This is a genomic window from Nonomuraea sp. AD125B, from assembly GCF_041402765.1.
Lineage (GTDB): Bacteria > Actinomycetota > Actinomycetes > Streptosporangiales > Streptosporangiaceae > Nonomuraea > Nonomuraea bangladeshensis.
This window is the reverse complement of the sequence record NZ_JBGLOU010000002.1, coordinates 246127-301807: the sequence shown is the minus strand read 5'-3', so window position 1 is coordinate 301807 and position 55681 is coordinate 246127. Positions and strand designations below refer to the sequence as shown.

The window sequence follows — 55681 nt, the reverse complement described above, 5'->3', positions numbered from 1 at the left end:
TCCGGATGACGGGCACGGAACTCCCGTACGTGCGAGAGCTGGATCCGCTCGAAGTCCTCCGACTCCTCCGCCTTCACCACGCTGCTGGTCAGGAAGTTCATGCCGTGCTCGCCCGCCCATCGGGCCGAGCGCAGGCTGGCGCCGCCGTACCACATGCGGGCGCCCAGGCCGGGCGAGTGGGGCTGCACCCGGTCGGAGAAGACCTCGAAGCCCTCCGCCCCGCTGAAGGCGGTGGCCGGCTCGCCGCGTACGTAGGACAGCAGCCGCCGCACCCGTTCGTGGCTGAAGTCCTGAAGGTCGGCGGTGCCGGGGTGGAGCGCGTCCTTGATCTGGTCGTAGTGGAGCGGCGGGCCGACGCTGACGCCGGGGTTGAGCCGGCCGCCGGACAGGATGTCCACGGTGGCCAGGTCCTCGGCCAGCCGCAGCGGGTTCTCCCAGCCGAGGGGGATGACCGCCGTGCCCAGCTCGATGCGGGTGGTGCGCTGGGAGGCCGCCGCCAGGACCGCGATCGGGGAGGAGATGCCGTACTGCAGGTGGCGGTGCCGCACCCACGCGCTGTCGAAGCCGAGCCGCTCACCCAGCTCGATGATCCGCAACGTCGACTCGTGTCCCGGACGCGGGTCGTCCCCGTCGAACAGCCCGATGGTCAGGAAACCCAGCTTGCGCAGAGGTCGCGTGGGCAGGGGCATGGCCCTTCCTCTCTCCTCAACATTACCTATCAAGATAGTAGGTTATGCCAAAAACCAACTAAACAAGTAGGGCTTGACGGTTTTAGGGCTTTGTGTTGAGCTGATGGCGGCTGACGGACGTGAGAAAGGCCCCGGCTCATGCATGTGGAGTCCCGTCCCTTATCGATCCCGCCCCTGCCGGTCGCCGGCTTCGACCCGCTGGACGACCCGGTGCGGGCCTCGCTGCTCGGGGCGCACGCGCACCTCGCGGAGCGGCGCGGCCGGGTGCTGCGCTACCCCCTCGACGTGGCCCCGTTCCTGTCGATGCCGCACGACCCGGGCCCCGCCGACTGGCAGGACGCGGCGGCGCTGGCGGGCGAGGGCGGCGACGTGCCGCTGACCGGCGCGGCGCCGGCGCCGCCGCCGGGCTGGGAGGAGGCGGCGAGCATTCCCGGCGTCCAGCTCACCGGCGAGCACGTCGCGGGGAAGCACGACCCCGATGTGGTACGGCTGGGGGCGGCGGACGTGCCCGAGATGCTCGACCTCGTCGCGCGGACCAGGCCGGGCCCGTTCCGGCCGCGTACCGTCGAGCTCGGCGTCTACCTCGGCATCCGGCACGGCGGCGCGCTGGTGGCCATGGCGGGGGAGCGGCTGCACCCGCCGGGCTGGACCGAGATCAGCGCCGTCTGCACCGATCCGGCCCACCAGGGACGGGGGCTGGCGACCCGGCTGGTGCTCGCGGTCGCCGCCGGCATCCGCGATCGCGGCGAGACGCCGTTCCTGCACGCCTCCGCCGCCAACACGCACGCGATCGGCCTGTACGAGCGGCTCGGCTTCCGCCTGCGCCGCACCACCGAGTTCCGCACCGTACGGGTTCCCGCGCACGGCCGGAACGGGGGCGGCTCATGACGTTGCCCGAGGTCCAGGCCCCCGTCCAGCAGGAGGCGGACCGGCCGCTGGAGGTGGTGACCGCCCGCCGCCCGCTGCGCTGGCTGGCCGCGGCCGGCGTGCTCGTGGTGCTGGCCATGGCCGCCAGCGCCCTGATCACCAACCCCGCCTGGGAGTGGGAGGTGGTCGGGCAGTATTTGTTCGCGCCGTCGGTGGTGCGCTCGGTGCTGCTCACGCTGGAGCTGACCGCGCTCGGCATCGGGCTCGGCTTCGCCCTCGGCACCGTGCTGGCGCTGATGCGCCTGTCGCCCAACCGGCTGCTGTCGTCGGTGGCCTTCGGCTACGTGTGGCTGTTCCGGTCGGTGCCGCTCATCCTGCAACTGCTGTTCTGGTACAACCTGGCGCTGCTCTACCCGCGGCTGTCGGTCGGGGTGCCGTTCGGCCCGGCGTTCTTCGACTTCGGCACGATGGACCTGATCAGCCCGCTGACGGCGGCGGTGCTCGGGCTGGCGCTGCACCAGGCCGCCTACGCCGCCGAGATCGTCCGCGGCGGGCTGCTGTCGGTGGACCACGGGCAGCGGGAGGCGGCCGCGGCCCTCGGGCTGCCCCCGGCGCGGCGGCTGTTCCGGATCATCCTGCCGCAGGCCATGCGGACGATCGTCCCCAACGCCGGCAACGAGATCATCGGCCTGGTCAAGGGCACCTCGGTCGTCTACATCATGGCGCTGCCCGAGCTGTTCTACCAGGTCCAGGTGATCTACAACCGCAACGGCCGGGTGATGGCGCTGCTGCTGGTCGCGGCCGTCTGGTACCTGGTCCTGACCACCGCCCTGTCGATCGTCCAGCACTACGTGGAACGGCACTACGGCAAGGGGCGCGCATGAACGCGATGGTCGAGCTGCGCGGCGTCCACAAGAGCTTCGGCCCGCTGCACGTGCTGCGCGGCGTGGACCTCGACGTGGCCCACGGCCAGGTGCTGGTCGTCCTGGGACCGTCCGGGTCCGGCAAGTCCACCCTGCTGCGCGTGATCAACCACCTGGAGAAGGTCGACCGCGGCTCGGTGCGGGTGGACGGGCGGCTGCTCGGCTACCGGCAGGCCGGCGACCGCCTGCACGAGCTGCCCGAACGCGAGGTGCTGCGCCAGCGCACCCAGATCGGCTTCGTCTTCCAGTCCTTCAACCTGTTCCCGCACCTCACGGTCCGGCAGAACGTCACCGAGGCGCCCCTGTCGGCGCAGCGCAGGCCGCGCGCCGAGGTCGAGCCGCTGGCCGAGCGGCTGCTGGCCCGCGTCGGCCTGGCCGGCAAGGCCGACGCCTACCCGCGCACCCTGTCGGGCGGGCAGCAGCAGCGCGTCGCCATCGCCCGCGCGCTCGCCCTCGAACCCAAGCTGCTGCTGTTCGACGAGCCGACCTCCGCGCTCGACCCCGAGCTGGTGGGCGAGGTGCTCGACGTCATCAGGGACCTCGCCCGCGCCGGCACCACCATGATCGTGGTCACCCACGAGATCGGGTTCGCCCGCGAGGCGGCCGACGCGGTGGCGTTCATGGACGCCGGCCGCGTCGTCGAGCTCGGCCCGCCCGCCCAGGTCCTCGACGCCCCCGTGCACGAGCGCACCCGCGCCTTCCTCGCCAAGGTCCTCTGACACCCCAAGGACGACAGACATGCGCGCTTCGCCCCTGCCCCTCCTCCTCGCCGCCTCCGTCCTCGCCGTCCTCGCCGCCTGCGGCGCCGAACCGGCACTCGACGCGCCGGCCTCCTCCGCCCCCGTGGTCGCCGGCAAGAAGATCAACCTGAGCCCGGAGCAGAACCGGGTGCGGACCGCGAAGGTCGCGGCCACCGCCGCCAAGGTGCCGAAGGAGATCGCCGCCGACGGCAAGCTCACCGTCGGCTTCAGCGCCGGCGGCGCGCCCCCGCTGGTGTCCCCGGCCACCGACGACACCACCCTCATCGGCGTCGAGACCGACCTCGCCCAGCTCGTCGCCGACGTGCTGGGCCTGGAGTTCACCCCGCAGTCCAGCTCCTGGGAGAACCTGTTCCTGGCCGCCAAGTCCAGCAAGTACGAGGCCGTCTTCAGCAACGTCACCGTCACCGAGGAACGCAAGGACACCTACGACTTCGCCACCTACCGCATCGACCAGCTCGCCTGGCAGGTGCCCGACAACAGCCCCGTCAAGGCGATCAAGGGGCCCGCCGACATCGCCGGGCTGCGCGTGTCGGTCGGCGCCGGCACCAACCAGGAGAAGATCCTGCTCGACTGGGACAAGCAGAACCGCGCCGCCGGCCGCGAGCCGGTCGAGATCCTCTACTACGAGAGGTACGGCGACGTGCTGCTCGCCCTGAAGTCGGGCCGCGTGCAGGCGTACTTCGGCCCCAACCCGAACATCGCCTACAACATCGCCGTCAGCGGCGGCTCGCGCATCGTGGGCACGTTCTCGGGGGCGGGGCCGGACCTGCAGGGACTCATCGCCGCCATGACCAAGAAGGGCAACGGCCTGGTGCAGCCCCTCAACGAGGCGCTGAACACCGTCATCCGGAACGGCACGTACCAGCAGGTGCTGGAGCGGTGGGGGCTGGCCAACGAGGCCGTCCCGGAGTCGCGGATCAACCCGCCCGGCCTGCCCCGCCAGCCGGCTTCGTGAACGGCCCCGGCGTGCGGCGCAGCAGGTAGGTGTCCATGATCCAGCCCTTGCGGGCGCGGGCCTCGGCGCGCAGCTCGCGGATGCGGTCGCCGACCTCGGACACCGGCCCCGACACCAGGATCTCGTCCGGCGTGCCGAGGTAGGCGCCCCAGTAGATGTGGAAGTCGTCGAGCCCCGCGAACGAGCAGTGGGCGTCGAGCATGACCACCACGTCGTCGGCGGTGGGGCCGTGCTCGGCCAGGCGGCGGCCCGTGGTGAGGTGGGTGGGCCGGCCGACCTGGGTGAGGCCGACGCGGTGGCGGGCGGTGAGCGCGGCCACGCTGCTGATGCCGGGGACGACCTCGACGTCGAAGGCGACGTTCCCGCGCTGGAGGATCTCGTCGAGGATGGCGAGCGTGCTGTCGTAGACGGCCGGGTCGCCCCACACCAGGAACGCGCCGGTCTCGCCGTCGGCCAGCTCGTCGCGGATGAGCGCCTCGCAGGCGAGCGCGCGGCGCGAGCGCCAGTCCTCGACGGCGGCGGTGTAGGCGGGGGAGTCGCGGTCGCGCTCCGGGTCGCGGGCCTCGGCGATCCGGTACGGCTTCCGGCCGTGCTCGGCGATGAAGTCGAGGCGGAGCTGGACCAGCTCGTGCTTGACCTCGCCCTTGTCGACGACGAAGAACACGTCCGTGGCGGCGATGGCCTTGACCGCCTGGAGGGTGAGATGGTCGGGGTCGCCCGCGCCGATCCCGATGACGAGGAGCCGCTTCATCCGGCAAAGTCTGCCAGATGGGCAGATATACGATATCCAGCGCACATCGCGTAGAGGAGAATCGTGAACCTGGCTGAGCAGGGCGACGCCTTCGCCGCCTTCTGGCAGGAGCGGCACCTGTGCACGCTCGCCACCGCCCGCCCCGACGGCCGTCCGCCGCACGTCGTGCCGGTGGGCGCGACGCTGGACCTGGCCGCCGGGATCGCCAGGGTGATCACCTCGGGCACCTCGTACAAGGCCAGGCTGATCGGCCCGGCGGGCGCGCCGGTCGCGCTGTGCCAGGTGGACGGCCGCCGCTGGTCGACGCTGGAGGGGCTGGCCGTCGTGCGGACCGAGCCGGAGCAGGTGGCCGAGGCGGAGCGCCGCTACGCCGCCCGGTACAAGCCGCCCCGGGTCAACCCGTCGCGGGTGGTCGTGGAGATCCAGGTGACGCGCGTGCTGGGCAACGTGTGATCACGGTCGTCGGGATCGGCGCCGACGGCTGGGACGGGCTGGCTCCGGCCTCGCGGCGGGCGGTGGAGGCGGCCGGCGTGCTCATGGGCGGCCCGCGGCAGCTCGACCTCGTCCCCGGCTCGGAGGCCGAACGGGTGGCCTGGCCGTCCCCGCTGCTGCCCGCGCTGCCCGCGCTCCTCGACCGGTACGCCGGCCGCGAGGTGTGCGTGCTGGCCAGCGGCGACCCCATGTTCCACGGCATCGGCTCGACGCTGGTGCGGCTGCTCGGGGCGGAGCGCGTACGGGTGCTGCCGCACGTGTCGTCCCTGTCGCTGGCCTGCGCCCGGCTCGGCTGGCCGGTCGAGCGGGTGGAGGTCGTCAGCCTGGTCGGCCGCCCGCCCGCGGCGCTCGCCGCCGCGCTCGCGCCCGGCCGCCGGGTCGTCGTGCTCGGCGCGCGGCCCGACTCCCCGTCCGTGGTCGCGGAACTGCTTGTCAGCCACGGGTACGGCCCCAGCGCGATGACGGTGCTGTCGGACCTGGGCGCGCGGCAGGAGTCCGAGCTGCGGGGCACGGCGGAGGGCTGGAGGGCCGCCGAGGTGTCCCCGCTGCACGTGATCGCCGTCGAGTGCGCCCCGGCCCCGGACGCGGAGCCGCTGAGCCGGGTGCCCGGGCTGCCGGACGGCGCGTACGAGCACGACGGGCAGCTCACCAAACGGGAGGTCCGCGCCGTCAGCCTGTCCCGCCTGGCCCCGATGCCGGGCGAGCTGCTGTGGGACGTCGGCGCGGGCGCGGGCAGCATCGCCGTCGAATGGATGCGCAGCCACCCGTCGTGCGCGGCCGTCGCGATCGAGAGCAGGCCCGACCGGGCCGCCGCCGTACGCCGCAACGCCGAGCGGCTGGGCGTGCCGTCGCTGCGCGTCGTGGAGGGCAGGGCGCCCGGGGCGCTGGACGGGCTGCCCGCGCCGGACGCGGTGTTCGTCGGCGGCGGCGCGACCGCGCCCGGCCTGCTGGAACGGTGCTGGTCGGCGCTGCGGCCCGGCGGCCGGCTGGTCGTCAACGCCGTCACCCTGGAGTCCGAGGCCGTGCTCGCGCACTGGTACGGCAGGCTCGGCGGCGACCTGGTGCGGCTCGGCGTCCAGCGGGCCGCGCCGGTGGGCGGGTTCACCGGCTGGCGGGCGGCCATGCCGGTGACCGTGTGGTCGATCACGAGGAAGGACTCACCGTGACCGTGTACTTCGTCGGAGCCGGTCCCGGCGCCGCCGACCTGATCACGCTGCGCGGCCTGCGGCGGCTGGAGTCGTCGCCGGTCTGCCTGTACGCCGGGTCGCTGGTGCCACGGGAGCTGCTCGACGCCTGCCCGCCGGGGGCGAGGCTGGTGGACACGGCCGATCTGACGCTCGACGAGATCATCGCCGAGCTGGCCGCCGCGCACCGCGACGGGCTCGACGTGACGCGGCTGCACTCGGGCGACCCTTCGGTGTTCAGCGCCGTGGCCGAGCAGATGCGCAGGCTGGACGCGCTCGGGGTGCCGTACGAGGTGGTGCCGGGGGTTCCGGCGTTCGCGGCGGCGGCGGCCTCGCTCGGCCGCGAGCTGACCGTGCCCGGCGTCGGGCAGACGGTCATCCTCACGCGTACCTCCGCCCGCGCCACGCCCATGCCGGACGGCGAGGACCTCGGCACTCTCGGCGCGAGCCGCGCCACGATGGTGCTGCACCTGGCCGTGCAGCGGATCGACGAGGTGGTGGCCGAGCTGGTGCCGACCTACGGGGAGGACTGCCCGGTGGCGGTCGTGGCACGGGCCAGCCGGGCCGACGAGGTGATCCTGCGCGGGACGCTGGCCGACATCGCCGGACAGGTCCACGAGGCCGGGATCCGGCGGACGGCGGTGATCGTCGTGGGGCGGGTGCTGGCGGCGACACAGTTCCCCGGCAGCCACCTCTACAGCGCGGCGAGGGACAGGCCGGGCAGGGATGGCGGCGCCGCCAGGGACGGTGGCGCGGTCAGGGATGGCGTGGCCAGCGATGGCGGCACGGCCGAGGACGGCGGCGCGGGCAGGGATGGCGGCGCGGGCGGGGACCGGGCGTGCGGCGGGTCCTGATTCTGGGCGGCACCGCCGAGGCTCGCGCGCTGGCCGCCGAGCTGGCCGCCGATCCCGCGCTGCACGTCGTGTCATCGCTGGCCGGGCGGGTCAGCAACCCGCGCCTGCCGGTGGGCGAGGTGCGCGAGGGCGGGTTCGGCGGCGCGGAGGGGCTGGCCGCCTGGCTGACGCGGGAACGGATCGACGTGCTCGTGGACGCCACGCACCCGTTCGCCGAGCGGATGACGGCCTCGGCGGCGGCGGCCTCGGCGGCGACCGGCGTGCCGCTGCTGGCGCTGCGCCGTCCGGGCTGGCGCGAAGGGCCGGGCGACGACTGGCTGCGGGTCGGCTCGTTGCCTGCGGCGGCCGACCTGCTGGTCAGCCGCGACTGGAGGGCCGGGGCCCCGGCGCCCGGCGAGGTGCGGGTCTTCCTCACCACCGGCCGCCGCAGCCTGCCGATCTTCGCGCCACTGCCGGGCGTGTGGCTGCTGGCCAGATCGGTGGACCCGCCCGAGCCGCCCGTCCCCGCGAACGCGTACGTCCTGCTCGACCGGGGACCGTACACCGTGGAGGGCGAGCGCGCCCTCATCCGCGAGCACCGCCTGGACGTGCTGGTGACCAAGGACAGCGGCGGCCGGATGACCACGGCCAAGCTCGTCGCGGCCCGCGAGGCCGGGCTGCCGGTGATCATGGTGGACCGGCCGCCACCGCCCCCGGGCGTCCGTACGGTGGACAACGTGGTGGCGGCGGTGGCCTGGGTTCAGGGGTAGCGGCGAGGGGTGTAGACGACGCCGTCGTTGACGCGGGTCGTGGAGGAGCCGACGATCAGCAGACAGCGCATGTCCACCTGGCCGGGGTCCAGCTCGCCGAGCGTCGTGACGGTGACGCTCTCCTCCGGGCCGCCGACGTCCCTGCCGATCACCACGGGGGTGTCCGGCGTCCGGTGCTCCAGCAAGAGGTCACGGGCGGCGCCGAGCTGCCACGTACGGCTGCGCGAGGCCGGGTTGTAGATCGCCAGCACCAGGTCGGCCCGCGCGGCGGCGCTCAGCCGGCCGGCCACCACCTCCCACGGCTTGAGCAGGTCGGACAGCGACAGCACGCAGTAGTCGTGGCCGAGCGGCGCGCCCGCCCTGGCGGCCACCGCCTGCGCGGCGGTCAGCCCGGGGACGACCCGCACCGGCACGCCGGGAAAGTCGGCGGCGGCCTCGAGCACGGCGCTGGCCATGGCGAACACGCCCGGGTCGCCGGACGACACGACCGCCACGCGGGCCCCGTCGCGGGCCAGCTCCAGCGCGTGCCTGGCCCGCTCCGCCTCGACCCGGTTGTCCGTGCGGTGGCGGCGCTGGCGCGGGTTGGGGGCCACGCGGTCCACGTACGGGCCGTAGCCGACAAGGTCGGTCGCGGCGGCCAGCGCCTCCTGCGCCTCCGGCGTCAGCCACGGCCGCCCGGCCGGGCCCAGCCCGACCACGACCACCTCGCCCCGCCCCTCCGCCGCCGGACGTTCCGGGACGAACGTGCGCTCGGCCGGGCTCGCGAGCAGGGCCAGCGAGAAGTACGGGACGCCGGCCGGGTCCACGTCCTTGAGCGGCGCGACCCGCTCGGCGCCCATGGTGGCGCGCTCGACGTACCAGGCGTCGTCGAGCCGTCCCGCCTCGGCCAGCGCGTCGCGCACCTTGCCGAAGGTGCGGCCCAGCTTGAGCACGGCGGCGGAGTCGGTGTCGCGCAGCCGCTCGGCCAGCACGGGGGCGGGCAACGTGCCCGGCAGCACGGTCAGCACCTCGTCCCGCTCCACCAGCGGACGCCCCAGCACGGCGGAGGCTGCGCTGACCGAGGTGACGCCGGGCACCACCTCGGTGGGGTAGCGGTGGGCGAGGCGCTTGTGCAGGTGCATGTAGGAGCCGTAGAACAGCGGGTCGCCCTCGGCCAGCACCACCACCGTCCGGCCCGCGTCCAGGTGCGCGGCCAGCCGCTCGGCGCAGTCGGCGTAGAAGTCGTCGAGCGCGCCCTGGTAGCCGCCCGGGTGGTCGGTGGTCTCCGTGGTCAGCGGGTAGAGCAGCAGCTCCTCGACCTGACCCTCCCGCATGTACGGCAGCGCGATCGAACGGGCGATGCTGCGGCCGTGCCGGGCGGCGTGGTAGGCGATCACGTCGGCCTCGCCGATCAGCCGGGCCGTCTTGACCGTGACCAGCTCGGGGTCACCGGGACCGAGGCCGACCCCGTACAGGCGTCCTGTCAACGTCGTCTACTCCGTCTCATCCGCGATGGCGTTGACCGCCGCCGCCGTCATGGCACTGCCGCCGCGGCGGCCGTGCACCACCAGGTACTCCAGGTCGCTGCCGGCCAGCGCCTGCTTGGACTCGGCCGCGCCGATGAAGCCGACCGGGATGCCGAGCACGGCCGCCGGGCATCCCGCCCCCTCGGCGACCAGCTCCAGGAGGCGGAACAGCGCGGTCGGCGCGTTGCCGATCGCCACCACCGCGCCCTCCAGGCGGTCGCGCCACAGCTCAAGGGCGGCGGCGCTGCGGGTGGTGCCGAGCCGTTCGGCCAGCTCGGGCACGCGCGGGTCGCCCAGCGTGCAGAGCACCTCGTTGCCGGCGGGCAGCCTGCGCCTGGTCACGCCCGAGGCGACCATCATGGCGTCGCACAGCACGGGCGCGCCGCCGCGCAGCGCCTCGCGGGCCCGGACGACCGCCCCGGGCGACCAGGCCAGGTCGTCGACGAGGTCGGTCATGCCGCAGGCGTGGATCATGCGCACCGCCACCTGGGCCACCTCGGGCGGCAGGCCCGTGAGGTCGGTCTCGGCGCGGATGGTCGCGAACGAGCGCCGGTAGATCTCGGCGCCGTCGCGGATGTAGTCGCTCAAGGGTGGCGTTCCTCGTATCCGTTCGTGGTCGCGATCAGCTGGACGACCGGGCCGCGCGGCAGGCCGCAGCGGCGCTCGCAGCCCGCCCAGTGGACGGGGGTGGCGGGGGCGCGGTCCAGGCCCTCCACCCAGCGCCGGGCGTCCGCCCGTACGTCGGCGAGGGCCTTGGCGCAGCCGGGACGGCCGGTGCAGGCGGTGACGCCGGCCCAGGGGGAATCAGGGTCGGTGACGAGCCCCATGCCGTCGAGCGCCTTCCCGGCCCGGTCCGCCTCGGCGGGGGAGAGGTCCGGCAGCACGACGGTCCGCCAGGGCGTCAACCGCACGGCGTGACCGGTGTCCGCGAGCGCCAGGGCCTGGCCGGACGTCAACCGCCCAAGCGGCACGACGGCCTCGACGGCCACCCGCCCGTCCCGCTGCACCATCCGGCCCGCCGCTGGCCTGCCTGCACGGGGCGACGGGAGGCGGTCGGGACCGGGCAGCCGACGGGCCGGGGCTAGAACAGGAGGATTCGCGCCGCCGCCCAGGCGGGCCAGGTCCGGGACGGGCGGGTTTGCGCCGCCGCTCGGGCGGGCCGGGGCCGAGAGGGGCTGGTTCGCGTCGTCGGGCAGGCGGGCCGAGTCCGGGACGGGCTGGTACGCGCCGCCGCGCAGGCGGGCGGCGATTCGGGCCGGGCCGTCGTCCAGCTCGCGGACGCGCCAGGCGCGGTCATCGCCGGAGGGCAGCTCGTCGAGGAACGCCTCGGCGGCGTCGATCATGAGCGCGATCGCCGCGTCCGGCCCGGCGGTCAGTCCGGTGTCAGTTCCGGCGAGGAGCAGTCTCCCGGCCGCCGCGTGCGAGACGTCCGCGCCGAGCGCCGTCGCCGCATACGTGACGTCCGAGACGCCCGCGCCGAGCGCCGGCGTCGCATCCGAGGTGTCCGTGCCGAGCGCCGTCGCCGCGTACGTGACGTCCGCGCCGAGCCCGGCCACATCCCCCGTGCCGTCGTCCAGGGCGAACAGGAAGCGTCCCGGTAAGCCGGCCAGCCGTGGCCGCGCGCACAGGGCCAGGTCGAGGGCGTGGGCCATGGCCAGCACGTCCACCAGCCCGTCCGGGCCGCGTCCGCTCAGCGGTGAGGCCACGATGTTGCGGACCCGCTCGTGCGCGGGCGACGGCAGCAGCCCGGCCGTCGCGATCCGCCGGGCGAAGACGTCCGGCGATCGCAGGCCCCGCACCTGGACGTTGGCCCGCGACGTGAGCTCGATCACGTCCGCCCCCAGCTCGGCCGCGCAGGCGGCGAGCACGCGGAGCTGCGCGGCCGACACCGCGCCGCCGGGCAGGCGCACGCGGGCGAGCGGGCCGTCGGCGGCCTCGTGCACCTGCAGCGCCCCCGGACAGGCATCGGGACGCGTACGTCCGGGAAATTCACCTACGGGCACGAAGGGATCGTAACGCCACTTCTGAGGCGGGTCGCTCCTGCCGTAAGCTTCGGCGTAGGCGATGGCAAAGGGAGGAAGCCGGTGCGAATCCGGCGCGGTCCCGCCACTGTGACCGGGGAGCGAACCCCACCACAAGGCCACTGTCCGGCGACGGGCGGGAAGGCCGGGGTGAGCGTCGATCCGGGAGCCAGGAGACTCCTGCCGTCGCAACACCCGCGACCGGGGCGAGGACCCCGAGGGAGGAACGCGCCGTGCCTGGCGACAGCCGTACCGTCCTGCTGCTCTCCACCTCCGACACCGACCTGCTGAGCGCCCGCGCCTGCGGCGCGGACTACCGTCTGGGCAATCCGGCCCGGCTGACCGCCGAGGACCTGCCCGGCCTGACGGAGGGGACCGATCTCGTCGTGGTGCGCCTGCTGGGCGGGCGCCGGGCCTGGGAGGAAGGGCTGGACGCGCTGCTGGCCGGGCCGCGCCCCGTCGTGGTGCTGGGCGGCGAGCAGGCGCCCGACGCCGAGCTGATGGAGCTGTCCACGGTCAGCGGCGGGGTGTGCGCCGAGGCGCACGCCTACCTGGCCCACGGCGGGCCGGCCAACCTGGCGCAGCTGCACGGGTTCCTGTCCGACACCGTCCTGCTGACCGGGCACGGGTTCGAGCCGCCCGCCGCCGCGCCCACCTGGGGACGGCTGGAACGCCCTGCCCGCTCCACCGGCGGCCCCGTGGTCGGGGTGCTCTACTACCGGGCGCACCACATGGCGGGCAACACCGCGTTCGTCGAGACACTGTGCGCCGCCGTCGAGGACGCGGGCGGGCAGGCGCTGCCGATCTTCTGCTCGTCCCTGCGCGCGGCCGAGCCGGAGCTGCTCGACACGCTGCGCGCGGCGGACGCGCTGGTCGTCACGGTGCTGGCGGCGGGCGGCTCCCGTCCGGCCACCGCCGGCGCGGGCGGCGACGACGAGGCATGGGACGTCGGCGCGCTGGCCGGGCTCGACGTGCCGATCCTGCAGGGGCTCTGCCTCACCACCACGCGCCAGGCGTGGGAGGAGAACGACGACGGCCTGTCGCCGCTGGACGCCGCCTCCCAGGTGGCGATCCCCGAGTTCGACGGGCGGATCATCACGGTGCCGTTCTCGTTCAAGGAGATCGACCCCGACGGGCTGACCGTCTACGTCGCCGACCCCGAACGGGCCGCCCGGGTGGCGGGCATCGCGGTGCGCCACGGCCTGCTGCGGCACACGCCGCCCGCCGCGCGGCGGCTGGTGGTGATGCTGTCGGCGTACCCGACCAAGCACTCCCGCGTCGGCAACGCCGTCGGGCTGGACACCCCCGCGAGCACCGTACGGCTGCTGGCCCGGCTCGCCGAGGCCGGCTACGACCTGGGCGACGGCTTCCCCGGCGTGGCCGAGCAGGACGGCGACGCGCTCATCCACGCGCTGATCGCCGCCGGCGGCCAGGACCAGGACTGGCTGACCGAGGAGCACCTGGCGGGCAACCCGGTCCGCATCTCAGCCGCCTCCTACGAGCAGTGGTACCGCACCCTGCCCGCGGAGCTGCGGGAGGCGATCGAGCGGCACTGGGGGCCGCCGCCGGGCGAGCTGTTCGTGCACGAGGGCGAGAACGGCACCGACATCGTGCTGGCGGCGCTGCGGGCCGGCAACCTGGTGGTGATGGTGCAGCCGCCGCGCGGCTTCGGCGAGAACCCCATCGCCATCTACCACGACCCCGACCTGCCGCCCAGCCACCACTACCTGGCCGCCTACCGCTGGCTGTCGGCCGAGTTCGGGGCGCACGCCATGGTGCACGTCGGCAAGCACGGCAACCTGGAGTGGCTGCCGGGCAAGTCGGCGGGCCTGTCGGCGGCCTGCGCCACCGACGCCGCCATCGGCGACCTGCCGCTGATCTACCCGTTCCTCGTCAACGACCCGGGGGAGGGCACGCAGGCCAAGCGGCGCGCGCACGCCGTGCTCGTGGACCACCTGGTGCCGCCGATGGCCCGCGCCGACACCTACGGCGACATCGCCCGGCTGGAGCAGCTGCTGGACGAGCACGCCACGATCGCCGCGATGGACCCGGCCAAGCTGCCCGCGATCCGGGCGCAGATCTGGACGCTGATCCAGGCCGCGCGGCTGGACCACGACCTGGGGCTGGCCGACCGGCCGCACGACAGCGAGTTCGACGACCTCATCCTGCACGTGGACGGCTGGCTGTGCGAGGTGAAGGACGTCCAGATCCGCGACGGCCTGCACGTGCTCGGCCAGGCGCCGACCGGGCAGGTACGCGTCGACCTGGTGCTGGCGATGCTGCGCGCCCGTCAGATGTGGGCGGGCCGGGAGACCCTGCCCGGCCTGCGCGAGGCCCTCGGCCTGGCGGAGGACGGCACGGCGGGGCTGGGCGAGGTGGACCGGGCGGAGTCGGTCGCCCGCGCCCTGGTCGAGGCCATGGAGGAACGCGGTTGGGTGCCCGAGTCGGCACCCGAGGTCGCCCGCGCGGTGCTGGGGGGCGCGCCGGAGGTGGGGTCGGAGGTCGCCCGTACGGCGTCGGGCGGTGCCCCGGAGGTGAGGTCCGCGGTCGCCCGCGCGGCGCTGCACGACGTGCCGCCGGAGCGGGTGGAGCTGGTGGCGCGGGTGCTCGCCTTCGCCGCCACCGAGATGGTGCCGCGCCTGGCCCGCACCACCGACGAGCTCGACCACGTCCTGCACGCCCTGGACGGCGGCTACGTGCCCGCAGGGCCCAGCGGCTCGCCGCTGCGCGGCCTGGTCAACGTGCTGCCGACCGGCCGTAACTTCTACTCCGTCGATCCCCGCGCGGTGCCGAGCCGCCTGGCCTGGGAGACCGGCCAGGCCATGGCCGAGTCCCTGCTGGCGCGTTATCGCGCCGACACCGGCGAGTGGCCGCGCTCGGTCGGGCTGTCGGTGTGGGGCACCAGCGCCATGCGCACGGCCGGCGACGACGTCGCCGAGGTCCTGGCCCTGCTCGGCGTCCGTCCCGAATGGGACGACGCCTCGCGCCGCGTCACCCGGCTGGAGCCGATCCCGCTCGCCGAGCTGGGCCGCCCGCGCATCGACGTGACGGTCCGCATCAGCGGGTTCTTCCGCGACGCGTTCCCGCACGTGGTGAGCATGCTCGACGACGCCGTACGGCTGGCCGCGTCGCTCCAGGAGCCGGCCGAGGACAACTACGTACGCGCCCACGTCGCCGCGTCCGGCGGCGACGAACGCCTGGCGACGATGCGGATCTTCGGCTCCGCGCCCGGCGCGTACGGGGCGGGTCTGCTGCCGCTCATCGACAGCCGCAACTGGCGCGACGACGCCGATCTCGCCGAGGTGTACGCCGTGTGGGGCGGCTACGCCTACGGCCGCGACCTCGACGGCGTCGCCGCCCGCCCGCAGATGGAGGACGCCTACCGCCGCATCGCGGTCGCCGCCAAGAACGTCGACACCCGCGAGCACGACATCGCCGACTCCGACGACTACTTCCAGTACCACGGCGGCATGATCGCCACCGTGCGGGCGCTCACCGGCAAAGCCCCGGCCGCCTACGTCGGCGACAGCACCCGCCCGGACGCCGTACGCACCCGCACCCTGTCGGAGGAGACCTCGCGGATCTTCCGCGCGCGGGTGGTCAACCCGCGCTGGCTGGCCGCCATGCGCCGGCACGGCTACAAGGGCGCGTTCGAGCTGGCCGCCACCGTCGACTACCTGTTCGGCTACGACGCCACGACCGGCGTGGTCGCCGACTGGATGTACGACAAGCTGACCGAGACCTACGTCCTCGACCCCGAGAACCAGGAGTTCATGGCCCGCTCCAACCCGTGGGCGCTGCACGGCATCGCCGAACGCCTCCTGGAGGCCGCCGAGCGCGGCATGTGGGAGCACCCCGACCCGGAGGTCCTGCGCGGCCTGCGCGAGGTCTATCTCAAGACCGAGGGCGACCTGGAGGACGACACCAGCCGCTGAGCCAGGTGCGGCGCGCCCGCCCAGTGCAGGTGCAGATAGGACGCGGTCACGCCGCGGTCGCCGTACCCGTCGTGGCCGCCGTCCCAGCGGAACAGCGGCTCGCCGGTGTACCGGACGGCGGTGCGGTGGAACTCGTGCCCGCGCAGCCGCTCGCCCGCCCTGGTGAGCGGCGAGCGCCGCAGCGCGAGCGCGTCCCGGTAGCCGAGCGTCAGGCGGGACGTCATCCGCGCCCGCCCGGGGACCCGGCCGCACATGCGCCGGCCGTCCAGCTCGTCGCACAGGTACAGCAGTCCCGCGCACTCGGCCGCGATCGGGCCGGGGAAGGCGGCGACCTGCTCGCGCAGCGGCTCGTTGGCGGCCAGTTCGGCGGCGTACATCTCGGGGAAGCCCCCGCCGATCACGAGCGCGCCGGCGCCGTCCGGCAGCCGTTCGTCGCGCAGCGGATCGAAGACGGCGACCTCGGCCCCGGCCGCCCGCAGCAGCTCGGCGTGCTCGGCGTAGCCGAAGGTGAACGCCGCCCCGCCGGCCATCGCGACCACCGTCCGGCCGCCCGCCGCGCCAGGAGCGCCCGGCGGCGGCTCCCAGGCCGGCCCGCCCAGCGGGGGAGCCGAGCGGGCCAGCCGCAGCAGCGCGTCCAGGTCGCACGAGCGGGCCACCAGCGCGGCCAGCCGGTCCACCGCCGCCGGCGCCTCGGCCTTCCGCTCGGCGGCGGGCACCAGCCCCAGGTGCCGGGACGGCGTGGCCACGGCGTCGTCGCGGCGGATCGCCCCCAGCACCGGCACCCCGGCGGCGGCCAGCGCTGAGCGGCACAGCTCCTCGTGCCGGTCGGAGCCCACCCGGTTGAGCACCACCCCGCCCACCCGCACCCGCGGATCGAACGTGGCGAACCCGTGCGCCACCGCCGCCACCGACCTGCTCTGCCTGGCCGCGTCGAGCACCAGCACCACGGGCGCGTCCAGCAGCGTCGCGACGTGCGCGGTCGAGGCGAAGCCGGTGTCCCCCTTGCCGTCGAACAGGCCCATCACGCCCTCGACCACCGCCACGTCGCACCCGGCCGCGCCGTGCAGGAACAGCGGCGCGACCAGCCGCTCGCCGACGAGCCACGGGTCCAGGTTGCGGCCGGGACGGCCGGTGGCGAGGGCGTGGTAGCCCGGATCGATGTAGTCGGGCCCCACCTTGTGGGGCGACACCCTGAGCCCGCGCGCCCGCAGCGCCGCCATCAGCCCCGTGGCCACCGTCGTCTTGCCGCTGCCCGACGACGGGGCCGCGATGACGAGCCGGGGAACTACCACTCGATGCCTTTCTGCCCCTTCTGCCCGGCGTCCATGGGGTGGCGCACCTTGCCCATCTCCGTCACCAGGTCGGCGGCCTCGACCAGCCGCTCGGGCGCGTCCCGCCCCGTGATCACGACGTGCTGGTTGCCCGGCCGCGCCGTCAGCGCCGCCAGCACGTCGTCCAGGTCCAGCCAGCCCCACTTCAGCGGGTACGTGAACTCGTCCAGCACGTAGAACCGGTACGTCTCGGCCGCCAGGTCGCGCTTGATCTGCTCCCAGCCCTCGCGGGCGTCGGCCGCGTGGTCCTCCTCGGTGCCGGGCCGCTGGATCCACGACCAGCCCTCGCCCATCTTGTGCCAGGTCACCGGCCCGCCCTCGCCGCTCTCGCCGAGCACCTTGAGCGCCCGCTCCTCGCCGATGCGCCACTTGGCCGACTTCACGAACTGGAACACCCCGATCGGCCAGCCCTGGTTCCAGGCGCGCAGCGCCATCCCGAACGCGGCCGTGGACTTGCCCTTGCCGGGCCCGGTGTGGACCATCAGCAGCGGCCGGGTCCGCCGCTGGCGCGTGGTGAGGCCGTCGTCAGGCACGACGGCCGGTTTTCCCTGCGGCATGATCAGACCGCCTTCCTGTAGTCACGGACGACCGCCCCGAGGTCGGCCAGGGAGTCGAGGGGCACCAGGCGGGCGCGCAGCCGGGACGCCAGCCGGACGGCCAGGCCGAGCCTGACCGGCCCGCTCTCGCAGTCCACGACCACCGACGCGGTGCCCTTCAGCAGCGCGGCGGCCCGGTCCACGTCGCCGCCCGCCGTGGCCCGGCCGTCGGTCACCAGCACCAGCAGCGGCCGCCTGGCCGGATCGCGCAGCCGCTCCACGCGCAGCACCTCCGCCGCGCGGGTCAGCCCCGCCGCGAGGGGCGTGCGCCCGCCGGTGGGCAGGGACCGCAGCCGGGCCGCGCCCGTCTCCACCGACGACGTGGGCGGCAGCGCCACCCGCGCGCCGGTCCCCTGGAAGGTGATCAGGCCGATCTTGTCGCGCCGCTGGTAGGCGTCCAGCAGCAGGCTGAGCACGGCGGTCTTGACGGCGGTCATCCGCTTGCGGGCCGCCATCGAGCCGCTGGCGTCCACGACGAACAGCACGAGATTGCCCTCCCGGCCTTCGCGCACGACCTCACGCAGGTCGTCGCCGCGCAGCACCAGGCCGGTGCCGTGACGGCCGCGTCCGCGCTGGTGCGGGGCCGCGGCCAGCAGCGTCGCCGGCACGTGCAGGTCGCCTATCGGGCCGTCCGGGCGGCGAGAGCCGGTGCTCCGGCCGCGCCGGGTCCGCGACCGCGACCGCCTGCCCGCCGCGCCCTCGCCGAGCCCCGGCACCTCCAGCAACGGCACCCGGTACGGCGCCGCCACCCCCGCCACCCGGTGCGCGTCGCCGGGCGGCGCGCCGTCCGAGGGCTCCACGGAGTCCGGCGGTCCGGCGTGATCCCGCCCGCCCGATCCTGGTCCCGAACTCGCCGAAGCCGAAGCCGAAGCCGAAGCCGGAGCCGGAGCCGAAGCCGGGTCCGCGCCCATGCCCGCGCCGTCCGGCCCCGCCGCGTCCGCAGGCGGTGGCGAGGTTCCCGCCGAACCACGGCCGTCGCCGCCGGGGCCGCGACGGTCGTTGCCAGGACCGCCGTCGCCGCCCGGACCGCTGCCGTCATCGCCCGGACCGCCGGCGCTGTTCCCTGGACCGCTGCCGTCGTCGCCCCGGCCGCCGCCGCCGTCATCGTCGCCGGGCCCGGGTTCGTCGTCCCCCGCCGTACGCTCCAGCAGCTCCTCAAGCAGCCGCTCGTCCAGCCCCGGCGCGTCGAACGGGTCGCGCCGCCTGCGATGCGGCAGCGACAGCCGGGCCGCCGCCCGCACGTCCTCGGTGGTCACGGCGTCACGCCCCTGCCAGGCGGCGTGCGCGATCGCCGAGTTGGCCGTCACCAGGTCCGCGCGCAGTCCGTCCACCTCGAACGCCGCGCACACCGTCGCGATCTGCCGCAGCCGCGCGTCCGGCAGCCGCACGCCGGGCACGCGGGCGCGGGCGGCGGCGATCCTGGCCGCCAGCGCCGACTCCTCCGCCGCCCAGCGGGCCGCGAACGCCGCCGCGTCCGCCTCGAAGGCCAGCCGCCGCCGCACCACCTCGGCCCGCTCCTCCGGGTCCCGTGACGCCCGGACCTCGACCGTCAGGCCGAACCGGTCCAGGAGCTGCGGGCGCAGCTCGCCCTCCTCCGGGTTCATGGTCCCCACCAGCAGGAAGCGGGCGGCGTGGCGTACCGACACGGACTCGCGCTCGACGTAGCACGTCCCCAGGGCGGCGGCGTCGAGCAGCAGGTCCACGAGGTGGTCGTGCAGCAGGTTCACCTCGTCCACGTACAGCACGCCGCGGTGAGCGGCGGCCAGCAGGCCGGGCTCGAACGCCTTCACGCCCTCCGTCAGCGCCCGCTCCACGTCGAGCGAGCCGGCCAGCCGGTCCTCCGACGCGCCCACGGGCAGCTCCACCAGGGCCGCCGGACGTTCCACGCCCTCGGCCCCCGGCTCGTGCGGCCCGTCCGGGCAGCCGGGGTCGGGCGCGGCCGGATCGCAGGCGAACCGGCACCCCGGCACCACGGCCACCGAGGGGAGCTGGGCGGCCAGCGCCCGTACGATCGTGGACTTCGCCGTTCCCTTCTCCCCGCGTACGAGCACCCCGCCCACCCGGGGTGAGACCGCGTTCAGCACCAGCGCCAGCTTCAGGTCGTCGAGGCCGACGACGGCGCTGAACGGATAGGTGACGATCAAGACTTCCAGACCTTCCGGTTGACATGGGCCACCCGCCAGCCGTCGCGCGTGACGACCAGCTCGGTGGTGGACAGGGGCGCCACATCGAAACGGGCGGTGGCCCGCGGGCCCAGCCCGAGGGCGTGACCGAGCGCCGCCCGGATGGCGCCGGCGTCGCAGACGGCGACCGCCTCGGGCTCGTCCCGTGCCGCTTCGAGCCAGCCGGCGACCCGGACGGCGAGCGCGGCCAGGGACTCGCCGCCGTGCGGGGCGGCGTCCGGGTCGGTCAGCCAGCTCGCCAGCGCCTCCGGCTCCTCCCGCGCCACCCGCTCGTACGGCAGGCCGCGCCACCGCCCGCAGTCCGCCTCCCGCAGGGCCGGAGCCTCACGTGGCTCCAGCCCCAGAGCGGCGGCGGTCCGCCGGGCGGCCCTGGCCGGGGCCACCCACGCGGGGAGCGCGGCGAACCCCAGCGCGGCGGCCCTGGCCAGGCTCGCCTCGTCGGCGTCGTCCTCCTCGCGGGGGAAGCACGCGGCCCGCATGCCCGGCGTCGTGGCGTGCCGGACGAACAGCACCCGCTCAGCCCGGCACGGCGAGGGGCGCGGGAGCCGCCGCGCGCCGCGCCACCCGGTCGCTCGCCCAGCCGAACAGCACGCCGAACGCCGTCCAGAAGACGAGCTGGGTGCCGAGCGAGGCGAGCCTGAACTGCCACAGCAGCGTGGCCGGGAAGCCGTCGGGCACCTCGTCGACCGCCGGCAGCAGCCACCAGGCGGCGGCCACGGGCACGAGGAAGGCGGCCACCGCCGCCACCCACCGTGCCCAGTCGTCCCCGGTGGTGACCCGGCGGGCCGTGGCCACCGCGATCGCCGTCGCGGCCAGCCCCACGAGGATCATCACCACGTAGAGCAGGGTGCGGCTGTCGATGGTCTCCGGGTCGCCCACCGCCGGTGGGTTGGCCGGATATTTCACGAAGGGAACCAGGATGACCGCGCCGAACGCCGTCCCGGCGGCGGCCAGCGCCAGCCGCCCGTCCGAACGCGGCCCGACCCGCCCGCGCAGGCCCGCGAACACCAGGGCGAACACGCCGCCGACGGCCAGCCCGTAGAGCCCGGTGGCCAGGAAGAGCGCGGCCTTCTGCGCCGGCCTGCTGACCGCGGCCCCTTCGCCGTGGTCGTGCGCCGCCTCCCCGGCGGTGTGGTCGTGCGCCGCCTCCTCGGCGGCGTGGTCGTGCGCGGCCGTCCCGGCGGCCGCCTCCTCCAGGGCGATCGCGTCATCCACGCGAGGCTCGCCGAAGACGAAGGCGAAGCCGCCCGCGACGAGTCCGGCCAGCAGCCCCATGAGCAGGCCCCTGACCAGGAGAGTGCGTACCACCCCGCCCCCTAGTGGCAGGGCACGCCGAGCAGATGCCGCCCGTCGTGCATGAGTTCGTGCAGGAATGCTCCCGTCTGGGAGATGGCGCCGTTGTCCATCAGGACGAGGTACGCCACGAGCAACAGCACGGGCACGGCCAGCAGCCAGGGCCGCAGGCGCGGGAAGGGAATGGACGACGGAACGGACGACGGGCTGGACAACCCGCTCATGTGAGCCTCCTCAGGGTGACGCGTCCCATGTTGCGAGGTCACGGTCGCCAAGCGACCTGGCTCCCGGGATCAACGTCCCGGATACAGTGGCGCGTCCGCACCGGCATCTCACCGGATTTCCCTTGGACAACCGTGAAATCTCCCGGAACGTATCCTTTTCTCCCGTTCGCGTCAATGCGTCCCCGGGGCGGGCAGGTCGGCGTGGCAGGCGCCGGAGGCACGGAAGGGCTCGGCGAGCTGGGCGAGGTACGCGGTGGGGTAGTCGGGCTTGGCCGCCATGCCGAGCTGGTCGGAGGTGAAGCGGCGGGCGGGGTCGTAGGAGAAGGTGCCGAGCAGGTGATCCCAGGTCAGGGTGAACAGGCCGAAGTTGACGTCGCCGATCCCGGCCCACTTGAGATGGTGGAAGCGGTGGCCCTCGTTGAGCGCGAGCACGTACGTGAGCGGGCCGACGCGGTAGTCGGCGTTGGAGTGCTGGAGCAGCAGTTGCACGGCGACGGCGACGGCCAGGGCGGAGGCGACATCGACCGGCAGGCCGACGAGGATGAGCGGGGCGACGCCGGCGCCCATCTCCACGGTCTGGTGCAGGGGGTGCTTCATCAGCCCGTTGAAGCCGTAGAAGCGCTTGACGGAGTGGTGGACGGCGTGGAAGCGCCACAGCACGCCGATCTTGTGGCTCGCGTAGTGCGTCAGGGTGATGCCGAGGTCGGCGATCAGGACGGCGGCCAGGACCTGCAGCGCGAAGGGCCATGAACGCGGCCACAGGTCGGCGACCGTGACGGTGGCCGCCAGCAGCGGGATGACGCCGACGCTGACGAGCAGCAGCAGCTCGTTGACCGCCGCGTGGGCGACGTCGCGGGCGCCGTCCCCGGCCGGGCTGTTCCATTCGGCCTCGTACGGCAGGGCGCGTTCGGCCGCGAAGGAGCAGCCGATCGCGGCCGGCAGCAGGCCGACCAGCCAGAGCTTGGAGGCGCCGGAGGCGGCCAGCGCGATGGCGGCGCCGTTGACGCCGAGCAGCATGAACGGGACATATCCATAACGGATGACTGTGCGGTGCATGCCGATCAGCCTCGCGGCGGCCGGCCGTCCGGGGCTTGGACGGATCCGCTGTCTTACCGCCCGCACGAGGTGGATGAGCTGGGAGGGGGCCAGGCCGAACATCTCGTGGCAGACCCGGGTCAGGTGGGAGCCGTCGGCGAAACCCGCGCCGTGCGCGGCCTCGGTCAGCGTGGCGCTGTCGCGGGCCAGCTCGATGGCGCGGCGCAGCCGGGCCCAGCGCACGTAGACCGGGTAGGGCAGGGCGAGCTCGGCGGTGAACAGATGGCCGAGGCGGCTGGCCGACAGGTGGACGGCGCCGGCCAGGTCGGTGAGCCGGACGGGGCCGGCCAGCAGCTCCGGCAGCAGCTCCAGCGCTCTCCGCAGCGCCGGGTGGCGCGGGCCCGGGACCGGGGCCGTCCAGGCACGTACGAGCGCGGCCGGATCGCGGGACTCGTCGCCGGCCGGCACCAGGGCGTGCGCCGCGTCCACCCAGGCGCCGACCCGGTCGCGGCCCGGCCAGGCCGCAGCGGTGAGCAGGTGGCGGCCCGCGCCGCCGGCCGGATCGAGATAGAGCATGTCGGCGCGGGCGCCGGGGCCGCCGCGCACGGCGTGCCTGGCGCGCGGCGGAATGATCGCCGCCCGCACCCGGCGGCGGATGTGGTGGGCGTCGGCCAGCTCCACCGTCCCGGCGGTCACGATGAGGACCTGGAGGGCGGCGTGCGCGTGCGGCTCGGTGGCGCCGACCTCGCCGCTGAAGGCGAGCCAGCCCGGCCGCAGCATAGTCGTCCCCTGCCACCCGGCCGCGGTCATGGCTGTCGTCCTCCACGATCTGGCCGCCGTGGGGGGAGACGGAGTGATCGGCGCGGCGGGCGATCCGCGTCCAGTGTGCCATCAGACCACGCGGAAGTGGTGGGTGCCGTCCCGCTCAAGCTGCTCCACCAGGCCGTACTCCCACGTGAGGTACGCCTCCATCGCCGTCCTGGCGTTGTCGGTCCCCTCGTACGGCCGCCGGTACCGATCAACCGGCTCGACCGCGTAGCGCCCCGGATCCGACTCGACCGGTCCGCGCCAGGCGGCCGTGCCGCCGTCCAGGCCGAACACCGGCGCAGGGGTGAGCCGGCGCAGGTCCGCCGCGGCGAAACGCGCCAGCACGCCGTCCGGGCAGGTGACGACGAACCGGTCAGCCGGGCCGGTCGCGGCGAGCGCGGCGGCCAGCCGTGACCGGATGGCGTACCAGGCGCCGGGGATGTGCCCGGCGGCGTAGTCCCGGCTGGGCGCGACGTCGATGACGACGGTGGAGGCCCCGTCGGCGGCCAGCCAGGCGCGCAGGGTCGCGGCGTCGACGGTGGCGCCCTGCGGCGGCTCCGGGAGGGGATCGTCGAGGTCGCCCCGCCGGGTGAGGTCCCCGGGGGCGGCGGGGCTGATCGCCCAGGTCTCCCAGCCCATCTGGGCGAGCCACGACCCGGTCATCGCGGCCCGGACCCCGTCGTCGTCCACGACGACGATACGGGCGCCGCGCACCGGCGCGTAGTGGTCGGTCTCCTGCACGAGCTGCCCGCCGGGCGCGTGCCGGGAGCCGTCGAGGTGCCCGGCCGCGAACTCGGCCGCCGAGCGGACGTCGAAGACGTAGGTCGTGCGGCCGGGGTCGCGCAGGCCGGGCAGGTCGGCGGCGCCGATGAACCGCACGCCGGCGCGCCGGGCGACGTCCCGGGCCCCGGCCAGGGCGAGGGCGTGGTGCGACTCCGTCACGGCGCGCGGCGCCGCCCTGGTCGCCGCGTGGTCGAGCCGCTGCCCGGCGAGGGTCCAGCCGATGGTGCCGTTGCGCAGCGCCGCCACCGGGTTGGGCAGGCCGGCGTTGATCAGGGACTGGGCCCCGATGATGCTGCGGGTGCGCCCGGCGCAGTTCACGACGACGGGGGTGGCGGGGTCGGGGGCGAGCTCGCGGACGCGCAGCACCAGCTCCGCGCCCGGCACGCTGGTCGCGGTGGGGATGCTCATGGTGTGGAACTCCTCGAAGCGGCGCGCGTCCACGATGACGGGCGGCGTGCCGGCGTCGATGAGCGCCTGGACGTGCTGCGCGGTGAGCGACGGCGTGCCGCGGACCGACTCGACCAGCTCGCCGAACGCCTTGCTGGGCACGTTCACGTCCTGGAAGAGCTCGCCGCCGGCGGCGGTCCAGCCGTCGAGCCCGCCTTCCAGCGCGTCCACGCGCGAGTAGCCGAGGCGGCGCAGGACGTCGATCGCCCGGTGCGCGGGCGCGTCCGCGTCGCCGTAGACGACGATGGGGGTGTCGCGGCGGGGGATGCGCCGCCAGGCGTCCAGCTCCAGCCGGGAGAGGGGAAAGCTGGCCGCCCACAGCGGATGGCCCCGCGCGTGGTCGGCCTCCTCGCGTACGTCGGCGATGACGATCTCGGCGCGGCGCAGCAGCAGCGCGCGGACCTGCGCGGCCGAACGAGCGGACATCGGCGGGCTCAGCGGATCTCGACGTCGGACCAGTCGAGCCCGTCGAGGTTGACGACGATCGCCTCCTGGGTGGTGCGGGCGATGACGACGACGGCCTCGGTGTCGGGGTCGGGGTTCTCCTCGCGGTGCGGGACGAACGGTGGCACGAAGATGTAGTCGCCGGGACCGGTGCTGATGCGGTGTTCGACGGGTTCGTCGCCCTCCACGTCCAGGAATACGAAGACCGGGTGCCCGGACACGACGTAGATCGCGGTCTCGGACGCCCCGTGGTGGTGGTTGCCCGACGCGGTCGCCGCGGCGACGTGGGTCTGCCCCATCCAGAGGTTCTCGGCGCCGACCGTCTTGCCGCTGACGGCCTCCAGCCGCGTCATCCCCGAGGTCTGCGAGGTCCGGCCGATCAGGCCGGCGGGGGCGACGTGGTGCAGGGTGCGGTGGAACGGGTCGATGCCGGCGGGCACGAGGACGCCGCTGGGCGTACGGACGAGGTCACGGCCCGTCGGGCGGGACGGCTGGCGGTCGGGCATCAGGCTCCTTTGGCGAGGACGAGGTCGTGCGGTGGCACCTTGGTCAGGACCGGGGTCGTCAGGAGGCGGCGCAGCGTGTCCGCCACGCGCTCGGCGACCGCCGGCGCGACGCCCTGGCAGGTCCACAGCGCCAGCGGCAGGGGCTTCGGCCTCGGCAGGTCGTCGCGGGGCACGAGCCCTTCCGGGGTCTGGCCGAGGGTCGCCAGCAGCGCCACGCCCGCGCCGGCGCTGACGGCGGCCTGCACGCCGGCCAGCTGGTTGGCCTCGGCGGCGATGGCGACGGGGATCGCGTGGTGCGACAGGGTCACCAGAGCGCGGTCGCGGAGGGCGCAGGGGTGGTCGAAGGCGACGAGCGGGAGCGGCCTGCCCTGCCTCGGCGGCGTCCAGCCGGGGGCGGCGTACCAGGTGAGCGCGAGGTCGCCGACCGGGGTGGCGCGCGGGTCGTCGGCGGGGCCGATGAGCAGGGCCAGGTCGATGCGTCCGGTGGCGAAGCTCTCGCGGAGCCTCGCCCCGCGGTCGATCCTGAACCTGACGCCGTAGCGGGGCCCGGCCCCGTCGAGTGCGGCCCCGTCGAGCGCGGCCGCCAGATGCGGCAGCAGTTGCGCCGCCGCGTGCTCGGTCGAGCCGATGACGATCGTGCCGCGCGCCTCGTCGTCGAAGCTGCGCAGCCCTTCGTCGTGCAGCGCCAGGATGCCACGCGCCAGGCCCAGCAGTTTCTCGCCGTCGGCGGTGAACCGGGAGCCGCGGCCGCTGCGCTCCACGAGTGGGCGGCCGATCGCGGACTCCAGCCGGCGGACGTGCTGGCTCACCGCTCCCTGGCTGAGGTGCAGGGCGTCGGCGGCGCGCTGGAAGCCGCCGGCGTCGGCGACAGCGACGAAGCTGCGCAACGGTGCGATGTCCAGCGTACGGTTCATACCCGGAATCATACCTATTATTCCTACCTGATGTAAGGGTATTTATCACGTGACGTGATGGCCCGCGATCACGAAGCGTCGTTGGACACCCCGGCAGGCGACACCGCAGGCTGACAGGTGTGCACCAGCCGGCGGTGCTCCCCATCTCTGCAGCAGTCCACCCGTCTGAAAGGCTCGCTACTTTGTCGATCCAGATCCTGGGGATGGTCTCGACCGCCTACGGCTCGGAAAGCGCCGGCTGGCAAGGACCGGTCGTCGATCCCGGCTACCTCGCCGACTTCGCCCGCGCCCACGAGGAGGCCGGTTTCGACCGCGCGCTCGTCGCGCACAGCGCCACCTCGCCCGAGGGCTTCGCCGCCGCCGCGCACGTGCTCTACAACACCGAACGCCTCGGCGTCCTCATCGCCCAGCGGCCCGGATTCATCCAGCCCACCCTGACCGCGCGTAAGCTCGCGACGCTGGACAACCTCACCGGCGCCGGCCGCGTCGCGATCCACCACATCACCGGCGGCAGCGACACCGACCAGCGGCGCGACGGCGACTTCGCGGACAAGCAGGCCCGCTACCGGCGCACCGCCGAGTTCATCGAGGTGCTGAGGCGCACCCTCACCTCCGACGAGCCCTTCGACCACGCGGGGGAGTTCTACCGCTTCGAGGGCGCGTTCAGCTCGGTCAAGCCCCACGGCCCGGTGCCGATCTTCTTCGGCGGGCAGTCCGACGACGCGATCAGGGTGGGCGGGCGCTGGGCCGACGTCTACGCCCTGTGGGGAGAGCCCCTGGCCCAGACGCGCGAACGCATCGACCTGATCCGCGCCGAGGCCGCGCGGCACGGCCGCGAGATCGGCTTCTCCCTGTCCGTACGCCCGATCGTCGCCGAGACCGAGGACGCGGCCTGGGAGCGGGCCGACGGCATCCGCCGCGCCTTCGAGGACAACCTCGCGCGCAGCGGCGGCGGACCGTGGCGGATCGGCCGCGGCGACAACACCGCCGTCGGCGCCAAGCGGCTCAAGGACGAGGCGGACGAGAAGCTCGTGCACGACGAACGCCTCTGGTTCGGCGTCACCCAGCTCACCGACGGCGGCGGCAACTCCACCGCCCTGGTCGGCACGCCCCAGCAGGTCGCCGACGCCCTGCTGAAGTACTACGACCTCGGCGTCCGCACCTTCCTCATCCGCGGCTTCGACCCGGTGCGGGACGTACGCGACTGGGGCCGGGAGCTGGTCCCGCTGCTGCGCGCCGGCGCGGCCGCCCGCGAGGAAGCCCTCGTCACCACGGGGCCGGGCCGATGAGGACGAGATGGGCCGCCGGCCTCGTGGCGCTCCTGCTGACCGGCTGCGCCTCCCCCGCGCCTGTCGGCGAGGCCGCCGCCGGATCGGCCGCCGGCGGGCGCGGCGACACCCTGACGTGGGGCTGGTCGCTGCCCTCGACCTGGGACCCGGTGACCTCGGCGGTCGGCAACGACGTCCACGCGCTGACCCTCGTCTACGAGGGGATCACCGAGGTGGACGAGAAGGGCGAGGCCCAGCCCGGCCTCGCGCGGTCGTGGACGTACGCCAAGGACGGCCGCTCGGTCACCTTCCACCTGCGGCCGGGCCTGACCTTCTCCGACGGCACGAAGCTCGACGCGGCCGCCGTCAAGGCGAGCCTGGAACGCGGCAAGACCGCCAAGGACTCGACGATCGCGCCGCAGCTGGCCACCGTCGAGCGCATCACCGCCGACAGCGCCACGGACGTGACGCTGCACCTCACCCAGGTGGACTACCAGATCCCGCTGCTGCTGTCGGGCAAGACCGGGCAGATCGTCAGCCCGACGGCGGCCAAGGACCCGGCGAAGCTGGCCACCCAGCCGGTCGGCGCCGGGCCCTTCATCCTGAAGAGCTACGTGCCCGGGTCGCAGGCGACGCTGGTGAAGAACCCGGCGTTCTGGAACGCGGGCGACATCCTCGTCACGAACTTCGTGCTCAAGCCGACGCCCGACCCGTCCGTGGCGGTCGCGGGCCTGCGCTCGGGCCAGTACGACCTCGCCGACCTCACCGCCTCACAGGTCGGCGGGGTCGAGGCCGCCGGGTTCCCGGTCGTGAAGACCGACGTGCTGCCGGTCCGCGTCCTCGACGTGAACAACACCGTCAAGCCGTTCGACAACCCCAAGGTCGTCCAGGCGATCAGCACCGCGATCGACCGGCAGGCGCTGGTCGACACGGCCAACTTCGGGTACGGCCGGCCGGTCTGGCAGCCGTTCCCCCAGGGCTACGTCGCCCACGACCCCGGTCTCGACAACCTCTACCCGCACGACGTGGCCAAGGCGAGGCAGTTGCTGGCCGAGGCCGGATACCCGGACGGCGTCGACGTCCAGCTCGCGCTCGGCAGAGCCGACGACCCCGTCGGCGAGCTGATCCAGCAGCAGCTCAACGCGGCCGGCATCCGCACGACGCTCACCGTTCTGACGCCCGGCGTCAACAACTACATCACGCGCAAGTACCCGTTCGTGCTCGACCAGTTCAACGCCCGCCAGTCGCCGGTGCAGGCGCTGCAGGTGCTGTTCGGCGCGCAGGGCCTGATGAACCTCGGCAAGACCACCCCCGCCGAGCTGCCCGCCGCGGTCGCCAAGGCGAGCGGGCACGCCCTGACCGATCCCGCCTACCCGGCGGCGATCCAGGCCGCCACCAGGATCGCGGTGACGAACATGCCGAACGTGTTCCTGTACTCGGTGACGCGCTTCGCCGCGCACACCCCGAAGGTGCACGGCCTGCGCAACTGGGTGGACATCCAGCGCTTCGAAGGCGTCTGGGTGGACAAGTGACCACGCTGAACGTACGCGACACGACCGGCCGGCCGGGCACCGCCGCCACCCCGGCGGGCCCCGCCCGGCCGGGGCCCGGGGGGCGGGCCGTCGCGCGGACCGCCGCCGCGCTCGGCCGGGCCCTGCTGATCGCGGTCCCCGTGCTGCTCGTGTCCACCTTCATCACCTTCATGCTCGGCGGGCTGACGGACCAGGACCCCGCCTCGGTCGTGCTCGGCGACTCCGCCACCCCCGCCGACGTGGCGCGGATGCGCGAGGTGTTCGGGCTCGACCGGCCGCTGCCGGAGCGCTACGCGCTGTGGCTGTGGGACGCCCTGCACGGCGACCTCGGCTCCTCCTGGTTCACCAAGATCCCCGTGGCGCAGAGCATCGCCGAGCGGCTGCCGGTGAGCCTGTCCGTGGCCGCCGGGGCGCTGCTCATCGCCGTCGTGCTCGGCGGCGTCTTCGGCGTCCTCGCCGCCGTACGGCAGGGCGGCCGGCTGGACCGCGCCGTCACGGTCGTCACCTCCCTGCTGGCGACCGTGCCCGGGTTCGTCGCCGCGATCGCTCTCATCACGGTGTTCTCGCTGCTCGTGCCGGTGCTGCCCTCGGGCGGCTGGGCGCCTCCGTCCGACGGGCTGCTGACCTGGGCGAGCTTCCTCGTGCTGCCCAGCGTGTCGCTGAGCCTGGACGCCGCGGCGGACGTCGCCCGCCAGCTGCGGACCGGGATGGCCGACACCCTGCACGAGAACTACGTCGTGGGCGCGCAGGTGCGCGGCCTGCCGGCGTGGCGCATCGTCCTCGTCCACGCGCTGCGCAACGGCGCGGGACCCGCGGTCGCCGTGCTCGGCATGCACGTGCCACGGCTGATCGGCGGGGCCGTCATCGTCGAGACCGTGTTCGCGCTGCCGGGCATCGGCGAGCTCACCAAGACGGCGGCGCTCGGCGGTGACGTGCCCGTCGTGCAGGGGGCCCTGCTCGTCACGATCGGCGTCGTGCTGATCTCCTCCGCGCTCGTCAACGTCCTGCTGGTCAAGCTGCGTCCCGCCGCCAGGAGGGAAGTATGAGGACCGTCACCGGCGTCCTGCGCACCCGCGCGGGCGTCGTCGCCGCGGCCGTGCTGGCGGCGGTGCTCCTCCTCGCGGTGCTCGGGCCTCTCCTCGCGCCGTACGACCCGCTGAGGAACAGCGCCGAGATCCTCCGGCCGCCGAGCGCGGCGCACTGGTTCGGCACCGACTACCTCGGCCGCGACGTGCTGAGCCGGGTCCTGGCGGGCGCGCCCCGGTCGGTGTTCACCGCCTTCGAGGCCGTCGGCATCGGCCTCGTCATCGGCGTCGTGCCCGGCATCACCTCCGTGTACCTCGGACGCGGCTACGAATGGGTCACCCTGCGGGTCATGGACGGGCTGATCGCGCTGCCGTTCCTGATCTTCGCCATCGCGGTGGCCGCGCTGCTCGGCAACGCCGTCCACCAGGCGATGATCGCCGTCGGCATCCTGCTCGCGCCGTCGTTCTACCGCATCACCCGCGCCGCCGCCCTCAGCCACGCGAACGCGCAGTACGTCACCGCCGCGCAGCTGTTCGGAGCCTCGGCGTGGCGGGTGCTGCGCACCCACGTGTGGTCGAAGATCCTGCCGACGCTCGTCGTCGCCACCGCCAACGCCACCGCCGGCGGCCTGCTGATCGTCTCGTCGCTGACCTTCCTCGGCATCGGCGTCGTACCGCCCGAGCCCACCTGGGGCGGCATCGTCGCCAGCGACCTCGGCTACCTGGCCCAGAGGCCGTACGGGCCGGTGTTCCCGTCCCTGTTCATCATGGCGGCCGTCGGCGCGCTCAACCTGCTCGCCGACGCGATCAGGGACACCGGCGGCGACCACGGACGGGCACGCGCCCTGACGAGAAGAGGAGCACGCCGTGCCCGCCTCACCTGACCCCGCGCTGCTGTCCGTACGCGGGCTGCGCGTGAGCGTCGCCGACGGCACCGAGGTCGTCCGCGGGGTGGATCTCGACGTCCCCCGCGGCTCGGCCGCCGGGCTGGTCGGCGAGTCCGGCAGCGGCAAGACCCTGACCTGCCGGGCCGTCCTGGGGCTGCTGCCCGCCGGCGTCGCGGTCACCGGGGGCGGGATCAGCCTGAGGGACGTCGAGCTGACGGCGCTGCCGGCCGCCGAGCGGGCGCGGCTGCGCGGCACCGGGCTCGCGGCCGTGTTCCAGGATCCCGCCTCGTACCTGAACCCGTCGATCACCGTCGGCGCGCAGCTCGCCGAGGTGCTGCGGGTCAAGGCCGGGCTGGCCCGCCGGGCGGCGCGGGAGCGGGCCGTCGAGCTGTTGCACGCCATGGGGCTGCGCCGCCCCGAGCACGTCTACACGCAGTACCCCTTCGAGCTGTCGGGCGGGATGCTGCAGCGCGTGCTGATCGCGATGTCGATCACCGCCGACCCGGACCTGCTGATCGCCGACGAGGCGACCACGGCACTCGACGTGACCGTGCAGGCCGAGGTGCTGGAGCTGCTGTCCGACCTGCGCCGCGACCGGGGGCTCACCCTTCTCGTCGTCTCCCACGACCTGGCCGTGATCGCGCAGGTGTGCGACACCGTCCACGTGTTCCGTGACGGCGTCGTCGTCGAGGCGGGGCCCACCCGGCAGGTCCTGCGTGCGCCGCGTCATCCGTACACGCGCGAGCTGATCGCCAACCACGAGCGCTTCGGCATCGACCGGGTGCGCGAGCAGAGGAGCCGGCGATGACCGAGCTGCTGAACGTCTCCGGCCTGCACGTCGCGCTCGGCCGCGGCCGCAGGCGCACCGAGATCCTGCACGGCGTCGATCTCACGGTCGCGCCCGGCGAGATCGTCGGGCTGATCGGCGAGACCGGCTCGGGCAAGACCACCCTCGCCCGCGCCGTGCTCGGCCTGGCACAGGCCAGGAGCGGCACGGTCACGATCGGCGGGCACGAGGTCGGCGGGCTGCGCGGCCGCGCGCTGCGCGCCTTCCGCCGCGGCGGCGCCGTCCAGTACGTCTTCCAGGACCCGCTGCGCAGCCTCGACCCCGACCGCACCGTCTTCGACACGCTCGTGGAGGGGCTCGTCGTACGCGGCGGGCACGGCCGCGCCGAGCTGCGCGACGCCGCGCACGAGGTCGCGGGGCTCGTCTCCCTGCCGCTCGACCTGCTGCCCAGGCACCCCGGCGAGCTGTCCGGCGGCCAGCGGCAGCGGGTCGCCATCGCGCGGGCCATCGCGGTCGGCCCGCGGCTGCTGATCTGCGACGAGCCGGTCAGCGCCCTCGACGCCTCGACCCGCATCACGATCCTCGAACTCCTGCTGCGCCTGCGCGAGAGCCACGGCATCGGCGTCCTGCTGATCACGCACGACCTCGGCTCGCTCGGCGGCGTGGCGGACCGCGTCGTCGTGCTCTACCAGGGTCAGGTGGTGGAGACGGGCACCACCCAGGAGATCCTGCTGGCCCCGCGGCACCCCTACACCCGCCTGCTCGTGACATCCGTGCCGTCGATCAGGGACGAGGAACCGCCGGACCCCGAGCTGCGGCGGGCCCTGCGCGACGAAGTGCACGCCCTCGCCACCCACCATTCCGCCCCCTGGAGCCTGACATGACGTACAGCACCGACCACCACGCCCCCGAAGGGCTGCGGACCAGGGGCACGGTCATCGTCGTGCCGGGCCGCGGCGAAACCCGCGCGAGCTACGCGCGCTTCGGCTCGCGGCTCGCCCACGACGCCTACCGGGTGCGGGTCGTGGACCCGCCGGCCGCCGACCCGGCCCACGTCGCGCCCTTCCTGGACGCCCTCGCCCGGCGGCTGACGGAGGCCGTCGAAGGCGTCGCCGCCGAGACGCCCGACGGGCTGCCGCGCCCGCTGGTGCTGGTGGGCTCCGACCTGGGCGCGGCCGGGCTCGCCGCCCTGCTCGCCTCGGAAGCCTCGGAGGCGGTGTGGTGGCCGCAGGCGGCCGTGCTCGCCGGCCTGCCCGGCGACGGCGCGCGGGCCGCCGGCCGGTGGGAGGACGAGCTCGACGTCCGGACCCACTGTCCCACGCACCGCGGCGTCCTGACCGGCGACGCGGCCGTGCGGCGCGGCGCCCTGGCCGGCGCCCTGCCTCGGGAGCTGCTGGACGCCGCCTACGCGAGCCGTGCGGAAATCCCGCACCTGCTGCTGGTCGGGGACGCCGATCCGCTGGCGGACCGGGCGGCGATCGCGCGGGCGGCCAGGACGCTGCCGAAGGCGCGGCTCACCGTCGTGCGCGGCGCCCACCACGACGTGCTCAACGACGTGCAGCACCGCTCGGTCGCCGCCGAGATCGTCACGTTCCTGGAGGCGCTGCGGGAGGAGCTGATCCCGGCCGTCACCGTGGAGACGAGCGCCTGGTGACCCCCGCTGGTGGTTTAGGCGAAATGCGGGAATGCCGACCCTTTGCCAGGTCATCGATTGCGGCAGATGGTCCACATCTGTCACATGGGTATCTGCTGTATGCCGAAATCGCGGCATTCACAGAAAAGAAAGCACGATGATCTCACCAAAGCACATATTCGCCTGGGCCACCGCGGCGATCACCGGAGCCCTCATGGCCGCCTCGTTCCAGACACCGGCGATCGCCGGCGAGGGCCCGGAGCCCGGCGACGACGGCTTCAGGTACGACGCGCCGATCAGCCGGCCGATCGCCGCGCCGGTCGCCGGGTACGAAATCGTCCGAGGGCGCCGGGTCACTCTGACGGGCGACGGAACCGTAACGAGCATAGCGACATGCGATGACGGCAGGAGGGTTCTCGGCGGAGGCTGGACCTCGGACGACGCGGACGACGTCGTGGTGTTGGACAACCGCGCAATTGGGAATGGCGCCTCGTGGGAGGTCAGATTCCGTCAGGCCCCAAGCGGCGACGGGACCACCCCTACCGCCAGGGCCATCGCCCAGTGCGCGTTCGTGCGGGTAGCTGCCCAGTCTGACTGACGAAAAGGCCGTCCCGGTCCATGAACCGGGACGGCCTCAGCCGTTCCGCATCACCGGGTGCGCGCTACCAGCTCCCCGATCTCGGGAAGCACCGCGTCCGCGACCGTGATCTTCCGCTCGATGAGCCCGTTGGCGTGGAAGAGGTCGGCGGCGTGCTGCTGCTCGGCGACGAACTCCTCGCTGACCGGGTGCAGGCCCCAGGGGCGGGTGCGTAGCGCGTGCTCCCAGGCGTCGAGGTCGCCGTCGAACAGGGCGGCGGCCTCGCGCGGGTGCTCCTCCGTCCAGCGGTCCGCCCGCTGCAGCGCGGTGACGATCGCGGCCAGCTCCTCGGGCCGCTCCCGCGCGAAGTCGCGGCGGGTGAACCAGAGCGAGCGGTGGCTGAACAGGCCGTCGGTCTCCACGAGCGTACGGGTGCGCGACTCGACCGGCGTCAGGTACGGATAGGAGCCCACCCAGGCGTCCACGTCGCCGTTCACCAGCAGCTCGGCGGCGTTGCCGTAGGCGTCCACGGGGACGATGTCGCCCCACCCGAGCCCTTCGCGCTCCAGCGCCAGCAGCAGCAGCGTCGTCTGCCATGAGCCGTGCCCGAGCGCCACCCGCCTGCCCTTGAGCTCCGCCACGGAGCCGATCGGCGAGTCGTCCCGCACCACCAGGCGGCCGTTCTCGACGCGCGGCTCCGAGATCGCCACGTACACGATGTCGTGGCCCTTGGCCTGCGCGGTCACCGGGGGAGTGGAGCCGGTGCCGATGAAGTCGTAGCCGCCGTCGAACAGGTGGTCACCGTGCGCGGAGGGCAGGGCGCGGGTGGGATCGACGCGCTCGCCCCGGCCGAGGGCGTTCAGGTCCACCCACTCGACGCCGGGCAGCAGGTCGCGGTGGCGGGCCACCCAGAGCGTGTTGTTCTGCGGGAAGAAGCCGACCTTGGTGGTCATGACGTACGTCCTTTCAGTAGCGGGAGAACATGGCGGCCCACGCGGCGGGCCTCTTCGAGATGGGGGATCCCGGCCAGGATGAACGCGTCCACGCCGAGGTCCAGGAGCTGGTCGAGGCGTTCGGCGACCTGGTGGTAGTCGCCGACCAGGCCGAAGGCCGGCCCGTCGCGCAACTGGCTGAACCCGCCCCACACGTTGGGCGCGACCTCCAGCGCGCGGGGATCGTCACCGGCGTCGGCGAGGAAGGCGCGGCTGCGCCGCACGCCGACGGAGTCGCCCTCGGCGCCGCCGCTCTCGCGTGGCCTGGCCCGCCAGCCCTCCTCGATCTCGGCCCACGCCTCCTGCTCGCTCTCGCGGGCGAGCAGGTCCACCCGGACGGCGAAGCGGGGCGGGGTCCGGCTGTGCGCGCGTACGGCGTCGAACTTCTCCGCCAGCGCCTCGAACGGCTCCAGCCACGACAGGTAGTAGTCGGCGTGCCGGCCGGCCGCGTCGATGGCGGCCGGCGAGGAGCCGGAGAAGAAGATCTCCGGGAACGGCTGCCCGCGCAGCTCCTCCGGCAGCCCGGCGTCCTCGACCTGGTAGAAGCGTCCGTGGTGGGTGTGCCCGCCCTGCCAGACGCCCTTGAGCACGTCCAGGAACTCCGAGGTCCGCGCGTAGCGGTCGTCGTGGTCGACCTTGTCGCCCCACCACAGCTGCGCGGGGCCGCCGCCGCCGGAGATGACGTTGTAGACGATCCGCCCGCCGGTCGCCCGTTGCAGGGTGGCCGTCATCCGCGCGGCCTGGACGGGGTGCAGGAAGCCGGGCTGGAAGGCCACCATGAAGCGGTACGACGTGGTCTCGCGGGCCAGCGTCGCGGCGGCGGCCCACGGGTCGTCGGTGTGCGGGAAGTTCGGCAGCAGCCCGCCGACGAAGCCGCTGTCCTCGGCGGCCCTCGCGACCTCGGCCATGTAGTCGGCGTGGCTGTAGCCGTCGTCCTTGCCGTCCCTGGTGCCCGGTGCGGTGCCGCCGGGGGTGAAACCGCCGCGGCTGCGGACCCGGCGGCGCAGCGAGGACTGGTCGCCCTCCATGTGGATGCGCCAGTAGATGTCAACGGTCAAGAGCCCGCTCCTTCACGTGCTCGCCGAGGCGGTAGACGTCCTCGGTCTGGAGGAAGAACTCGGTGACCCCGAGGGCGGCGTACTCCTCGGCGGCGTCGAGCGAGGGCAGGTGCACGCCGTAGCGCAGGCCGGGCAGTTCGGGGACGAGGGCCGCAAGGTCGTCGCCGGCCGCGAAGACGTGCACGTCGGCGTGGCGGCGCGACAGCTCCAGCGCCTCGGGCGAGGTGCCCGACAGGTGCACCTCGGGGAAGGACGACGACGACAGCGGCCCGGCGAACCCGCCCTTGACCACCTCGTAGAAGTCGCCGCCGAAGTCGAACGGGCCGCCGCCCCAGACGCCCTTGGCCACGGTCAGGAACTCGTCGGCGCGCCTCACCCGGGCCGCGCCGGTCAGGAAGTCGCCCTGCGCCCTGGCCACGGCCGGGTCCACGTCCACGGCGAGCCGCCAGCCGAGCCGTCCGGCGGAGAACCGCTGCAGGGACGCCGCCAGCTTGGCCGCGTAGACCGGGGTGGCCACGGCAGGGTGGAACTCGGCGACGACCCGCAGGTGGCGGGTGCGGCGCAGGGCGCCGGCGGCGACGGTGAGCGACTCCTGCCCGCCGGGGTCGAAGGGCACGAGCGCGCCCGCCCACCCGGACAGGTCCGCGGCCACGGCGGCCCGCCCGGCGGGGTCGGCGAGCGCCGGCCGTACGTCGGTGACGAAGGCGGGCAGCTCGGCGGCGGCGGGGCTCCTGGTGGGCAGGACCACGTGGAAGCGCGCGCTCATGCCGCCGCCCCCAGCGGAACCTCTCCCAGCAGGGCGTCGATCCGCGGCAGCAGCTCCTGCGCCAGCGGTTCGATCTGGGTGTCCAGCACGAACAGGCCCCGCGTGACGTGCCGCGCGCCGAGCACGCTCAGCACCGGCCGCAGGGCGTAGTCCACGGCCAGCAGGTGGGCGGCGGTGCCGCCGGTGGCGACCGGCACCACCGTCTTGCCGGCGAACGCGCCCTGCGGCAGCACGTCCAGGAACGCCTTCAGCAGCCCGGTGTAGGACGCCTTGTAGATCGGGGTGGCGACGACGATCGTGCCGGCCGCGGCCACCTGCCCGGCCGCGCGGGCCAGGTCGGGGTGGGCGGTGTCGCCGCGCAGCAGGGCCTCGGCGGGCAGGTCGCGCAGGCGCAGGACCGTGGCGGGCCGGTCCAGCCGATCGGCGAGGTGGTCGAGCAGACGTACGGTGCGGGAGGCGGCCGATGGGCTGCCGGAGATGAGCAGGACGGACATGTCAGATCTTTCCTAGGGGTTCGGCGGAGACGGGCGGCGTCCGGGAAGGCCGCGGCGACTGGCCCGTCGCGTCGAGGAACTCGGGTGGCGGCAGGTGGTACGGCGGCTCGGCGTCGGCCGGCAGCGGCGCGGGCGGCCGTTCGGCGGCCTCGAACTCCTCCCGGACGGCCGCCAGCGTCCCGGGCTGCTCGACCAGCGTGACGGCCGCCGAGGCCAGGTAGCGGGCGGCGGCCAGCAGCCCGGCGTGCGCGATCGAGGTGCCCGTCGCGGCCGTGGCCGCCCACGAGTGCAGCGGCACCCCGAGCGGCACCACGGCCGCGACCAGGCTGAGGTGCGGCGCCGCCCAGCTCACCTCGGAGGTGTCGCTGGACGGCCCGCCGAGGTCCGGCTCGGCGGGCGGGCGCAGCGGCAGCACTTCGGTCGCGAGGCCGGCGGCGGGCCGGCCGATCGCGGCCTGCAGCCGCTGCGCGAACGCGTGGTCGGCGTCGGTGAACGCGGGCGGGCCCAGCTCGCTCATCGTGTGGTGCAGCAGCCGCGCGCCCGCCTGGTTGCCGAGTCCCTGCCTGATGGCGGTGACCAGACGGTGCTCCAGCCGGGTGCCGCTCGCGGCGGCGGCGGCGTGGGCGCAGGTCACGACCTTGTCGTAGAGCGTCGCGGCGGCGGCGTGCGAGGACTCGCGGACGTAGACCCACACCGTCCGCAGGTCGGGGGTGACGTTGGGGGCGCCGCCGCCACTGATCGTGTAGCTGACGCGGCCGGACGGGGCGACGTTGCCGGCGCGCAGGCGCTCGATCATGTCGGCCAGCAGCAGCGCGCCGTCCAGGCCGCTGCGGGTGCCGAGCGGGTTCGAGCCGTGGCCGGGGGAGCCGAGGAAGGAGAACGTGGCCGAGTACAGGGCGCTGGTGCCGCCCCAGCCGGTGCCGGTGACGGGGGAGGGATGCCAGTCGAGGAAGGCGTCCAGCCCGTCGTAGGCGCCGTCGCGCACCGCGTACGCCTTCCCGACCAGCTGTTCCTCGCCGGTGGACGCGAACACCTTGATCGTGGCCCGGTTCCCGAGCGTCCTGGCGGCGGCGATGGCCGCGCCTGCCGACGCCGCCGCCAGGGCGTTGTGGCCGCAGCCGTGGCCGGGGCCGTAGGCGGGGGCGTACGCGTCGCCCTCGTACGCGACCGGCTCGTGCCGGGGCACGCCGGCCCGCTGGGACAGGCCGGGCAGGGCGTCGTACTCGACGTTGAAGCCCAGCACGGGCCCGCGGTCGCCGTGCGTGGCGACGAACGCGGCGGGCAGGCCGGCCGTGCCCCACGCGATCGTGAAGCCGTGCGCGCGCAGCAGCTCGGCGGTGGCCGCCGCGGAGCGCCACTCGCGCAGCGACGGCTCCGCCCAGGCCCAGATCCGGTCGGCGAGCCCGGTCAGCGCGGCGGCGTTCGCGCCGATCCAATCCGTCATGACCGCACTCCGGCGTCCACGCCCAGGTCGGCGAGGAGCCGGCGGCGCAGGTCGACGAAGCCGGGGTCGGTGCGGTCGCGCGGCCGGTCGAGCCCGACCCGCACGTCCGTGACGAACGCGCCCTCGCGCAGCACCGCGATCCGGTCGGCGAGCAGGATCGCCTCCTCCACGTCGTGCGTGACGAGCACCACGGCCGGGCGGTGCCGGGCGCACAGCTCGGCGATCAGGTCCTGCATCTGCAGCCGGGTCAGGGCGTCCAGCGCGGCGAACGGCTCGTCGAGCAGCAGCAGCTCGGGCTCGCGTACCAGTGCCCTGGCCAGCGCGACCCGCTGGGCCTCGCCGCCGGAGAGCGTCGCGGGCCAGGCGCCGGCGTGGCTGCTCAGCCCCACCTCGGCCAGGGCGGCCAGGCCCTTGGCGCGGGCGGCGCGGCCCTGACCGATGATCACGTTGGCGAGGGCGCGCTTGGACGGGACGAGCCGCGGCTCCTGGAAGACGACCGTACGCACCGGCGGCACCAGCACGCTGCCGCCGCTCGCCGCGTCCAGCCCGGCGAGGATGCGCAGGAGCGTGGTCTTGCCGGTGCCGCTCGCGCCGAGCAGCGCCAGGAACTCCCCGCGTCGCACGTCCAGGTCGACCCCGTCGAGCACGGCCCGCTCGCCGAAGACCTTGCGCAGCCCGCGCGTCCGTACGGCGAGGCTCATCGGATGCTCACCGCCCTGCGCCAGGGCATCGTGACCCGCTCGGCCAGCCGCAGGGTCAGGTCGGCGACCAGCCCGATCACCGCGTACAGCAGCACGCACAGGGCGAGGATGTCGGTACGCAGGTAGTCGGTGGCCCGCGCCATGAGGTAGCCGAGCCCGGCGGTCACGTTGATCTCCTCGGCGGCGATGAGCGCGATCACACTGAGCGTGGTGGACAGCCGCAGCCCGGCGAAGATGGAGGGCAGCGCGCCCGGCAGCACGACCTCGCGGGCGACGGCCAGGCGGCCGAGGCCGAACGAGCGGGCGGCCTCGACGACCTTGCGGTCCACGTTGCGCACCCCGCTCGCGACGTTGATGTACATGGGGAAGGTGCAGGCGACGCCGATCAGCAGGATCTTGGACGCCTCCTCGATCCCGAACCACACGATGAACAGCGAGGTCAGCGCCAGGAACGGGATGGCGCGCAGCGCCTGCATCGAGGAGTCCACGAGCTCCTCGCCGAGCCGGGTGAAGCCGGAGACGACGCCGAGCAGCAGCCCCGTGGAGGCGCCGAGCACCAGGCCGAGGCCCGCCCGGGTGATCGACACGCGCAGCGCCTCGGGGAGCTGGCCGTCGGCCCACAGCTCGGCGAAGGTCGCGACGACGTCCTGCGGGCCGGCCAGCACGTCCTCGGTGAGGACGCCGGAGGCGGTGGCGGCGTACCAGGTGGTGAGCAGCAGGACGGGGCCGATGGCGCGCAGCGCGAACGTGACGGCCGGGTGGCGGCCGGCCGAGCGCGGCGGCTCGGGAGCGACGAGCCCTTCGACGCCGGCCTCCGTGCGGGTGGTGGCCACGCTCATGACGCCGCGTTCCCGAGCGTGGTCACGTCCACGACGTGCTGGGAGACGTCCAGCGGCGCGGTGAGCACCTTCTGGTCGAGGAAGAACTGTGCCACGTCCTGATATTTCGCGATCTCGGCGGCGGTGACCGCCTGGGCGGGCTTGCCCTTCCGCTGGATGTCCACCACCAGGTCCTTCTGCTTGCCCTGCACGGCCTGCGGGCCCGTCTGGGTGAAGACGTTCAGGTACGCCGCCGGATCGGCGATCTCCTTGGCGCTGCCCTCCTTGATGAACTCGAACAGGGCCTTGACCACCTCGGGATGCTCCTGCAGCAGCTTGGTGGCGGCCACGTAGATCACGTAGTTGTCGGACTTGATCGCCTCGCCGTCGGCCAGGATCCGGGCGTCCAGCTGGGTGACGGCGGGGATGAGGAAGGTGGAGAACGTGGACCAGGCGTCCACCTCGCCCGAGCCGAAGACCGGCGCGGTCTGCGGCGGCAGCAGATAGACCCGCTTGACCTTCTCGACCGGCACGTCGAACGTCTGCAACGCCTTGAGCAGCAGGTATTCACTGGTGCCGCCGTGCCCGACGGCCACGCTGCGCCCGGCGAGGTCGGCCACGGACTTGATCGGCGAGCCGTTCTTCACCACGATGCCCTCGCCCGCCAGGTCGGGCGGCACGGTGGCGAAGATCTTGAAGCTGGGCTTGACGGCCAGCGCGGTGACGCCGGAGGTGATCGAGCCGGTGGCGATGTCGAGCGAGCCCGCGTTGATGGCCTGCGCGGCCGGGGCGAACACGGAGAAGTCGCCGGCCCACTTGACCTTGGCGTTGACCTTGGCGAGGGCGGCGTCCAGGCTGCCGTCCTTCTTGGCGACGGCAAGGAAGCCGCTGTTGCCGGGGTCGGAGATGCGCACGACGACCGGCTCCCGGCCGGCGGCGGTGGTGCCGCCGGTGCCGCCGCAGGCCGCGGCCAGGAGGGCGAGGGGAAGGGCGAGCAGCAGTTTACGCATGGGTGACTCCTTGGAGCGGGGTGTGGTCGGCCCAGGCCGTGACGTCCACGGGCGATGCGAGGAAGCCGTGGGCGCGCAGGAAGCGCTCCTGCTCGGCCAGCAGGTCGAGGCGTTCCGCGGACAGGTCGAGATGGAGGGAGGCGCCGGGGACGTAGGCGGCGGCCACGCCGGCCGCGCCCGCGCCGGTCTCGGCTCCCAGGATCCTGGCCACCTCGGCGGGGTGGCCGGCGGCCCAGTCGGCGGCGCGCAGCAGGACGGCCAGGAAGCGGGTCACCACCTCCGGGTGCTCGTCCAGCAGGCGCTGGTGCACGGTGATGGGACGGGGGGTGCCGTTGTTGACGCGGGCGCGCCGGTCCGGCACGGCGTCCAGGTCGATGCCCACCTCCGCGCCGTGGCGCAGGGCGGCCTCGACGGCGAGCGCGCCCTTGACGTAGACCGCGTCCACCCGGCCGGCGGCGAGCGCGGCCAGCTCCGCCTCCCACTGGCCGCCGCCGGGCTCGGCCTCGACGTCCACCAGCTCGGCGTCCCCGAGCCCGAGCCCGGCGAGGGACAGCGCGCCGTGGAAGCCGCGCAGGGCCATGGCCCGCCAGAAGTCGATGGCGATGCGGTGCCGGGGCGCCGCCAGCCGCAGGCCCTTGAGCTGCCCGGGGTGCTCCAGGTCGGTGCCGCCGCGGACCAGCACGGCCTGCCGCTCCTCGATCCAGGTGAGCCCGATGAGCCTCGTCGCCTCGCCGCGGGAGCGGGCCCACAGCGCCGGCACGTTGCCGCCCTCGCGGAACAGGCCGGTCAGGGCGTGGGTGTAGTGGGTCTCGCGGGGCACGCCGGGGTCGTCGTCCTGCAGCGAGCGGACCTCGATCCCGTCGGCGGCGAACTCCTCGGCCAGCCAGCCCTGGTCGGCCGCGATGCCCGTCGCGGTGGGCACGGGACAGCGGGTGAACCAGATGGCGTCGAGTGCGGCTGTGGTCATGGAGGAGAGTTTGCTAGTAAATTGGTAGGGAATGCAAAGAATGTCCCGCGATGCGGGAAGCCTTCCCGGCCGGACCGGCTCCCACCTGGTCCCGGCTCTCCCTACTCGGAAAACGGAGTTTCCCGCATGGCAGCAGACGGCGGCGTCCAGTCCGTACGCAGGGCGATCGGCCTGCTCGGCTGCTTCGGCGGCGGCGACGCCTCGCTCAGCCTGTCCGACCTGTCGCGCCGGATGGACCTGTCCACCTCGACCACGCACCGCCTGGCCAGAACGCTGACCGCCGCCGGCTTCCTGGAGCAGGAGGACCGCACCGGCCGCTACCGGCTCGGGCCGTCGATCACCGAGCTGGGGCAGCTCTCCTTCCACCGGCGCGGCCTGCACCGCATCGCCCCCGAGCTGGCCGAGCTGGCCCGGATCACCTCCGCGACCGTGGACCTGGCCGTACGCAACGACCGGCACGCGGTCATCCTGAGCGGCGGCTCGCTCAACCCCGACAGCGGCGTCGGCCTGCGCCGCCCCCTGCACTCCACGGCGCTGGGCAAGGTGCTGCTGGCCTGGGACCCGGAGGGCAGCGCCGACCTGGAGGCGCTCGGCCCGCTGCGGGCGCTGACCGGCCGCACCATCGTGGACCACGCCGAGCTGCGCGCCGAGCTGGACCGCGTGCGCGAGGCCGGGTACGCGCTCAACGACGGGGAGTCCGGCGACGGCATCCGCACCGTCGCGGTGCCGGTGCTCGACCGGCGGAGCCACGCCCGCTACGCGCTGGCCGTACGCTCCACGCCGCTGGTCATCAGCGACGCGCGGATCGGCTGGTTCGCCGCGCACGCGCGGACCTGCGCCCGCGCGCTGGAGGTGCTGCTGATCCCGCCGGCCGAACGCCGGCTGCGTCCCTCCTCCTAGGTCACGCCGTCGCGCCGCAGCAGCGGCAGGAGCCGGTCGCCCTGGCGTACCAGCTCCGGCAGGTAAGGGGTGTCGGACAGGATGAAATGGGTGATGCCGAGGGCCTGGTAGTCGCGCAGGGACGCGGCCACGTCCGCGGCGGAGCCGACCAGCCAGGTGGTGGCCGCGCCGGCGCCGCCGTACCGGCCGGGGGCGGTGTAGAGGTTGCGGTCGAGCACCTCGCCGCGTTCGGCCAGGCCCAGCAGGCGTCGCTGGCCGGCGGCGGCGTTCCAGTTCACGTCGCGGGCGATGCGGCCCTTCGCCATCGCGGCGACCCTGTCCTCGGCGTCCGCCCACGCCTCGCCGGCGGTGTCGCGGACGACGGTGGTGACGCGCAGGCCGAACTCCAGCGGCGCAAGCTCGCGGCCGAGCCGGTAGGCGAGCCCTTTGAGGCGGTCGATGCGCTCGGCGACGTCAGCGAGCGGCTCGCCCCAGAAGAGCTGCACGTCGGCCTCGGTGGCGGCGACCCGCTCGGCGGCGGGCGAGGCGCCGCCGAAGTAGAGCGGCGGATGCCGGCGCGCCCCCCGGACGGCGGGCCGCGGCTGCACGGTGGAGCCGGTGACGCGGAAGTGCTCGCCGTGGTGGGTGACGTCCTCCTCGGTCCAGAGCCGGCGCACGATCCGCATGAACTCCCGGGTACGGGCGTAGCGGACGTCCTGATCGGCCGCGTCGTCGCCGTAGGCCGCCGGGTGGTCCTCGCCGGAGACCACGTTGACCAGCACCCGGCCGCCGGTGAGGTGGTCCAGGGTGGCGGCGGCGGAGGCGAAGTGGGCCGGACGCCAGTAGCCGGGCCGGACCGCGACCAGCGGCCGGAACGTCGTCGTCCGCGCCGCCAGGGCGGCCGCCACGGTGAAGGTGTCGGGCCGGCCCCAGCCGGTGCCGAGGAGCGCGCCGTCCCAGCCGTGCTCCTCCAGGGCCGTGGCCTGGGCGGCGAGCGTGTCGAGGCTGTTGTGGCCGGCGACGACGTCGTCGCCCCGGTGGCCGGGCCGGGCCTGGTTGGGGATGTACCAGAGCAGTCGGGGGCTCATCCGCCGTCCCTCCTCCAAATAACCCTCATTCCAGGGTTATTTTAGGGGGAACTAGGCGGTCGTGACGGAGGCGAGGATCGCCAGCTTCTCGGCGCTGCCGGTGCCGGGGTCCGGATGCAGGACGACGAGCGTCTGACCCGGCGCGCCGCTGACGCCCAGCCTCTCCCGGTTCAGCCACAGCTCGCCGACCTGGGGATGGTGGAGGCGCTTGGGCGTGCCTTCGCAGGTGTTCACGTCGTGGCGGGCCCAGAGCCTGCTGAACAGCGGGCTGGCCAGGGAGAGCTCGCCCACGAGCTCGACGAACCGGGGATCGTCGATGTCGGTGCCGACGGACTTGCGGAAGCCGGCGACCATGCCCTGCGCGGCGTCCTCCCAGTCCGGGTAGAGAGCCTGCTCGCCGGGGTCCAGGAACACGTCACGCAGGCGGTTGCGCCCCGCCACGAGACGCGGCGACAGCGCGGTCGCCTGCGCGTTGGCGGCGAGGACGTCGAAGGCGCGGCCCTCCACGTACGCGGGCAGCGCGAGCGTGGCGACGAGCTTGGCTACGCCCGCGGGGACGCTCTCCTGGCGGGGCCGCCGCCGTCGCCGCCGGGGAGTCCCCGCCCCTAGGCGCAGCAGGTAGGCCGTCGCGTCGTCGTCGAGCCGCAGCACGCGGGCGAGGGACTCCAGCACCTGCTCGGACGGGTTGCGGTCGCGGCCCTGCTCCAGGCGCAGGTAGTAGTCGGCGCTGATGCCGGCGAGCATCGCGACCTCCTCCCTGCGCAGGCCCGGCACCCGCCGTACGCCGACGGAGGGGATGCCGGCCTGCTCGGGGGTGACGAGCTCCCGGCGGGCGCGTACGTAATCGCCCAGAAGGTTGGATCCGCCGCTCATGCACCCCACGGTAACGGCGCACCTTCGTGCGTGCCTGGTCCCCTCACCCCCAGGATCGCGAGGGCTCTGGCTGCGCCGGCGGACGCGCGGAAACCTCACTCGGGACCGAACATCGGCGGTAAAGGAGCCACATCATGTCGACATATGTCCTGGTACACGGGGCCTGGCACAACGGACGATGCTGGGAACGGGTGGTCCCGCTCCTGACCTCGGCCGGACACCAGGTGGCCGCGCCGTCACTGACCGGCTACGGCGACAAGGCCCACCTGCTCGGCCCGGAGGTGGGACTGGACACCCACGCCGACGACATCGTCGAGCTGATCACCGACAACGACCTCACCGACGTGATCCTGGTCGGCCACAGCTACGCCGGCCTGGTCATCTCCTCCGCCGCCAACCGCATCCCGGAGCGCATCGCCCACCTGGTCTACCTCGACGCGATGGTCCCGGAGGACGGCGAGAGCGCGGTGGACGTGCAACCCATGACCCAGGCCCTCATCGACCGCGCCGCGCAGTCCGGAACCGCCTGGCGCATCCCGCCGCTGCCCGAGCTGCCGCCGCCCCTGGGCCTGTTCGGGGTCACCGACCCGGCGGACGCGGCCTGGCTCCGGACGATGCTGTCGGACCAGCCGGTGCTCTGCCTCCAGCAGCCGGTCCGGCTGGACAACCCCGCCACGCGTACGATCCCGCGCACGCACATCCACTGCGTCGCCGGCGTACCGGAGGGCATCACACGCCGGCCCGTCCCGGCGACACAGCCCAACGGCAGCCCGGCCCAGGTGTGGGAGCTGCCGACGGGCCACGACTGCATGATCACCATGCCGTCCGAGCTCACCGAACTGCTGCTCAAACTCGGCTGACCCGGGCGTCCGGCTGGGCGCCCTTCTCCGGCTTCTTCCACACACCCGCCGCTCGCCCGCACCACGGCCTGGCAGGCGACGTGAACCGGCGGCGCCCGACCGCCTAACTCGTTTGCCGACGACGCTAGCCGGAAGTCATGATCAGGTATGCCGGTGACGCCAGAACTCCTCGCCTACTACGACCAGGACAGAGAAGACGCCCGACTGCGCGAAGGGCGTGGCCGGCTGGAGTTCTGGCGCACGCAGGATGTGCTGCGCAGGACGCTCCCGCCGGCGCCGGCCCGGGTGCTGGACGTGGGCGGCGGCACCGGCGTGCACGCCGAGTGGCTGAGCGCCGACGGCTACGAGGTGGAACTCCTCGACCCCGTTCCCCGCCATGTCGAACGTGCCGCCCGACTGACCGGGGTGACCGCGCGGCTCGGCGACGCACGCCGGCTGCCCGTCGCGGACGCGAGCCAGGACGCGGTCCTCCTCCTGGGCCCCCTCTACCACCTGCCGGACCGAGCCGATCGAGTGCTGGCCCTGACGGAGGCCCGCCGCGCCCTGAGACCCGGCGGCGTGATCGCGGCTGCGACGATCAACCGTCACGCGGCCGTCCACGACACCATCTGCACGGGGCACTACCTCCAGGAACGCGAACGGCAGGCCGCGCACGCGGCGGCGACGGACGGGATCATGATCTCTCCCGGGCGAGGCTTCCCGGCCTACTTCCACGACCCCGACGAAGTGCCGGGAGAATTCGCCGACGCGGGCTTTCCCGCTGTCGAACGGTACGGCCTGGAGGGCGCCTTCTGGCTGTACGGCGACGTCGGCGACTGGCTGGACGACCCGGAGCGCCGAGCCCTCCTGCTCGACGCGCAGCGCTCGATGGAATCGGTGCCGTCGCTGCTCGGGGTCAGCGGCCACCTGCTCACCGTCGCCAGACGCGACCAGTGACACGCTCCGCCCGGCCGTGGAGCCGAGGGCGCCCGCAGGGGCGCGATCACCCACCTATATGATCTTCATGGCCATGCCCCGACGATGAAAGGGCGTGAGCATGCGGCTCAGCCTCCCTCGTAACGGTCTGCTGGCAGTGGCGGCCCTGGACCTGCTCGTCGCCTTGTCGATGGTCGCTGGATGGTGGACGCCCGCGCCGGCGGGACTGCTGGCCGCGGCGGTGATCGCGCCGCTGTCCGCCATGGGCTACGTGCACGCGTACCGGCTGTCCAGCGCCGCTCGCAAGGCCGGCGCCTCGCCATGGGACGCGCTGAGAACGATCGCCGACGCCCTGGTGCCGCTGCCGGTACGCATGCTCATGAGAGCCGAGCGCCGGAACCTGGCCAGCTTCGCGCTGTGGGTCAGGCGGCGTCAGGACGGGGTGACGCCGGGCGGCACCGCCCTGGCCTACGCGAAGAACCAGCGGCCACTGCTGCTGATGCTGCTGTTCGCCGTGGCCGTACAGGCCGTCGCCCTGGAGTGGATGCTGGCGGCCTCGGACGCCTCGGCCGGCCTGCGCGCCGTCGTCATGATGGCCGATGTCTACCAGCTCCTGTTCGTCCTGGCCCTCGGGGCGGCGTCCGCCACCCGCCCGCACGTCGTGACCGCCGAGGAGCTGCGCATCCGCTACGGCGCGTACTTCGACGTACGCGTCCCACGCGAGCTCATCGCCTCGGTGAAGATCAGCCGCAACTACAACGCGCGCGGCGTGATCGCCGTCGCGGACGGCCACCTCACGGTGGGAGTGGACGCGCAGACCAACCTGATCGTCAACCTGACCGCGCCGCTCACCGTCACCAGGCCCCTCGGCCGTCGCGAACACGTCACCACGATCCGCTTCTACGCCGACGACCCCGGCTGTGCTCTGAGAAGCCTCACAGGAGATCATCCTCTGCGATGATCGGCGCATGAAACGCCTGAGCGTCGTGCTGGTGATGGCCGGCCTGCTGAGCGTCACGATTCCCGGCGGCGCTGTTCACGCGGCTCCCGAATCGGAGACTCTCGACTCCGTCGTCAAAGCAATCAAGAAGGAATTCGCGAAGAGAAGCGGTGTGCGCTTCTCCGTCGTGCGACGCGGCGGCCCCCCGGCCACCTGGGACATCAAGGCGTCCGGCGCGTACCGCTTCAGGGCTTCAGGCGTGTACGCCACCGACACCACGACGATCTCCCAGGTGGGCAGGGAAACGGGCCGGGCCCGGGAGATCAGCATCGGCCGCAAGTTCTACTCACAGGAATACAGACGCTCCAAGGACGGCAAGTACACCTGGAAGTCGCCGTCGACGGTGGGGAAATGGACCTACGCGCAGAACCTCGACGGGGTCATATGGGGCGAGGATCTCATCAACGGGATCAACCCGGGCTTCCTCGAACTGGGCGCCTCCCACGGCGCGACCAGCGCCGACGGCGGAACCTTCGAGGGAGTGAAGACGACCCTCCACAGCGGCACGGTGACGGTTCCCAAGCTGGGCGAGCGGCAGGCCGGGATGTACTTCGAGACGCGGGAGGAGGAGCTCGCCTACGGCGGGCCGATCACCTGGAAACTCTGGGTGGGCCCGGACCAGCTGCCGCGACGCTTCCACGCCATCATGAGGCTCACCCGGGGGGAGGGCGGCGACACCTACACCATGACGATGAACATGATCTATCGAGGATGGGGAGAACCCGTCAAGATCACGCCCCCGCCCAAGCACCTTATGAGCGACGACTGATGATCGACGGGCCGCAGAACCTACTCGAGCGGCAGGGAGTGCCGTCCGGCGACCCGGCGGATCTCCTCCAGCGGGTACGGCGTCTTCCTGCTCTCACTCTGCAGCCCGTGGTAGAAACCGTTCAGCACGGTGGCCAGGGGGCTGTCCCGCGACAACAGTGCCGCGACCCCGCCGGGCACGCCGACCGGCCGCTCTCCTGAAGCCCATGTCCGTACGAGTTCGCGCCGCCCCGCCCAGTCGGCGCCGTGGAAGGCGCCGGCCAGCCAGTTCACCAGATACGTCAGGGTGTAGGTGCGGTCGTAGGTGAGGTGCCTGCGGTAGAAGACCTGTTCCTCCTCCGACAGGTCGAACCGGGTCGACACGGCGCATCCGAAGTCGGTCAGGTAGAAGCGGCGCCCGTCGGTGAGGACGTTCTCGAAATGCGCGTCGAAATGCAGCAGCCCGCCCGCGTTCATGAAGGACACGGCCTCCCGCAGCCCTTGATCCACCAGGGCGCACGCGCGGTCGGCATCCCCCGCCCGCACCTGCTCGTCCAGCCACTGGTGCAGGTTGTTGGGAAAGTGCTCCAGGAAGAGCGTCAGGCTCGCCGGCGCCTCCGCCAGCGCTTCGAGACGGCGGCGCACGCCGGGCGCGCCCTCCCAGTAGGTGACCGTCCGTTCGATGTCGGCGAGCTCTCCGTACAACGGGGCAGGCTCGGCGTCGGGCAGCACCCGCCAGTGGTAGAGCAGCGGGAAGGCGGGGGACCGGCCGGTCAGCACCCATTCGGTGGTCATCGTGTGCGCGGCCAGCTCGCGCCAGACGCCGAAGCCGGGCGAGCCGATGCCGTACTGACAGAAGGGCGGCAGCCCGAACAGGTTGGCCGTCGAGTGCGGGTGGCGCAGTTCGAGCTCGGTGAGAGGCACCCGTTTGACGAAAACCGGGGTGCCACCGACGTCGAGCCGCGCCGAGGCCCCGCCGATCCCGGTGCCGAGGGGAACACCCTCGCGCTCCAGCAACTCGGCCAGCTGCCGGTCGTCACAGCGGGCCAGGGCCGCGGAAACGTCACGATGGGCGGTCGACCGCGTGTCCGTCATCGTGATCACTCTACTGGTCGGCCTGGGCACAGCGACGGGGCGGTGCGGTCGGCAAGATCAGTAACATGACTGGCCACGCCGTCATCACCTCAGGAGCCCGCACCTGATGTACTTCATCCATCGCAACTGGGAAGCCGGGCCGCTGTGCAAGAGCGTCCGGCACGTGCCCGGCCGCACCGTCCTGGAATGGTTTCGCGGCTTGTGGGAGCCGGACGGCCTCGACCGGGCGCACTCCGACCTGAACGGCGCACCCTACGAGCTGGAATGGCTGAGAGAATGCGGCGACACCCCTCCTGAGGACATGGTCGAGTTACGCCGCCGAATCCGGATGCAGCTGTGGGCCGACAAGGAGCTGCACATCGATGACCACAGCATCCGCATCAGCAGCATGGGCGTGCACCTGGAGGAGGCGTTCTACTTCGTCGACGACGCCCGCGTCGCCGAGCAGCCGGACCGCTGGACCTACCCCCTCCACCCCTCGTGGCCGCTGCCCGACGCCGCCGCTCCCGGCCCGACGCCGTTCGTCGCACCCTTCCCTTGCGCCGAGCTCGCTCCCTCGACCACTCACGACGTCGGCGCCACCTACGTGCTGCTCACCACATTGAACGCCAGGCACGACACCCTCGGCTGGGATCGGACGTACGTTCTTCCCGGAGTGCGACTGCCTCAATTAGCCGCCGCACTCCGCCGCCCCGTCCAGAATCGCGACAACTGGCCCGGCCCTCTCCTCGACCTCCGAGCATTGACAGCCCCGGACGAAGACGGCATCGCACCCGCCCTCGAACGTCTCAGCCGTTTCGCAGGCGGTGCCGGCGAACTCCCCGAGCCGCACGACCAGGCGCACCGGGCGGCGCTGGAACACCTGCGTACCGTCACCCCGGACGACGGCCGCCTGCCCGAGCTGACCCTCATCCACGTCGGCGAGCACCTGGCGCAGATGGCCCTGCACGCGGACTCCATCGGCCACCGCCCCTGGTTCGTCTTCGACGACATCTGGGCCAGCGCCCACCCCGACCTGGCCGCCTCTCTCATCCACTACGCCTACCACTGGGACCCCGGCTGCACCCGTAAGCACGGGTTCATGATGCCCTGCGGTCACGAGGAGTACCTGGACCTCCGCCTGCGCTACGCGGATCGCGTCCGCGACTACGAGCCCTACGACGAACCGCTGGTGACCGAGCTGACCGGCGCGCGCAGCGTGGCCGAACTGCGCCGGCAGATCTTCCAGGACGCCGGCACCGGCAAGCAGCGCCTCCTGCTGGTCCTCGATCAGGACCATCGAAGCGAGCTGTTCGGCGTCGTCGGCGCCGTTCTCGGGCATCCGACCCCCGACGCCTGCGAACTCCGCTACTTCCGCCTGGGCAAACCCCACCGCCACCGTCCCGAGCAGCGCGATCGGTTGATCAAGGCACTCTGTTTCGAGCTGAGGAAAGAGGGCTACACCAACCTCGTCCTGGACCAACCCCCGAACGAGCTGTGCCAGAAGCGGCTGAATCCGGTCACCTTGCGCGGCACATCACCCACCAGCCAAGTGATCTCCGTGGCCGACTTCTACCCGCCAGAGCTCTACGCTTTGCGGGCGGACCCGTTCCTCCTCTAAGCGAGGAGTACTCCACAGGGGCACGGACCGTCAGGCCGGACGGCGTCTGCTTCCTTCCGGTGTGAAGGTGAAGGTGTCCTTGAACGCTCCCCTTCCGCAACGGACGGCCAAGAGGACGGGTTCGTCGTGGATCGGACGCCAGGTCGTTTCGGTCTCGTAGGAGCACCCGTTCCATAGGTGAAAGAAGACGATCGGTTCCGTCGCCTGTTCGGTCAGGTAGGCGAAGGTCTTGCCGTAGAAGGGGTTGGTGCCGCTGAGAAGAACGGAAGGCGGGCCGAACTCCTCTCGGACTTCGCTGAGGGTCCGGTCGTGAGCGGCCCAAGCGGCGATTCTCCGCCGGAGGGACGCATGATCCTCGCTCGTCAGAGTTCTGTCGGCCTCCAGCCACCCTCGATCGTGGGCGAGCTCGGCGTAGATCGAGGCCACGCCGTCGTGGCGGAGATCAGGCAGGACGGTGGCGAGCGCTCCCGTCACGCCGAGGGAGACGAAGGCGCCCCGCCTTTCCAGGGACCGCATTGCTCGCGCCCACTCCGTCTCCTGGTGTTCGGCGTAGGCCAGGTGATCGAACAGGAGGCGCAGGGACGTCTCACCGCCGAACATGCCGAGCCGGCGAAGCGCGTGGTTGAGCTGACCTTTGAGATAGGTGCGGATCTCGGCCGACGAGCGTGGCCCGGGAGAGGGCGTCATGTTGCTCACTCCAGGTCGCGTGTGCGGGGCTCGGGTGGCACTTCAGACAGCGGATGACAGCCGCGGGTGCGGCAGCACCCGCCAGTGACACAGCAGCGGGAAGCCGGGCGAGCCGATGCCGTGATCACTCTACTGTCCGGCCGGGGCGGTGCGGGCGGCGCGCGCGTTCCGCTCCTCCGCAACCTCTGGACCATGACTCTCCCGTGGGGGAACATGCGTCGGAGGCGTCACGCGCGGCTTCTGCCGATGCGCGAGCGCGGCGGCCACCGGGGGATGCGCAGGCTGCCGTCGCCGGTCGATCGAGCTCCGAGTCCGGCATGTCTCACCTGCCCGCCGCACCACGTCACCGGAGGCCGGTCCTCCGGGAAAGGGGTTCTGTCTTGTCCGTACGAGCATCAGCGAGCTCTCACCGGCCCTGGGCCCGATCAGGCGCGATCATCACCTGCCTGGTCCTGGCCCTGAGCGGCGGTGTGACGGCCGCCGCCCTGAACGCGGCACCCGCGCACGCCGCCTACCCCGGCGTCAACGGCAAGATCTACTATCTCTCGGGCGAGAACATCCACAGCGTCAACCCCGACGGCACGGGGAGCTCACCTCTCGTCCAGGGCCCCGAGTACGAGTGCGCGGTGGACGCCTTCCCCGACGGTCAGAAGCTCGTCTTCGCCCGCTGTGACGACCCTGCCGAGCTGTACACGGTGAACGCCGACGGCACCGGGATCACCCAGCTCACCACCGGCTCCGGTTTCATCCGCCGGGGACTCGCCGTGTCCCCCGACGGCAGCAAGATCGCCTACGCCACCGCCGACGGCCTCAAGGTGGTCAACGCCGACGGCGCCGACCCCGTCACCCTGGTCGAGGGAGACGCCACGCAGCCGGCCTGGTCCCCTGACGGCACCAAGATCGCGTACGTGTCCAAGTCGGACGTCTACACCCGCAACGCCGACGGCACCAACCCCCAGAAACTGACCACCCAGTTCGTCACCGGCTCCTCCACCCGCCCGGACTGGTCGCCGGACGGCACGAAGATCCTGTACATCCAGTCACAGATGGGCCCGCCCCCGGTCGTCTGGGTGATGAACGCCGACGGCAGCAACAAGACGATGCTGATCGCCATCGCCACCTCGGCGGTGTGGTCCCCGGACGGCACCAAGATCGTCCGCGACGGCGGCTACCTCGTCACCTTGGACGCCGACGGCTCCAACCAGGTCGCCTTGCCCGTGAGCGGCAGCGTCGGCGACTGGGCGCCCTCCCGCTACCGTTTCGGCGGCTTCCACCCGCCCCTGGCCGCCCCGCCCGCCGTCACCCACCGCAAGGCGGGCGCCGCCGTACCCGTGACCTTCAGCGTCGGCTCCTACCAGGGCCTGGGCATTCTCGCTCCCGGCTCCCCGTCCAGCCAGCCGTACGACACCGAGACCGGCGAACCGACCGGCCCGCCCGAACCCGCCCAGGCCGCCGGCCAGTCCGGCCTGCACTACGACCCGGACGCCGGCACCTACACCTACGTGTGGAAGAGCGACAAGGCGTGGAAGGACACCGCGAGGAGACTGATCCTCACCTTCGAGGACGGCACCCGCCACACCGCCGACATCCTGTTCCACTGACCCCGATCCGGTCACCAGCCCAGGCTCAGGCCGAGGGCGGCGATCAGGCCCGTCGTCGCGGTGGCGCTCGCCGGCGCGCGCAGATCCGCCGAAACGCAGGAACGGGCGGCGGGCCAGGGCAGTGGCCGCGGCGACGGGGGAGCCGCCAACGCCGCATCGAACCGGACACGCGGCCCCCGAGGGAGGCCCCGCCATCTCGACCCGGCTGAGCGCGAGCCTGCCCAGCTGTGGGCACAGGCCTCCGGCCAGGGCCGGGTGTATCAGTCCGCCAGGGATCTGACGATCCACCATCACTATCCGTCCACGCCGGCCCCCGGCCAGATCGTCGAGGGCGACATCCCGCAACGCCCGCCCGGCTTCGAGCCGCGGGAGTCGCTGCTGCGGCAGCTCGGCGAACTGCTCGGCGACCCGGCCCCGGATCAGGCCGTACAGGATGCGGGTGGCGGCGGGGCGGCGGTGATCTGCGCGGTGGCCGGTACGCCCGGGGTGGGCAAGACGATGCTGGCCGCCTCCTACGCCTGGGCCTGCCAGGCCGCGCGCTGGCCGGTGGTGGCCTGGATCGCCGCCGAGACCCCCGACCAGATCCTGACCGGCCTGGCCGCCCTGGCCGAGCGGCTGGGCGAACGCCGCCCCGACGAGGACGCCGCCGCGGCCGCCCGCCGTGCCAAGGCCTGGCTGGCCGCCACCACCGAGCCGGCGCTGCTGGTCTTCGACAACGCCACCGACGTGAACGCCCTGCGCGCCTGGTGCCCGGCCACCGGCGCCACGCGAGTGGTCATCACCACCCGCAACCGCGCCTTCGCCCGCGCGTACGCGCCGCTCGAGGTGGAGGTGTTCACCTCCGAGCAAGCCGGGGCCTTCCTGCGGCGGCGTACCCGCCTGGAAGACCCCGACGGCGCCGCCGCGCTCGCCCACGAGCTGGGACATCTGCCGCTGGCGCTGGCGCAGGCCGCCACGGTGATCGTCCGGCTGCGCCTGGACCATGCCGGCTACCTGGAGCTGCTGCGCGGCTTCCCCGTCGGCGACTATCTGACCGCTCAGGACGGCGACGCCTACCCGGCCGGCGCCGCCGAGGCCATTCTGCTGTCGGTCACCCAGGCGGAGTCCGCTCTGCCCTTCGCCCATGAGGTGCTGTCGATTCTCGCGGTGCTGTCGCCCTCCGGCGTCCCGCTGACGGTGCTGTCCGCCCTGAGCGATGCGGGCTCCGAGGCCGGGAGCGCGCCGGTACGCCTGCGGGAAATGCTCGCCGACCTGGCCGACACCTCGCTGATCACTTTCAGCGAGGACGGGACCACGGTCTTGATGCACCGCCTCATCCAGCGCGTACTGTGCGATCGCGCCGCCCACCACGGCGACCTCGGCGCCGTACTGAACCAGGCCGTCGCGCTGCTCCAGGACTACGCCGACGCGCTGCCTCACGGCGCCGAGACCTGGGCGGCCCGGGCCGCGGTCGAGATGGTCATCGACCAGAGCGACGCCCTCTACCGGCGGGCCCCCGCCGACGAGCTCCCCGAGAAGCTCCTGGAACTCCGGATCGGGTGTGGCAAAGCTCTGCACGATCTCGCCGAACCTGCCCGCGCCGTACAGCTGCTCGAGGCCACCCTCGCCGACTGTGAGCGGGTGCTCGGCCGCGACCACCCCCATATCCTGGTCTGCCGTACCAACCTCGCGCACGCCTACTATGCGGTGCAGGACTTGGGCCGAGCCATTCCTCTGTACGAGGCGACGACGGCCGACTGCGAACGCGTGCTGGGCGCCGACCACCACCACACCCTGATCAGTCGTAGCAACCTGTCCGGCGCCTACCATGCGGCAGGGGACTGGCGGCGGGCCATCGCGCAGCTCGAGGCCACCCTCCCCGACCTGGAGCGGGTGCTCGGCCGGAACCATCCCGACACTCTGTCCGCCCGCCACAACCTCGCCCTCGGCTACCAGGAGGCGGGGGACCTGAGCCAGGCCATCCGACTGTTCGAGGCCGCCCTCGCCGGGCGCGACCACGAGCTCGGTCCTGATCACCCCGCGACCCTGGCCACCCGCACCAGCCTGGCCGGCGCCTATCAGGCATCGGGGGACCTGAAGCGGGCCACCCAGCTGTTCGAGGCCACGGCCGCCGACTATGAGCGGGTGC

At 73.6% G+C, this 55681-nt stretch carries 52 protein-coding genes, 1 pseudogene and 2 riboswitches (1 of these 55 cut by a window edge); of the genes and pseudogenes, 25 read left to right on the top strand and 28 right to left on the bottom strand.

Features of this window, described 5'->3' with window-relative positions; all coding sequences use genetic code 11:
* Positions 1 to 689, bottom strand: partial view of an LLM class flavin-dependent oxidoreductase gene (locus tag ACBR40_RS06280; RefSeq protein ID WP_371247826.1) — the 5' portion only. It extends 328 nt beyond the left edge of the window; 689 of the gene's 1017 nt are visible here — the first part of the coding sequence; it begins with the start codon at positions 687 to 689; its stop codon lies off the left edge, out of view.
* 138 nt (positions 690 to 827) lie between these two features.
* Here ACBR40_RS06280 and ACBR40_RS06275 point away from each other — a divergent pair, with 138 nt between their 5' ends.
* The 4 genes from ACBR40_RS06275 to ACBR40_RS06260 are packed head-to-tail and all read left to right on the top strand — an operon-like array spanning position 828 to position 4195.
* Entirely contained in the window at positions 828 to 1577 is a 750-nt protein-coding gene (locus ACBR40_RS06275) for a GNAT family N-acetyltransferase (protein WP_371247825.1), read from the top strand.
* Positions 1574 to 2440: an amino acid ABC transporter permease gene (locus ACBR40_RS06270; RefSeq protein WP_371247824.1), complete on the top strand. Its 867-nt coding sequence runs from the start codon at positions 1574 to 1576 to the stop codon at positions 2438 to 2440. Before ACBR40_RS06275 ends, ACBR40_RS06270 begins: the two co-directional genes overlap by 4 nt.
* Positions 2437 to 3198 carry an amino acid ABC transporter ATP-binding protein gene (locus ACBR40_RS06265; protein ID WP_344207803.1) on the top strand — a complete coding sequence of 254 codons (762 nt, stop codon included), beginning with the start codon at positions 2437 to 2439 and terminating at the stop codon, positions 3196 to 3198. Before ACBR40_RS06270 ends, ACBR40_RS06265 begins: the two co-directional genes overlap by 4 nt.
* A gap of 19 nt (positions 3199 to 3217) precedes the next feature.
* Positions 3218 to 4195, top strand: coding sequence for an ABC transporter substrate-binding protein (locus ACBR40_RS06260; RefSeq protein WP_371247823.1), 978 nt, complete (start codon positions 3218 to 3220; stop codon positions 4193 to 4195).
* Here the strand turns inward: ACBR40_RS06260 and cobF are convergent.
* A complete protein-coding gene (cobF, locus tag ACBR40_RS06255; RefSeq protein WP_371247822.1) occupies positions 4158 to 4946 on the bottom strand; it encodes a precorrin-6A synthase (deacetylating) in 789 nt (262 codons plus the stop codon). The genes ACBR40_RS06260 and cobF overlap by 38 nt on opposite strands.
* Before the next feature lie 63 nt (positions 4947 to 5009).
* On the opposite strand from cobF, the gene ACBR40_RS06250 reads away from it, so the two are divergent.
* The 4 genes and pseudogenes from ACBR40_RS06250 (at position 5010) to ACBR40_RS06235 (ending at position 8225) form a co-directional block, all read left to right on the top strand.
* Complete coding sequence (locus ACBR40_RS06250) at positions 5010 to 5399, top strand: pyridoxamine 5'-phosphate oxidase family protein (protein ID WP_344207806.1); 390 nt, start codon at positions 5010 to 5012, stop codon at positions 5397 to 5399.
* A complete protein-coding gene (gene cbiE, locus ACBR40_RS06245) occupies positions 5396 to 6604 on the top strand; it encodes a precorrin-6y C5,15-methyltransferase (decarboxylating) subunit CbiE (RefSeq protein ID WP_371247821.1) in 1209 nt (402 codons plus the stop codon). Before ACBR40_RS06250 ends, cbiE begins: the two co-directional genes overlap by 4 nt.
* Positions 6601 to 7338, top strand: a pseudogene (cobM, locus tag ACBR40_RS06240) (precorrin-4 C(11)-methyltransferase); the annotation flags it as partial. The gene cbiE and the pseudogene cobM, both read left to right, overlap by 4 nt.
* Before the next feature lie 122 nt (positions 7339 to 7460).
* Complete coding sequence (locus tag ACBR40_RS06235; RefSeq protein WP_371247819.1) at positions 7461 to 8225, top strand: cobalt-precorrin-6A reductase; 765 nt, start codon at positions 7461 to 7463, stop codon at positions 8223 to 8225.
* Here the strand turns inward: ACBR40_RS06235 and cobJ are convergent.
* The 3 genes from cobJ to cobG are packed head-to-tail and all read right to left on the bottom strand — an operon-like array spanning position 8216 to position 11733.
* Positions 8216 to 9691, bottom strand: a complete 1476-nt coding sequence (gene cobJ, locus ACBR40_RS06230; RefSeq protein ID WP_371247818.1) for a precorrin-3B C(17)-methyltransferase — start codon at positions 9689 to 9691, stop codon at positions 8216 to 8218. The two genes, ACBR40_RS06235 and cobJ, sit on opposite strands and share 10 nt — an antisense overlap.
* 6 nt (positions 9692 to 9697) lie before the next feature.
* Positions 9698 to 10318, bottom strand: a complete 621-nt coding sequence (locus ACBR40_RS06225) for a precorrin-8X methylmutase (RefSeq protein ID WP_371247817.1) — start codon at positions 10316 to 10318, stop codon at positions 9698 to 9700.
* Positions 10315 to 11733: a precorrin-3B synthase gene (gene cobG / locus ACBR40_RS06220; RefSeq protein WP_371247816.1), complete on the bottom strand. Its 1419-nt coding sequence runs from the start codon at positions 11731 to 11733 to the stop codon at positions 10315 to 10317. Before cobG ends, ACBR40_RS06225 begins: the two co-directional genes overlap by 4 nt.
* A gap of 10 nt (positions 11734 to 11743) precedes the next feature.
* Positions 11744 to 11951: riboswitch (cobalamin riboswitch) on the top strand.
* A 33-nt stretch (positions 11952 to 11984) separates the two neighbouring features.
* On the opposite strand from cobG, the gene cobN reads away from it, so the two are divergent.
* Positions 11985 to 15686: a cobaltochelatase subunit CobN gene (gene cobN, locus ACBR40_RS06215; protein ID WP_371247815.1), complete on the top strand. Its 3702-nt coding sequence runs from the start codon at positions 11985 to 11987 to the stop codon at positions 15684 to 15686.
* On the opposite strand, the gene ACBR40_RS06210 is transcribed toward cobN, so the two are convergent.
* From ACBR40_RS06210 to ACBR40_RS06165, 10 genes are all read right to left on the bottom strand, one after another.
* A complete protein-coding gene (locus ACBR40_RS06210; protein ID WP_371247814.1) occupies positions 15641 to 16978 on the bottom strand; it encodes a cobyrinate a,c-diamide synthase in 1338 nt (445 codons plus the stop codon). The genes cobN and ACBR40_RS06210 overlap by 46 nt on opposite strands.
* Positions 16972 to 17574, bottom strand: a complete 603-nt coding sequence (gene cobO, locus ACBR40_RS06205) for a cob(I)yrinic acid a,c-diamide adenosyltransferase (RefSeq protein ID WP_371247813.1) — start codon at positions 17572 to 17574, stop codon at positions 16972 to 16974. The genes ACBR40_RS06210 and cobO overlap by 7 nt, the downstream gene beginning before the upstream one ends.
* 2 nt (positions 17575 to 17576) lie before the next feature.
* Complete coding sequence (locus ACBR40_RS06200) at positions 17577 to 19757, bottom strand: VWA domain-containing protein (RefSeq protein WP_371247812.1); 2181 nt, start codon at positions 19755 to 19757, stop codon at positions 17577 to 17579.
* Positions 19754 to 20308: a histidine phosphatase family protein gene (locus ACBR40_RS06195; RefSeq protein ID WP_344207817.1), complete on the bottom strand. Its 555-nt coding sequence runs from the start codon at positions 20306 to 20308 to the stop codon at positions 19754 to 19756. Before ACBR40_RS06195 ends, ACBR40_RS06200 begins: the two co-directional genes overlap by 4 nt.
* Positions 20309 to 20312: 4 nt before the next feature.
* Positions 20313 to 21104: a CbtA family protein gene (locus ACBR40_RS06190; protein WP_371247811.1), complete on the bottom strand. Its 792-nt coding sequence runs from the start codon at positions 21102 to 21104 to the stop codon at positions 20313 to 20315.
* A gap of 8 nt (positions 21105 to 21112) precedes the next feature.
* Complete coding sequence (locus ACBR40_RS06185) at positions 21113 to 21313, bottom strand: CbtB-domain containing protein (RefSeq protein WP_344207819.1); 201 nt, start codon at positions 21311 to 21313, stop codon at positions 21113 to 21115.
* A gap of 28 nt (positions 21314 to 21341) precedes the next feature.
* Positions 21342 to 21480, bottom strand: a riboswitch (cobalamin riboswitch).
* Positions 21481 to 21484: 4 nt separating this feature from the next.
* Complete coding sequence (locus ACBR40_RS06180; protein ID WP_371247810.1) at positions 21485 to 23158, bottom strand: sterol desaturase family protein; 1674 nt, start codon at positions 23156 to 23158, stop codon at positions 21485 to 21487.
* A gap of 81 nt (positions 23159 to 23239) precedes the next feature.
* Positions 23240 to 24811: a rhodanese-like domain-containing protein gene (locus ACBR40_RS06175; protein ID WP_371247809.1), complete on the bottom strand. Its 1572-nt coding sequence runs from the start codon at positions 24809 to 24811 to the stop codon at positions 23240 to 23242.
* Positions 24812 to 24819: 8 nt separating this feature from the next.
* Positions 24820 to 25335 carry a cupin domain-containing protein gene (locus tag ACBR40_RS06170; protein ID WP_344207823.1) on the bottom strand — a complete coding sequence of 172 codons (516 nt, stop codon included), beginning with the start codon at positions 25333 to 25335 and terminating at the stop codon, positions 24820 to 24822.
* Positions 25335 to 26249: a LysR family transcriptional regulator gene (locus ACBR40_RS06165; RefSeq protein ID WP_371247808.1), complete on the bottom strand. Its 915-nt coding sequence runs from the start codon at positions 26247 to 26249 to the stop codon at positions 25335 to 25337. The genes ACBR40_RS06170 and ACBR40_RS06165 overlap by 1 nt, the downstream gene beginning before the upstream one ends.
* A gap of 182 nt (positions 26250 to 26431) precedes the next feature.
* On the opposite strand from ACBR40_RS06165, the gene ACBR40_RS06160 reads away from it, so the two are divergent.
* From ACBR40_RS06160 to ACBR40_RS06125, 8 genes are all read left to right on the top strand, one after another.
* The gene (locus tag ACBR40_RS06160; RefSeq protein WP_344207825.1) at positions 26432 to 27538 is read left to right on the top strand and encodes an LLM class flavin-dependent oxidoreductase; all 1107 of its coding nucleotides are present in this window, start codon (positions 26432 to 26434) and stop codon (positions 27536 to 27538) included.
* The gene (locus ACBR40_RS06155; RefSeq protein ID WP_371247807.1) at positions 27535 to 29049 is read left to right on the top strand and encodes an ABC transporter substrate-binding protein; all 1515 of its coding nucleotides are present in this window, start codon (positions 27535 to 27537) and stop codon (positions 29047 to 29049) included. Before ACBR40_RS06160 ends, ACBR40_RS06155 begins: the two co-directional genes overlap by 4 nt.
* On the top strand, positions 29046 to 30095 hold the full coding sequence (locus tag ACBR40_RS06150) for an ABC transporter permease (protein WP_371247805.1): 1050 nt from the start codon (positions 29046 to 29048) through the stop codon (positions 30093 to 30095). The genes ACBR40_RS06155 and ACBR40_RS06150 overlap by 4 nt, the downstream gene beginning before the upstream one ends.
* Positions 30092 to 30958: an ABC transporter permease gene (locus ACBR40_RS06145; RefSeq protein ID WP_371247804.1), complete on the top strand. Its 867-nt coding sequence runs from the start codon at positions 30092 to 30094 to the stop codon at positions 30956 to 30958. Before ACBR40_RS06150 ends, ACBR40_RS06145 begins: the two co-directional genes overlap by 4 nt.
* Positions 30942 to 31769, top strand: coding sequence for an ABC transporter ATP-binding protein (locus ACBR40_RS06140; RefSeq protein WP_371247803.1), 828 nt, complete (start codon positions 30942 to 30944; stop codon positions 31767 to 31769). The genes ACBR40_RS06145 and ACBR40_RS06140 overlap by 17 nt, the downstream gene beginning before the upstream one ends.
* The gene (locus ACBR40_RS06135) at positions 31766 to 32632 is read left to right on the top strand and encodes an ABC transporter ATP-binding protein (protein ID WP_371247802.1); all 867 of its coding nucleotides are present in this window, start codon (positions 31766 to 31768) and stop codon (positions 32630 to 32632) included. Before ACBR40_RS06140 ends, ACBR40_RS06135 begins: the two co-directional genes overlap by 4 nt.
* The gene (locus tag ACBR40_RS06130; protein ID WP_371247801.1) at positions 32629 to 33402 is read left to right on the top strand and encodes an alpha/beta hydrolase; all 774 of its coding nucleotides are present in this window, start codon (positions 32629 to 32631) and stop codon (positions 33400 to 33402) included. Before ACBR40_RS06135 ends, ACBR40_RS06130 begins: the two co-directional genes overlap by 4 nt.
* A 136-nt stretch (positions 33403 to 33538) precedes the next feature.
* Positions 33539 to 33979, top strand: a complete 441-nt coding sequence (locus ACBR40_RS06125) for a hypothetical protein (protein ID WP_371247800.1) — start codon at positions 33539 to 33541, stop codon at positions 33977 to 33979.
* Positions 33980 to 34029: 50 nt separating this feature from the next.
* Here ACBR40_RS06125 and ACBR40_RS06120 read toward each other — a convergent pair whose 3' ends face one another.
* From ACBR40_RS06120 to ACBR40_RS06080, 9 genes are read right to left on the bottom strand one after another with little or no spacing between them, the layout of a single operon-like run.
* Positions 34030 to 34911: an ABC transporter substrate-binding protein gene (locus tag ACBR40_RS06120; protein ID WP_371247799.1), complete on the bottom strand. Its 882-nt coding sequence runs from the start codon at positions 34909 to 34911 to the stop codon at positions 34030 to 34032.
* Positions 34908 to 36008, bottom strand: a complete 1101-nt coding sequence (locus tag ACBR40_RS06115) for an LLM class flavin-dependent oxidoreductase (protein WP_371247798.1) — start codon at positions 36006 to 36008, stop codon at positions 34908 to 34910. Before ACBR40_RS06115 ends, ACBR40_RS06120 begins: the two co-directional genes overlap by 4 nt.
* Entirely contained in the window at positions 35998 to 36774 is a 777-nt protein-coding gene (locus ACBR40_RS06110) for an LLM class flavin-dependent oxidoreductase (protein WP_371247797.1), read from the bottom strand. Before ACBR40_RS06110 ends, ACBR40_RS06115 begins: the two co-directional genes overlap by 11 nt.
* The gene (gene ssuE, locus ACBR40_RS06105; protein WP_344207837.1) at positions 36771 to 37268 is read right to left on the bottom strand and encodes an NADPH-dependent FMN reductase; all 498 of its coding nucleotides are present in this window, start codon (positions 37266 to 37268) and stop codon (positions 36771 to 36773) included. The genes ACBR40_RS06110 and ssuE overlap by 4 nt, the downstream gene beginning before the upstream one ends.
* 1 nt (position 37269) lies before the next feature.
* A complete protein-coding gene (locus tag ACBR40_RS06100) occupies positions 37270 to 38712 on the bottom strand; it encodes an amidohydrolase (RefSeq protein ID WP_371247796.1) in 1443 nt (480 codons plus the stop codon).
* Positions 38709 to 39413, bottom strand: coding sequence for an ABC transporter ATP-binding protein (locus tag ACBR40_RS06095; protein WP_371247795.1), 705 nt, complete (start codon positions 39411 to 39413; stop codon positions 38709 to 38711). Before ACBR40_RS06095 ends, ACBR40_RS06100 begins: the two co-directional genes overlap by 4 nt.
* Positions 39410 to 40252, bottom strand: coding sequence for an ABC transporter permease (locus ACBR40_RS06090; RefSeq protein WP_371247794.1), 843 nt, complete (start codon positions 40250 to 40252; stop codon positions 39410 to 39412). Before ACBR40_RS06090 ends, ACBR40_RS06095 begins: the two co-directional genes overlap by 4 nt.
* Positions 40249 to 41241, bottom strand: a complete 993-nt coding sequence (locus ACBR40_RS06085) for an ABC transporter substrate-binding protein (RefSeq protein ID WP_371247793.1) — start codon at positions 41239 to 41241, stop codon at positions 40249 to 40251. Before ACBR40_RS06085 ends, ACBR40_RS06090 begins: the two co-directional genes overlap by 4 nt.
* Positions 41234 to 42208 (bottom strand): ABC transporter substrate-binding protein, encoded by a 975-nt coding sequence (locus tag ACBR40_RS06080; protein WP_371247792.1) that lies wholly within the window; start codon positions 42206 to 42208, stop codon positions 41234 to 41236. Before ACBR40_RS06080 ends, ACBR40_RS06085 begins: the two co-directional genes overlap by 8 nt.
* A gap of 126 nt (positions 42209 to 42334) precedes the next feature.
* Here ACBR40_RS06080 and ACBR40_RS06075 point away from each other — a divergent pair, with 126 nt between their 5' ends.
* Positions 42335 to 43108: an IclR family transcriptional regulator gene (locus tag ACBR40_RS06075; RefSeq protein ID WP_344207843.1), complete on the top strand. Its 774-nt coding sequence runs from the start codon at positions 42335 to 42337 to the stop codon at positions 43106 to 43108.
* Here the strand turns inward: ACBR40_RS06075 and ACBR40_RS06070 are convergent.
* Both ACBR40_RS06070 and ACBR40_RS06065 read right to left on the bottom strand, forming a co-directional pair.
* Positions 43105 to 44175, bottom strand: coding sequence for an LLM class flavin-dependent oxidoreductase (locus tag ACBR40_RS06070; RefSeq protein WP_371247791.1), 1071 nt, complete (start codon positions 44173 to 44175; stop codon positions 43105 to 43107). The genes ACBR40_RS06075 and ACBR40_RS06070 overlap by 4 nt on opposite strands.
* A gap of 51 nt (positions 44176 to 44226) precedes the next feature.
* Positions 44227 to 45048, bottom strand: coding sequence for a helix-turn-helix domain-containing protein (locus ACBR40_RS06065; protein ID WP_371247790.1), 822 nt, complete (start codon positions 45046 to 45048; stop codon positions 44227 to 44229).
* 134 nt (positions 45049 to 45182) lie between these two features.
* Between ACBR40_RS06065 and ACBR40_RS06060 the strand changes: the two genes are divergently transcribed.
* From ACBR40_RS06060 to ACBR40_RS06045, 4 genes are all read left to right on the top strand, one after another.
* Entirely contained in the window at positions 45183 to 45908 is a 726-nt protein-coding gene (locus ACBR40_RS06060) for an alpha/beta fold hydrolase (RefSeq protein ID WP_371247789.1), read from the top strand.
* 153 nt (positions 45909 to 46061) lie between these two features.
* A complete protein-coding gene (locus ACBR40_RS06055; protein ID WP_371247788.1) occupies positions 46062 to 46844 on the top strand; it encodes a class I SAM-dependent methyltransferase in 783 nt (260 codons plus the stop codon).
* Between the two features lie 94 nt (positions 46845 to 46938).
* Positions 46939 to 47784 (top strand): hypothetical protein, encoded by an 846-nt coding sequence (locus ACBR40_RS06050; RefSeq protein ID WP_371247787.1) that lies wholly within the window; start codon positions 46939 to 46941, stop codon positions 47782 to 47784.
* Between the two features lie 25 nt (positions 47785 to 47809).
* Complete coding sequence (locus tag ACBR40_RS06045; RefSeq protein ID WP_371247786.1) at positions 47810 to 48592, top strand: hypothetical protein; 783 nt, start codon at positions 47810 to 47812, stop codon at positions 48590 to 48592.
* A 20-nt stretch (positions 48593 to 48612) separates the two neighbouring features.
* Here ACBR40_RS06045 and ACBR40_RS06040 read toward each other — a convergent pair whose 3' ends face one another.
* Positions 48613 to 49665: a protein kinase family protein gene (locus ACBR40_RS06040; RefSeq protein ID WP_371247785.1), complete on the bottom strand. Its 1053-nt coding sequence runs from the start codon at positions 49663 to 49665 to the stop codon at positions 48613 to 48615.
* A 106-nt stretch (positions 49666 to 49771) separates the two neighbouring features.
* Here ACBR40_RS06040 and ACBR40_RS06035 point away from each other — a divergent pair, with 106 nt between their 5' ends.
* On the top strand, positions 49772 to 51265 hold the full coding sequence (locus ACBR40_RS06035; RefSeq protein WP_371247784.1) for a hypothetical protein: 1494 nt from the start codon (positions 49772 to 49774) through the stop codon (positions 51263 to 51265).
* A 30-nt stretch (positions 51266 to 51295) separates the two neighbouring features.
* Here the strand turns inward: ACBR40_RS06035 and ACBR40_RS06030 are convergent, their stop codons facing one another.
* Positions 51296 to 51952, bottom strand: a complete 657-nt coding sequence (locus ACBR40_RS06030) for a hypothetical protein (RefSeq protein ID WP_371248340.1) — start codon at positions 51950 to 51952, stop codon at positions 51296 to 51298.
* 380 nt (positions 51953 to 52332) lie between these two features.
* Here ACBR40_RS06030 and ACBR40_RS06025 point away from each other — a divergent pair, with 380 nt between their 5' ends.
* Positions 52333 to 53553, top strand: coding sequence for a PxKF domain-containing protein (locus ACBR40_RS06025; RefSeq protein ID WP_371247783.1), 1221 nt, complete (start codon positions 52333 to 52335; stop codon positions 53551 to 53553).
* Positions 53554 to 53808: 255 nt separating this feature from the next.
* Positions 53809 to 55681: tetratricopeptide repeat protein (locus tag ACBR40_RS06020; RefSeq protein WP_371247782.1), on the top strand; the 1873-nt coding region annotated here is incomplete at its 3' end.

What these genes read in the sequence shown, in the direction of transcription:
- ACBR40_RS06125 (WP_371247800.1), top strand. Translation starts at nt 33,539, where the DNA reads ATGATCTCACCAAAGCACATATTCGCCTGGGCCACCGCGGCGATCACC.
- ACBR40_RS06275 (WP_371247825.1), top strand. Translation starts at nt 828, where the DNA reads ATGCATGTGGAGTCCCGTCCCTTATCGATCCCGCCCCTGCCGGTCGCC.
- ACBR40_RS06100 (WP_371247796.1), bottom strand. Translation starts at nt 38,712, where the DNA reads ATGACGGATTGGATCGGCGCGAACGCCGCCGCGCTGACCGGGCTCGCC.
- ACBR40_RS06175 (WP_371247809.1), bottom strand. Translation starts at nt 24,811, where the DNA reads ATGTCCGCTCGTTCGGCCGCGCAGGTCCGCGCGCTGCTGCTGCGCCGC.
- ACBR40_RS06185 (WP_344207819.1), bottom strand. Translation starts at nt 21,313, where the DNA reads ATGAGCGGGTTGTCCAGCCCGTCGTCCGTTCCGTCGTCCATTCCCTTC.
- cobO (WP_371247813.1), bottom strand. Translation starts at nt 17,574, where the DNA reads ATGCCGCAGGGAAAACCGGCCGTCGTGCCTGACGACGGCCTCACCACG.
- ACBR40_RS06095 (WP_371247795.1), bottom strand. Translation starts at nt 39,413, where the DNA reads ATGAGCCTCGCCGTACGGACGCGCGGGCTGCGCAAGGTCTTCGGCGAG.
- ACBR40_RS06265 (WP_344207803.1), top strand. Translation starts at nt 2,437, where the DNA reads ATGAACGCGATGGTCGAGCTGCGCGGCGTCCACAAGAGCTTCGGCCCG.
- ACBR40_RS06080 (WP_371247792.1), bottom strand. Translation starts at nt 42,208, where the DNA reads ATGACCACAGCCGCACTCGACGCCATCTGGTTCACCCGCTGTCCCGTG.
- ACBR40_RS06085 (WP_371247793.1), bottom strand. Translation starts at nt 41,241, where the DNA reads ATGCGTAAACTGCTGCTCGCCCTTCCCCTCGCCCTCCTGGCCGCGGCC.
- ACBR40_RS06145 (WP_371247804.1), top strand. Translation starts at nt 30,092, where the DNA reads ATGAGGACCGTCACCGGCGTCCTGCGCACCCGCGCGGGCGTCGTCGCC.
- ACBR40_RS06070 (WP_371247791.1), bottom strand. Translation starts at nt 44,175, where the DNA reads ATGAGCCCCCGACTGCTCTGGTACATCCCCAACCAGGCCCGGCCCGGC.
- ACBR40_RS06030 (WP_371248340.1), bottom strand. Translation starts at nt 51,952, where the DNA reads ATGACGCCCTCTCCCGGGCCACGCTCGTCGGCCGAGATCCGCACCTAT.
- ACBR40_RS06120 (WP_371247799.1), bottom strand. Translation starts at nt 34,911, where the DNA reads ATGACCACCAAGGTCGGCTTCTTCCCGCAGAACAACACGCTCTGGGTG.
- ACBR40_RS06075 (WP_344207843.1), top strand. Translation starts at nt 42,335, where the DNA reads ATGGCAGCAGACGGCGGCGTCCAGTCCGTACGCAGGGCGATCGGCCTG.
- ACBR40_RS06260 (WP_371247823.1), top strand. Translation starts at nt 3,218, where the DNA reads ATGCGCGCTTCGCCCCTGCCCCTCCTCCTCGCCGCCTCCGTCCTCGCC.
- ACBR40_RS06130 (WP_371247801.1), top strand. Translation starts at nt 32,629, where the DNA reads ATGACGTACAGCACCGACCACCACGCCCCCGAAGGGCTGCGGACCAGG.
- ACBR40_RS06040 (WP_371247785.1), bottom strand. Translation starts at nt 49,665, where the DNA reads ATGACGGACACGCGGTCGACCGCCCATCGTGACGTTTCCGCGGCCCTG.
- ACBR40_RS06090 (WP_371247794.1), bottom strand. Translation starts at nt 40,252, where the DNA reads ATGAGCGTGGCCACCACCCGCACGGAGGCCGGCGTCGAAGGGCTCGTC.
- ACBR40_RS06155 (WP_371247807.1), top strand. Translation starts at nt 27,535, where the DNA reads ATGAGGACGAGATGGGCCGCCGGCCTCGTGGCGCTCCTGCTGACCGGC.
- ACBR40_RS06110 (WP_371247797.1), bottom strand. Translation starts at nt 36,774, where the DNA reads ATGAGCGCGCGCTTCCACGTGGTCCTGCCCACCAGGAGCCCCGCCGCC.
- ACBR40_RS06035 (WP_371247784.1), top strand. Translation starts at nt 49,772, where the DNA reads ATGTACTTCATCCATCGCAACTGGGAAGCCGGGCCGCTGTGCAAGAGC.
- ACBR40_RS06065 (WP_371247790.1), bottom strand. Translation starts at nt 45,048, where the DNA reads ATGAGCGGCGGATCCAACCTTCTGGGCGATTACGTACGCGCCCGCCGG.
- ACBR40_RS06060 (WP_371247789.1), top strand. Translation starts at nt 45,183, where the DNA reads ATGTCGACATATGTCCTGGTACACGGGGCCTGGCACAACGGACGATGC.
- ACBR40_RS06180 (WP_371247810.1), bottom strand. Translation starts at nt 23,158, where the DNA reads ATGACCGCGGCCGGGTGGCAGGGGACGACTATGCTGCGGCCGGGCTGG.
- ACBR40_RS06165 (WP_371247808.1), bottom strand. Translation starts at nt 26,249, where the DNA reads ATGAACCGTACGCTGGACATCGCACCGTTGCGCAGCTTCGTCGCTGTC.
- cobF (WP_371247822.1), bottom strand. Translation starts at nt 4,946, where the DNA reads ATGAAGCGGCTCCTCGTCATCGGGATCGGCGCGGGCGACCCCGACCAT.
- ssuE (WP_344207837.1), bottom strand. Translation starts at nt 37,268, where the DNA reads ATGTCCGTCCTGCTCATCTCCGGCAGCCCATCGGCCGCCTCCCGCACC.
- ACBR40_RS06135 (WP_371247802.1), top strand. Translation starts at nt 31,766, where the DNA reads ATGACCGAGCTGCTGAACGTCTCCGGCCTGCACGTCGCGCTCGGCCGC.
- ACBR40_RS06270 (WP_371247824.1), top strand. Translation starts at nt 1,574, where the DNA reads ATGACGTTGCCCGAGGTCCAGGCCCCCGTCCAGCAGGAGGCGGACCGG.
- ACBR40_RS06170 (WP_344207823.1), bottom strand. Translation starts at nt 25,335, where the DNA reads ATGCCCGACCGCCAGCCGTCCCGCCCGACGGGCCGTGACCTCGTCCGT.